60 protein-coding genes and 1 tRNA gene (2 of these 61 running past the window's edge) are annotated in these 54,320 nt (G+C 61.4%); 31 read left to right on the top strand and 30 right to left on the bottom strand.

Going from position 1 to position 54,320, the window contains the following annotated elements:
- Positions 1–111: the 5' portion of a tetratricopeptide repeat protein gene (locus tag AC1DJO_RS13550; RefSeq protein ID WP_112540014.1), read on the bottom strand. It extends 714 nt beyond the left edge of the window; the window shows 111 of its 825 coding nt (coding positions 1–111); its start codon is at positions 109–111; the stop codon falls past the left edge of the window.
- 141 nt (positions 112–252) lie between these two features.
- On the opposite strand from AC1DJO_RS13550, the gene AC1DJO_RS13545 reads away from it, so the two are divergent.
- The 3 genes from AC1DJO_RS13545 (at position 253) to AC1DJO_RS13535 (ending at position 2,970) form a co-directional block, all read left to right on the top strand.
- Positions 253–1,641, top strand: coding sequence for a leucyl aminopeptidase family protein (locus tag AC1DJO_RS13545; protein WP_112514224.1), 1,389 nt, complete (start codon positions 253–255; stop codon positions 1,639–1,641).
- A gap of 113 nt (positions 1,642–1,754) precedes the next feature.
- A complete protein-coding gene (locus AC1DJO_RS13540) occupies positions 1,755–2,105 on the top strand; it encodes a MarR family transcriptional regulator (RefSeq protein WP_112385105.1) in 351 nt (116 codons plus the stop codon).
- A gap of 10 nt (positions 2,106–2,115) precedes the next feature.
- Positions 2,116–2,970, top strand: coding sequence for a C40 family peptidase (locus tag AC1DJO_RS13535; RefSeq protein WP_477971075.1), 855 nt, complete (start codon positions 2,116–2,118; stop codon positions 2,968–2,970).
- On the opposite strand, the gene AC1DJO_RS13530 is transcribed toward AC1DJO_RS13535, so the two are convergent.
- The 10 genes from AC1DJO_RS13530 to AC1DJO_RS13485 all read right to left on the bottom strand — a co-directional run bounded on the left by AC1DJO_RS13530 (position 2,967) and on the right by AC1DJO_RS13485 (position 15,819).
- The gene (locus AC1DJO_RS13530; protein ID WP_477971073.1) at positions 2,967–3,815 is read right to left on the bottom strand and encodes an ABC transporter permease; all 849 of its coding nucleotides are present in this window, start codon (positions 3,813–3,815) and stop codon (positions 2,967–2,969) included. The genes AC1DJO_RS13535 and AC1DJO_RS13530 overlap by 4 nt on opposite strands.
- Positions 3,815–4,762 carry an ABC transporter permease gene (locus AC1DJO_RS13525; protein WP_477971071.1) on the bottom strand — a complete coding sequence of 316 codons (948 nt, stop codon included), beginning with the start codon at positions 4,760–4,762 and terminating at the stop codon, positions 3,815–3,817. The genes AC1DJO_RS13530 and AC1DJO_RS13525 overlap by 1 nt, the downstream gene beginning before the upstream one ends.
- A 229-nt stretch (positions 4,763–4,991) precedes the next feature.
- A complete protein-coding gene (locus tag AC1DJO_RS13520) occupies positions 4,992–6,506 on the bottom strand; it encodes an ABC transporter substrate-binding protein (RefSeq protein ID WP_477971274.1) in 1,515 nt (504 codons plus the stop codon).
- Positions 6,507–6,609: 103 nt separating this feature from the next.
- Positions 6,610–7,515, bottom strand: a complete 906-nt coding sequence (locus AC1DJO_RS13515; protein ID WP_477971069.1) for a LysR family transcriptional regulator — start codon at positions 7,513–7,515, stop codon at positions 6,610–6,612.
- Between the two features lie 56 nt (positions 7,516–7,571).
- Entirely contained in the window at positions 7,572–8,609 is a 1,038-nt protein-coding gene (locus AC1DJO_RS13510) for a P1 family peptidase (RefSeq protein ID WP_477971067.1), read from the bottom strand.
- A 59-nt stretch (positions 8,610–8,668) separates the two neighbouring features.
- Positions 8,669–8,863 (bottom strand): hypothetical protein, encoded by a 195-nt coding sequence (locus AC1DJO_RS13505; RefSeq protein WP_477971065.1) that lies wholly within the window; start codon positions 8,861–8,863, stop codon positions 8,669–8,671.
- 520 nt (positions 8,864–9,383) lie between these two features.
- Positions 9,384–12,311 carry an aminotransferase gene (locus tag AC1DJO_RS13500; RefSeq protein ID WP_477971063.1) on the bottom strand — a complete coding sequence of 976 codons (2,928 nt, stop codon included), beginning with the start codon at positions 12,309–12,311 and terminating at the stop codon, positions 9,384–9,386.
- Positions 12,312–12,406: 95 nt separating this feature from the next.
- Positions 12,407–13,291, bottom strand: coding sequence for a formyltetrahydrofolate deformylase (gene purU, locus AC1DJO_RS13495; protein WP_112514215.1), 885 nt, complete (start codon positions 13,289–13,291; stop codon positions 12,407–12,409).
- 211 nt (positions 13,292–13,502) lie between these two features.
- Positions 13,503–14,756: a hypothetical protein gene (locus AC1DJO_RS13490; RefSeq protein WP_477971061.1), complete on the bottom strand. Its 1,254-nt coding sequence runs from the start codon at positions 14,754–14,756 to the stop codon at positions 13,503–13,505.
- A 4-nt stretch (positions 14,757–14,760) separates the two neighbouring features.
- Positions 14,761–15,819 (bottom strand): glycoside hydrolase family 5 protein, encoded by a 1,059-nt coding sequence (locus AC1DJO_RS13485; protein WP_477971059.1) that lies wholly within the window; start codon positions 15,817–15,819, stop codon positions 14,761–14,763.
- A 124-nt stretch (positions 15,820–15,943) separates the two neighbouring features.
- Between AC1DJO_RS13485 and AC1DJO_RS13480 the strand changes: the two genes are divergently transcribed.
- Both AC1DJO_RS13480 and AC1DJO_RS13475 read left to right on the top strand, forming a co-directional pair.
- Positions 15,944–17,548, top strand: coding sequence for a GumC family protein (locus tag AC1DJO_RS13480; protein WP_477971057.1), 1,605 nt, complete (start codon positions 15,944–15,946; stop codon positions 17,546–17,548).
- Between the two features lie 59 nt (positions 17,549–17,607).
- Positions 17,608–17,940, top strand: a complete 333-nt coding sequence (locus tag AC1DJO_RS13475; RefSeq protein ID WP_477971056.1) for a hypothetical protein — start codon at positions 17,608–17,610, stop codon at positions 17,938–17,940.
- Here the strand turns inward: AC1DJO_RS13475 and AC1DJO_RS13470 are convergent, their stop codons facing one another.
- The 5 genes from AC1DJO_RS13470 to AC1DJO_RS13450 form a co-directional block, all read right to left on the bottom strand.
- On the bottom strand, positions 17,941–18,411 hold the full coding sequence (locus tag AC1DJO_RS13470; protein WP_477971272.1) for a DoxX family protein: 471 nt from the start codon (positions 18,409–18,411) through the stop codon (positions 17,941–17,943).
- Between the two features lie 4 nt (positions 18,412–18,415).
- Positions 18,416–19,189: an HvfC/BufC family peptide modification chaperone gene (locus tag AC1DJO_RS13465; protein ID WP_477971054.1), complete on the bottom strand. Its 774-nt coding sequence runs from the start codon at positions 19,187–19,189 to the stop codon at positions 18,416–18,418.
- A 9-nt stretch (positions 19,190–19,198) separates the two neighbouring features.
- Positions 19,199–20,053 carry an MNIO family bufferin maturase gene (gene bufB, locus AC1DJO_RS13460; RefSeq protein ID WP_477971052.1) on the bottom strand — a complete coding sequence of 285 codons (855 nt, stop codon included), beginning with the start codon at positions 20,051–20,053 and terminating at the stop codon, positions 19,199–19,201.
- Between the two features lie 65 nt (positions 20,054–20,118).
- Entirely contained in the window at positions 20,119–20,406 is a 288-nt protein-coding gene (locus AC1DJO_RS13455) for a BufA1 family periplasmic bufferin-type metallophore (protein ID WP_112385121.1), read from the bottom strand.
- A gap of 44 nt (positions 20,407–20,450) precedes the next feature.
- Positions 20,451–20,720 (bottom strand): BufA1 family periplasmic bufferin-type metallophore, encoded by a 270-nt coding sequence (locus AC1DJO_RS13450; RefSeq protein WP_112385122.1) that lies wholly within the window; start codon positions 20,718–20,720, stop codon positions 20,451–20,453.
- Between the two features lie 227 nt (positions 20,721–20,947).
- Here AC1DJO_RS13450 and AC1DJO_RS13445 point away from each other — a divergent pair, with 227 nt between their 5' ends.
- Positions 20,948–21,514, top strand: a complete 567-nt coding sequence (locus AC1DJO_RS13445) for a sigma-70 family RNA polymerase sigma factor (protein ID WP_477971050.1) — start codon at positions 20,948–20,950, stop codon at positions 21,512–21,514.
- The gene (locus AC1DJO_RS13440) at positions 21,501–22,136 is read left to right on the top strand and encodes an NrsF family protein (protein WP_477971048.1); all 636 of its coding nucleotides are present in this window, start codon (positions 21,501–21,503) and stop codon (positions 22,134–22,136) included. Before AC1DJO_RS13445 ends, AC1DJO_RS13440 begins: the two co-directional genes overlap by 14 nt.
- 65 nt (positions 22,137–22,201) lie before the next feature.
- Here AC1DJO_RS13440 and AC1DJO_RS13435 read toward each other — a convergent pair.
- Positions 22,202–22,288: transfer RNA gene (locus AC1DJO_RS13435), tRNA-Leu, on the bottom strand.
- Between the two features lie 194 nt (positions 22,289–22,482).
- Here AC1DJO_RS13435 and AC1DJO_RS13430 point away from each other — a divergent pair.
- The gene (locus AC1DJO_RS13430; RefSeq protein WP_112385380.1) at positions 22,483–22,920 is read left to right on the top strand and encodes a BA14K family protein; all 438 of its coding nucleotides are present in this window, start codon (positions 22,483–22,485) and stop codon (positions 22,918–22,920) included.
- 3 nt (positions 22,921–22,923) lie between these two features.
- On the opposite strand, the gene AC1DJO_RS13425 is transcribed toward AC1DJO_RS13430, so the two are convergent.
- Complete coding sequence (locus AC1DJO_RS13425) at positions 22,924–23,217, bottom strand: Rdx family protein (RefSeq protein ID WP_477971046.1); 294 nt, start codon at positions 23,215–23,217, stop codon at positions 22,924–22,926.
- A gap of 116 nt (positions 23,218–23,333) precedes the next feature.
- Here AC1DJO_RS13425 and AC1DJO_RS13420 point away from each other — a divergent pair, with 116 nt between their 5' ends.
- From AC1DJO_RS13420 to AC1DJO_RS13410, 3 genes are read left to right on the top strand one after another with little or no spacing between them, the layout of a single operon-like run.
- Entirely contained in the window at positions 23,334–24,080 is a 747-nt protein-coding gene (locus AC1DJO_RS13420) for a type 1 glutamine amidotransferase (protein WP_477971044.1), read from the top strand.
- A gap of 7 nt (positions 24,081–24,087) precedes the next feature.
- Complete coding sequence (locus tag AC1DJO_RS13415) at positions 24,088–24,642, top strand: sugar O-acetyltransferase (RefSeq protein WP_477971042.1); 555 nt, start codon at positions 24,088–24,090, stop codon at positions 24,640–24,642.
- A gap of 55 nt (positions 24,643–24,697) precedes the next feature.
- Complete coding sequence (locus AC1DJO_RS13410; RefSeq protein ID WP_477971040.1) at positions 24,698–25,156, top strand: GFA family protein; 459 nt, start codon at positions 24,698–24,700, stop codon at positions 25,154–25,156.
- Here the strand turns inward: AC1DJO_RS13410 and AC1DJO_RS13405 are convergent.
- The 3 genes from AC1DJO_RS13405 to lepA are packed head-to-tail and all read right to left on the bottom strand — an operon-like array spanning position 25,153 to position 27,575.
- Positions 25,153–25,452, bottom strand: a complete 300-nt coding sequence (locus tag AC1DJO_RS13405) for a CcdB family protein (RefSeq protein WP_477971038.1) — start codon at positions 25,450–25,452, stop codon at positions 25,153–25,155. The genes AC1DJO_RS13410 and AC1DJO_RS13405 overlap by 4 nt on opposite strands.
- Entirely contained in the window at positions 25,452–25,682 is a 231-nt protein-coding gene (locus AC1DJO_RS13400) for a type II toxin-antitoxin system CcdA family antitoxin (protein WP_477947294.1), read from the bottom strand. The genes AC1DJO_RS13405 and AC1DJO_RS13400 overlap by 1 nt, the downstream gene beginning before the upstream one ends.
- Before the next feature lie 57 nt (positions 25,683–25,739).
- Positions 25,740–27,575: a translation elongation factor 4 gene (gene lepA / locus AC1DJO_RS13395; RefSeq protein WP_112385130.1), complete on the bottom strand. Its 1,836-nt coding sequence runs from the start codon at positions 27,573–27,575 to the stop codon at positions 25,740–25,742.
- Positions 27,576–27,706: 131 nt separating this feature from the next.
- Here lepA and AC1DJO_RS13390 point away from each other — a divergent pair, with 131 nt between their 5' ends.
- The 5 genes from AC1DJO_RS13390 (at position 27,707) to AC1DJO_RS13370 (ending at position 31,462) form a co-directional block, all read left to right on the top strand.
- Positions 27,707–28,276 carry a helix-turn-helix domain-containing protein gene (locus AC1DJO_RS13390; RefSeq protein WP_477971270.1) on the top strand — a complete coding sequence of 190 codons (570 nt, stop codon included), beginning with the start codon at positions 27,707–27,709 and terminating at the stop codon, positions 28,274–28,276.
- A gap of 17 nt (positions 28,277–28,293) precedes the next feature.
- Positions 28,294–28,815 (top strand): N-acetyltransferase family protein, encoded by a 522-nt coding sequence (locus AC1DJO_RS13385; protein ID WP_477971036.1) that lies wholly within the window; start codon positions 28,294–28,296, stop codon positions 28,813–28,815.
- A 71-nt stretch (positions 28,816–28,886) separates the two neighbouring features.
- Positions 28,887–29,912, top strand: coding sequence for a histone deacetylase family protein (locus tag AC1DJO_RS13380; RefSeq protein WP_477971034.1), 1,026 nt, complete (start codon positions 28,887–28,889; stop codon positions 29,910–29,912).
- 5 nt (positions 29,913–29,917) lie between these two features.
- Positions 29,918–30,472: a recombination regulator RecX gene (gene recX / locus AC1DJO_RS13375; RefSeq protein ID WP_477971032.1), complete on the top strand. Its 555-nt coding sequence runs from the start codon at positions 29,918–29,920 to the stop codon at positions 30,470–30,472.
- Between the two features lie 90 nt (positions 30,473–30,562).
- Positions 30,563–31,462 (top strand): EamA family transporter, encoded by a 900-nt coding sequence (locus AC1DJO_RS13370; protein WP_477971030.1) that lies wholly within the window; start codon positions 30,563–30,565, stop codon positions 31,460–31,462.
- Positions 31,463–31,465: 3 nt separating this feature from the next.
- On the opposite strand, the gene AC1DJO_RS13365 is transcribed toward AC1DJO_RS13370, so the two are convergent.
- A complete protein-coding gene (locus tag AC1DJO_RS13365; RefSeq protein ID WP_310293466.1) occupies positions 31,466–31,933 on the bottom strand; it encodes a group III truncated hemoglobin in 468 nt (155 codons plus the stop codon).
- Between the two features lie 179 nt (positions 31,934–32,112).
- Between AC1DJO_RS13365 and mbfA the strand changes: the two genes are divergently transcribed.
- Positions 32,113–33,096, top strand: coding sequence for an iron exporter MbfA (gene mbfA / locus AC1DJO_RS13360; RefSeq protein ID WP_477971027.1), 984 nt, complete (start codon positions 32,113–32,115; stop codon positions 33,094–33,096).
- A gap of 68 nt (positions 33,097–33,164) precedes the next feature.
- On the opposite strand, the gene AC1DJO_RS13355 is transcribed toward mbfA, so the two are convergent.
- Positions 33,165–33,764 (bottom strand): transglutaminase-like cysteine peptidase, encoded by a 600-nt coding sequence (locus tag AC1DJO_RS13355; RefSeq protein ID WP_477971025.1) that lies wholly within the window; start codon positions 33,762–33,764, stop codon positions 33,165–33,167.
- Positions 33,765–33,946: 182 nt separating this feature from the next.
- A complete protein-coding gene (locus AC1DJO_RS13350; RefSeq protein ID WP_477971023.1) occupies positions 33,947–34,750 on the bottom strand; it encodes an alpha/beta hydrolase in 804 nt (267 codons plus the stop codon).
- Positions 34,751–34,920: 170 nt separating this feature from the next.
- Between AC1DJO_RS13350 and infC the strand changes: the two genes are divergently transcribed.
- The 10 genes from infC to pheT all read left to right on the top strand — a co-directional run bounded on the left by infC (position 34,921) and on the right by pheT (position 44,225).
- A complete protein-coding gene (gene infC / locus AC1DJO_RS13345) occupies positions 34,921–35,457 on the top strand; it encodes a translation initiation factor IF-3 (RefSeq protein ID WP_112385381.1) in 537 nt (178 codons plus the stop codon).
- A gap of 158 nt (positions 35,458–35,615) precedes the next feature.
- Positions 35,616–36,176, top strand: coding sequence for a hypothetical protein (locus AC1DJO_RS13340; RefSeq protein WP_112385140.1), 561 nt, complete (start codon positions 35,616–35,618; stop codon positions 36,174–36,176).
- 149 nt (positions 36,177–36,325) lie between these two features.
- Positions 36,326–36,841 carry a PepSY domain-containing protein gene (locus AC1DJO_RS13335; protein WP_477971021.1) on the top strand — a complete coding sequence of 172 codons (516 nt, stop codon included), beginning with the start codon at positions 36,326–36,328 and terminating at the stop codon, positions 36,839–36,841.
- 3 nt (positions 36,842–36,844) lie between these two features.
- Entirely contained in the window at positions 36,845–37,510 is a 666-nt protein-coding gene (locus AC1DJO_RS13330) for a response regulator transcription factor (protein ID WP_477938837.1), read from the top strand.
- The gene (locus AC1DJO_RS13325) at positions 37,507–38,859 is read left to right on the top strand and encodes an ATP-binding protein (protein ID WP_477971019.1); all 1,353 of its coding nucleotides are present in this window, start codon (positions 37,507–37,509) and stop codon (positions 38,857–38,859) included. The genes AC1DJO_RS13330 and AC1DJO_RS13325 overlap by 4 nt, the downstream gene beginning before the upstream one ends.
- 238 nt (positions 38,860–39,097) lie before the next feature.
- On the top strand, positions 39,098–39,301 hold the full coding sequence (rpmI, locus tag AC1DJO_RS13320) for a 50S ribosomal protein L35 (RefSeq protein ID WP_007813308.1): 204 nt from the start codon (positions 39,098–39,100) through the stop codon (positions 39,299–39,301).
- A gap of 39 nt (positions 39,302–39,340) precedes the next feature.
- Positions 39,341–39,745 (top strand): 50S ribosomal protein L20, encoded by a 405-nt coding sequence (rplT, locus tag AC1DJO_RS13315; protein ID WP_112385144.1) that lies wholly within the window; start codon positions 39,341–39,343, stop codon positions 39,743–39,745.
- 97 nt (positions 39,746–39,842) lie between these two features.
- Positions 39,843–40,661, top strand: a complete 819-nt coding sequence (locus AC1DJO_RS13310; RefSeq protein ID WP_477971017.1) for a BUD32 family EKC/KEOPS complex subunit — start codon at positions 39,843–39,845, stop codon at positions 40,659–40,661.
- Between the two features lie 30 nt (positions 40,662–40,691).
- Positions 40,692–41,774 carry a phenylalanine--tRNA ligase subunit alpha gene (gene pheS / locus AC1DJO_RS13305; RefSeq protein ID WP_310293451.1) on the top strand — a complete coding sequence of 361 codons (1,083 nt, stop codon included), beginning with the start codon at positions 40,692–40,694 and terminating at the stop codon, positions 41,772–41,774.
- A gap of 15 nt (positions 41,775–41,789) precedes the next feature.
- Entirely contained in the window at positions 41,790–44,225 is a 2,436-nt protein-coding gene (gene pheT / locus AC1DJO_RS13300; protein WP_477971015.1) for a phenylalanine--tRNA ligase subunit beta, read from the top strand.
- A gap of 49 nt (positions 44,226–44,274) precedes the next feature.
- Here the strand turns inward: pheT and AC1DJO_RS13295 are convergent, their stop codons facing one another.
- Positions 44,275–44,568: a hypothetical protein gene (locus AC1DJO_RS13295; RefSeq protein WP_112385148.1), complete on the bottom strand. Its 294-nt coding sequence runs from the start codon at positions 44,566–44,568 to the stop codon at positions 44,275–44,277.
- 323 nt (positions 44,569–44,891) lie between these two features.
- Between AC1DJO_RS13295 and AC1DJO_RS13290 the strand changes: the two genes are divergently transcribed.
- The gene (locus tag AC1DJO_RS13290; RefSeq protein WP_477971013.1) at positions 44,892–45,509 is read left to right on the top strand and encodes a hypothetical protein; all 618 of its coding nucleotides are present in this window, start codon (positions 44,892–44,894) and stop codon (positions 45,507–45,509) included.
- Here AC1DJO_RS13290 and AC1DJO_RS13285 read toward each other — a convergent pair.
- The gene (locus AC1DJO_RS13285) at positions 45,499–45,942 is read right to left on the bottom strand and encodes a GNAT family N-acetyltransferase (RefSeq protein ID WP_112514184.1); all 444 of its coding nucleotides are present in this window, start codon (positions 45,940–45,942) and stop codon (positions 45,499–45,501) included. The two genes, AC1DJO_RS13290 and AC1DJO_RS13285, sit on opposite strands and share 11 nt — an antisense overlap.
- A gap of 11 nt (positions 45,943–45,953) precedes the next feature.
- Positions 45,954–46,901: an aldo/keto reductase gene (locus AC1DJO_RS13280; protein ID WP_477971011.1), complete on the bottom strand. Its 948-nt coding sequence runs from the start codon at positions 46,899–46,901 to the stop codon at positions 45,954–45,956.
- Between the two features lie 180 nt (positions 46,902–47,081).
- On the opposite strand from AC1DJO_RS13280, the gene AC1DJO_RS13275 reads away from it, so the two are divergent.
- Positions 47,082–48,068 (top strand): Gfo/Idh/MocA family protein, encoded by a 987-nt coding sequence (locus tag AC1DJO_RS13275; RefSeq protein WP_477971009.1) that lies wholly within the window; start codon positions 47,082–47,084, stop codon positions 48,066–48,068.
- On the opposite strand, the gene AC1DJO_RS13270 is transcribed toward AC1DJO_RS13275, so the two are convergent.
- Positions 48,069–48,446, bottom strand: a complete 378-nt coding sequence (locus tag AC1DJO_RS13270; protein ID WP_477938848.1) for a GtrA family protein — start codon at positions 48,444–48,446, stop codon at positions 48,069–48,071.
- Positions 48,443–49,468 carry a glycosyltransferase gene (locus AC1DJO_RS13265; protein ID WP_477971007.1) on the bottom strand — a complete coding sequence of 342 codons (1,026 nt, stop codon included), beginning with the start codon at positions 49,466–49,468 and terminating at the stop codon, positions 48,443–48,445. The genes AC1DJO_RS13270 and AC1DJO_RS13265 overlap by 4 nt, the downstream gene beginning before the upstream one ends.
- A 174-nt stretch (positions 49,469–49,642) precedes the next feature.
- Here AC1DJO_RS13265 and AC1DJO_RS13260 point away from each other — a divergent pair, with 174 nt between their 5' ends.
- Positions 49,643–51,457, top strand: a complete 1,815-nt coding sequence (locus AC1DJO_RS13260; RefSeq protein WP_477971268.1) for a hypothetical protein — start codon at positions 49,643–49,645, stop codon at positions 51,455–51,457.
- A 59-nt stretch (positions 51,458–51,516) separates the two neighbouring features.
- Complete coding sequence (gene xseA, locus AC1DJO_RS13255) at positions 51,517–53,103, top strand: exodeoxyribonuclease VII large subunit (protein ID WP_477971005.1); 1,587 nt, start codon at positions 51,517–51,519, stop codon at positions 53,101–53,103.
- Between the two features lie 52 nt (positions 53,104–53,155).
- Here xseA and AC1DJO_RS13250 read toward each other — a convergent pair whose 3' ends face one another.
- Positions 53,156–54,320 carry the 3' portion of an aminopeptidase gene (locus AC1DJO_RS13250; protein ID WP_477971003.1) on the bottom strand. 86 nt of this gene lie beyond the right edge of the window, so 1,165 of the gene's 1,251 nt are visible here — the last part of the coding sequence; its start codon lies off the right edge, out of view; its stop codon occupies positions 53,156–53,158.

Raw genomic sequence — 54,320 nt, 5'->3', positions numbered from 1 at the left:
GGTCATCTTGTCTTTGGTTGTTGTGCAGCCGGCGAGCGTCAGGCCGACCAGCGCCACAACGGCACCCTGCAGGAGACGGGTCTTGAGCGAAGTGGTGGCCAAACGAGGCATCGCGCTTTCCTGAATTCAGAAACAGGCGCCTGACCTCTAATCGGAACAGGGAAAGGTGTGACGCAATCTTCGCTCCAGCAATAGTCTGTTAACCCTAACAGACCGTTAAGAAACGATTCCGGATACCGCCGAAGGACTCCAATGGCCCCCTATCAATTTATCGAGAGACCGACGCCTTTCAACAACAAGGGCGGCTCGACACTCCCGATTTTCGCAGTGACGCCTGCCCATATCGAAACCGGCACCATCGATCCGATCGCTCTCGATTGGGCAAAGAAGGCCGGCTATCGTGCCGAAAGCGGCTCTCTGCTATTGATCCCGACGGCCGAAGGCCATCTCGGCGGCGCGCTCTTCGGTCTCGGCACGAATCCTTCCGAACAGCCCTACATCACCGGAAAGCTGGCACGCTCGCTGCCGGCTGGCGACTGGCATATCGAAACCGCGCCGCTGACGGCCAACCGTCTGGCGCTCGGCTTCGGCCTCGGCAGCTACCGCTTCGATCGTTACCGCTCCGAAAAGCCGGCCGCCGCGACACTGATGATCCCGCGCGATGCCGATGCCGCCGATATCAAGCGTCAGCTTGCCGGCGTGTTCCTCGCCCGCGACCTGATCAACACGCCGACCAACGACATGGGACCGGAGCAGCTTGAGGCGGCTTTCCGCGGCCTTGCCGAGCACTACAAGGCGGAAATGTCCGTCATCATCGGCGATGACCTGCTGAAGGAGAATTTTCCGCTGGTTCACACTGTCGGCCGCGCCAGCGCCGATGCGCCGCGCCTGCTGGAGCTGCGCTGGGGCAAGAAGGGCCATCGCAAGGTCACGCTGGTCGGCAAGGGCGTCTGCTTCGATACCGGCGGCCTCGACATCAAGCCATCTTCCTCCATGCTGCTGATGAAGAAGGACATGGGCGGCGCTGCAAACGTCATGGGTCTGGCGCTGATGATCATGGACGCCAAGCTGAAGGTCGATCTGCGCGTCATCATTCCTGTTGTCGAAAACTCGATCTCAGCCAACGCCTTCCGCCCCGGCGATATCTACAAGAGCCGCAAGGGCCTGACCGTCCAGATCGACAATACCGATGCCGAAGGCCGACTGATCCTCGCCGATGCGCTGACCTATGCCGACGAAGAGTCCCCCGATCTGCTGATCGACATGGCAACGCTGACGGGTGCCGCGCGTGTCGCGCTCGGCCCCGATCTGCCGCCTTTCTTCACGGATGATGCGAGCCTGGCGCATGACCTGACTGAAGCGAGCCTGGAGACGGACGACCCACTTTGGCGTCTGCCGCTCTACATGGGCTACGACAAGGATATCCGTTCGAAGCTCGCCGACATCACCAACGCGCCGGCAGGCGGGATGGCGGGTGCCATTACCGCGGCTCTCTTCCTGAAGCGTTTCGTCAGCAAGACGAAGAGCTGGGCCCATTTCGACATCTACGGCTGGGCGCCATCGGAACGGGCGCATTCCCCCGGCGGCGGCGAGGCGCAGGCGATCCGCGCGCTCTATCACCATATCCGCCAGAGCCTCTGAGGCGATCGTTAAAATTTTATTCACCTTGAGAGGCGGCAGATTCTGCCGCCTCTTGCGTATGCGCCCGCGCTGCAGACAATAGGAACGTTAGCGTAACGATCTCCGGAGGGCCTGTGCCGATCGAACTGACTGCCTCGCAGGCATTGGGGCTCTGGCATGGCGTTGCCCTCGATCAGGTGCGCCACGATAATCGTGACCTGACGCTTCGGCAGATGGCCATCCTTCTGCACATCTACCTCGTGCCACCACCACACACCGTTCGCGGTCTTGCTGCCACGCTTGAGGTGACCAAGCCTGTCATCACCCGCGCCCTGGATACGATGGGTGAAATGGGGCTGGTCGACAGGGTGCGCGACGACGCGGATCGGCGTAATGTCATCATCAAGCGCACCGTCGGCGGTGCGCTCTATCTTGAAAAGCTAGGCGATCTCGTGCGCGAGCAGGGCCGCAAGCTTTCGCCTTGAAGGGACTGTCATGACCATGCTCGACCGGCGCCTCAATGCCCACAGACCGGATCTCGCCGATGCCTCGCTTGAGGGCAAGGTCGAGGCTGCGCGTTTCGTATCAGGCTCTCCGGCTCGTGTTGCCGTTCCGGTCGCGCCGCTTCGCCCAATTGCCGATCTCGCGCGCGGTATCGATACCGAACTGCTGATGGGCGAGGACGTGACGATTTTCGAGCGCTCCGGCGGCTGGTGCTGGCTCAAGGCGGCGTCGGATGGCTATGTTGGCTACATGCCGGAAGAGATGCTGACAACGGCGGCTCCCGAGCCCACGCATGTGGTCAACGTCCAGCGGACTTTCGTCTATCAGGAGCCTGAGCTTCGCAAACCCTACCGGTCGGTCCTGTCCATGGGCAGCCGCGTCCACATTACCGGCGAGGCGGAAGCCAGGGGAAATCACTATCACCTGCTTGCTGACGGCACGGCCATCTTCTCGAAGCATCTGCAGCCGATCGGCTCGGGCAAGGATGCAGATTACGTGGAGATCGCCCTGCAGTTCTTGAACACGCCCTATCTCTGGGGCGGGCGCTCCGGCCTCGGGATCGATTGTTCCGGCCTCGTCCAGCTGGCGCTGCTGATGACCGGCCGCAGCGCGCCGCGCGATACCGACATGCAGGCAGCAGGCCTTGGCACGTCGATCGACCGCTCCGAGCTTCGCCGCGGCGATTTGGTGTTCTGGAAGGGGCATGTGGCTGTCATGGAAGATGCCAAAACCATCATCCATGCCAATGGTCACACCATGACCGTCGCCCGCGAGAATTTCGAGGAAGCGGTCGAGCGCATCGGCTGGCTCTATGAGCAGCCAAACGGCTACCGCCGGCCGTTCTAACGCTGCCGCGGGTCCAGCCAGTCCCTGAGGCCGTCGCCGAGCAGGTTGAAGCCGAGAACAGCGAGCGCAATCGCCAGGCCGGGCAGGATTGCGAGCCACGGTGCCGCCCCCATGAAGGTCTGCGAATCCGCCAGCATGCGCCCCCAGGTCGGCGCAGGCGGCGCCATGCCGAGGCCAAGAAAGCTGAGGCCCGCCTCTGTCAGGATCGCCAGCCCCAGCTGGATGGTCGCCTGCACGATGATCTGGCTCATGATGTTGGGCGCCACGTGCCGCAAGGAGATCGTCAGGCGGCTGTTGCCGATCGCCTGTGCCGCCAGCACATAATCGCGGCTCCAGGCCTGCAGCGCGGTCGCCAGCGTCACGCGCGCGAAGACCGGGATCATGAAGACGGCAATCGCAATGATCGCCGTGAAGCGCCCGGTTCCGAGAAACGCGCCGAGGATCATCGCCGAAAGGATCGGGGGGAGGGCGAAAATCACGTCGCAAGCCCGCATCAGCAGGGCTTCGAAAACGCCCCTGATCGCTGCGGCGGAAATGCCGATGATCGAGCCGATCGCGCCGCCGATCGCAACGGAAGTGAGGGCGATCGACAAAGAATTCCAGCACCCGGCCATCAGCATCGACAGCATGTCGCGCCCGAACTGGTCCGTGCCGAGCAAACCATAGGCGAGCGGCGGCTGAAGCTTGTGGACGATCTGCATTTTCGCCGGCGGCAGCGGCGTCCAGAACAGGGACAGGACCGCGACCGTCACCAGCGCGCCAACGATCAATATGCCAGCAGGCAATGTAATTTGCCGGCTAATTTTTCTGGCCGGCGGCATGGTGCCCGCAGAGATGTTTGCCATCACGCCGCCCTCCGCAGCCGCGGGTCGATGGCCAGATAGGACATGTCGACGACAAAATTCATGACGATCACCAGCGCCGCAAAAAACAACACGACGTCCTGCATGACGATGATGTCACGCTGCGCCAACGCCTGCAGCGCCAGGCGTCCGAGACCGGGAAGATTGAAGACGTTTTCGACCAGCACTGCCCCCGCGACCAAAAAGGTAAACTGCAGCCCGAGGATCGTCATGACGGGCACCAGCGCATTCGGCACCGCATGCCGCCAGAGCACGGCGGCGGATGAAAGCCCCTTGGCCGTTGCCGTGCGCGCAAAGTCTTCGTGCAGCACCTCGAGCACCGCCGACCGTGTCACCCGCGTCAGCACGCCGGCCTGCGGCAAGGCGAGTGCCACGGCGGGCATGACGAGCGCCTGCAGTGCTGCCCAGATGCCATGTCCCCATCCCGGGAAACCACCAGCCGGCATCAGCCCAAGCGACGTCGAAAACAGAATGATCATCAGCAGGGCGACCCAGAAAGCGGGGACGGCGATGCTGATCTGCGAAAACAGGGTTGCGGCGACGTCAGCGATCCCGCCGCGCCGGGCCGCGGCAAAACTGCCGAGCGGCAGTGCAATCGTCATCGAGAGAGCGATCGCGAAGATCGCCAGCGGCAGGGTGACGGCCAGCCGTTCGGCAATCAGCCCGGCAACGGGAACGCCATAGGTATAGGATTGGCCGAGATCACCGCTGAGAACGCCGGCCACCCAATGCCCGTAGCGCAGGATCAGGGGCTGATCGAGCCCGAGTTCATGGCGCAAGGCTGCAAGTGTGTCGGGTGCTGCCGATGTGCCCAGCATGATCGACGCGGGATCACCCGGCAGCAGGTCCATGACCGAGAAGATCAGGAAGGAGACGATGACCAGCGTGAGCAGCAGACCGGCTATACGGCGGGCAAGTAGAGACATCATGCGATCGCCGCCCTGGCAATGCCTGCGCGTACTCTCCACGCTCCCGCATCTGTATGCTCGTCACAGCGATCCAGCCACCGTGCGTCGGCGCGGTCTGCCACGCCCCAGAACTGGGGCGCATTGGATTTCTGTGGCAAGCACAGGAGTGAGGAAAGATGAAGGGCGCAAACAAGTTCCGGCATCTAACCAACCCAAGATCGTCTGTACCGCTGCGAACTCAGAATAGCGATTATTCCGTCCACGAAACATTCGTCAGAACGTTGGACGGAATAGGCTCGTTCTCCCAAAGGCCTGTCAGCTTCTTGTTCCAGACGCTAAGCTTGGGCATCACGAAGAGATAAAGCGCCGGCACGTCCTCTGCCAGGATTTTCTGGGCCTCGCCGTAGATCCGGTTCTGCTCGGCCGGGTCCGCCGTTTGCTGCACCTTTGTCATCAGGGCGTTGAAGCCGGGGTTCTTGTAGTTGAAGTAGTAGGGATCGCGCGAATAGATGTCGATATCCATCGGTTCGGCGTGAGCCACGATGGTCATGTCGAAGGCGCGGTCCTTCATGACATCCTGCACCCATTTCGCCGGAAATTCCGTCGGCTCGATGTTCATCGTCACGCCGATTTCGGCGAACATCGCCTGCATCACCTGCGCGCTGCGTGGCGCATAGGCCATCTGCGGCACCTTGATGGTGAAGCTGAAACCTTCGGGATAGCCGGCTTCGGCAAGCAGCGCCTTGGCCTTCTCCGGATTATAGGCCAGCACGCCCGTCGTGTCCTGATAGCCGGGATCATTGGGCGTGTAATGACTGCCGATCGCCGTTCCCAGACCGGACCACGCGCCCTCGATTACCGTCTGCCGGTCGATCGCCATCATCAGCGCCTGGCGGACCCGCTTGTCGTCAAAGGGCTTCCTGGCGTTGTTCATGCCGGCGACGACCTTGAGTTCGGTGTTGCCGATTTTTGTCGTCAGCCGCGGGTCGCCGTCGAATGAGCTCATCAGCTCCGGCGCCGCGAATTCCGGGATCGCGTCGATGTCGCCAGCCTTGAGGGCCGCAGCCTGCGCCTGCGGATCGGCGATGAAGCGGAAGGTCACCGTGTCGAGCTTCACCGAAACCTGCTTGTTCCAGTAGGTCTCGTTCTTCGCCAGCTCGACCTTGTCGCCTTTCGCCCAATTGACGAATTTGAATGGCCCAGTGCCCACAGGCACAGTCTTGTCGTTGTCAGCGGATTTCGGGGCGACCATCACCGATGCCGGCCAGCCGAGCCAGTAGAGCAGGCTGCCGGTGGGTGCAGACAGATGCAGAACGAGCGTTTCGGCATCCGGCGTATCGATCGACGCGATCGAGGCGAAGAATCGCTTCTGCGGATTGACTGAGTCCTTGCCACGGGCACGATCGAGCGCAAATTTCGCCGCACCCGCGTCGAAGATTTCGCCATCGTGGAAGGTAACGCCGCTCTGCAGCTTGAATGTGTATGTCAGGCCATCTGCGGACACGTCCCAGCTCCTGGCGAGCTGCGGCTGCACCTTGCCGCTCTCGTCGATCGACACCAAGCCCTCGAAGACATTCTGCCATGTCACCTGGCCGATTGCGACAGGCGCCGCGATGGTGGGGTCGAGCCCGGTCGGTTCCACGCCCATGCCGAGATTGAGTGTCGTCTTCGGCGCTGCATCGGCAGGGATGATTGCACCGGGAGCGGCAGCGTAGAGAACGGCGAGAAGGGGAAGAATGCGGACGGAGGGGGCAAGGCGGATCATCGATATCCCGTCGGTTTCGGCGAACACAAATTGTGTTCTCTGCGTATCGAAAAGCGATACACACTAAAACGGCGGGCAACGCAAGAGCACGCCTGCCGGAGCCTCAGCTCGCCTTCAGCTGGCTGCGCATGAAATCCTCGATAAAGCCGCTGAGTTTCGCTGCGGCAAAGGAAAGCTGCCGGTCCGGCGCGATCGAGAGTTCGGCATGGGTGCGGATCGCGCTTTCGGCGGCGAGCTTTATGGCCGTCAGCGCCCCGGCCTCGATCTCGCGCCGCACGGAAAGCTGCGGCAGCAGCGTCACCGCCATGTCGCTCAGCACCAGTTCCTTCAGCATCTCAAGCGCGCTGACGGTGAATGCCGGCTCGATGGTCAGACCCTGACGCCCGGCGGCGGCATCGAAGCTTTGCCGGAAACCGAAAGATTTTTCGGGAAGCGCCAGTGTATGGCGGGCAAGCTCGCGCAGCGTCACCTCCTTGAGGCCGGCAAGCGCATGCCGGCTGGAGGCGATAACGTCATAGGCGATTTCCGAGCGGGCGATGACTTTGGCCTCTGTCGTCGCGGGCGCAAAGAGCGTCAATGACATGTCGGCCTGAGCGGAATTGACCGCCTCGATCGCCTGGCGCGCGCTGGTGATGATCACCTCGAAGCGGATATTCGGATAGCTTCGCCCGAATTCGGCCAGCGCCGGGGTCAGCAGGCTGGCGACGATGGCGCCGTTTGCAAAGATCGTTACCCGGCCACGCTCCAACCCTTTCAGGTCCTCGATCAGCTGCTGAACATGCTCGAGCTCCCGCAGCGTCCGCCCGGCACGGGTGGCCAGCAGTTCACCGGCGGCCGTCAGCGTCACCCCGCGGGCGCTGCGTTCGACGAGCGGCGTACCGAAGAATTCCTCGAGGTTTTCGATCTGGCGGCTGACGGCTGTCGGTGCAACGGAGAGGTTCTCCGCCGCCTGGCGCATCGAGCTGGTTCTGACCAGTTCGTCGAAATACATCAGCGCCCGGATCTGCATGCGTCTCTCCCGCCTTCTGCTCTGCGCTTCTCTTTAGGCAATCGCGCCGAACGAGGCTAGAGGTCGCGCCAGGCGCGTTGCGCTCCTTCGTGCGGCAGCGCCGTTGCTTCGTGGACGCCGCGGGCAATCGCCCTGGCCATGACGATACCGGCGAGATGGCAAAGCTCCATGAAGGTCCCGGGCGTTTCGATCGGCTTGGCGCCTGTCGCTGCGGCAAAGACGGTATCGCCGTCGAGCGGCAGATGGGCGGGGAGCAGCGCCCGCGCCAGTCCGTCATGCGCGGCGATCGACAGGCGATGCGCCTCCGCCTTGGTGAGCACCGCGTCGGTCATGATCGCACCGATGGTCGTCGCCGGCGCATTCATGCCCTTGAGACGCATCCGGTGGTCTATGGACGAAGGCATTCCGAGCCCGCCAAACTCGCCATCCTGCTCGAAAGGCGCGGCCCAGAAATGCTTGCCGCTGCCGATCGTTGCCGAGCCAAGCGCATTGACGGCGACGATGGCGGCGATCACGTGCCCGCCGCTGCCGAGCGCGCTGGCCGAACCGAGCCCGCCCTTGAATGTCGCGGTCGTCGCACCGGTTCCCGCGCCCACCGTGCCAAGATCGAAAACGCCCTTGGCGGCATTCCGGCAGGCGTCGTAGCCCATGTCACGATAGGGCGCGTGCAGCCCCCAATCCTTGTCGCCGCCATTCAGGAGGTCGAACAGGATCGCCTGCGGCACGATCGGCACGCGGATGTCGCCGACGGCAAAACCGCGCCCGGCCTGCCGCAGCCAGGATTGAACGCCACCCGCAGCATCCAGCCCGAAGGCCGAGCCCCCTGACAGCACGAAGGCATCGACCCTTTCGACGGTCATCGACGGATCGAGCAGCGCCGTGTCCCGTCCGCCGGGCGCACCGCCGAGTACGCTGCCCGACGCCACGGCCGGTTCGTCGAAAAGGATGGCGGTCACGCCCGACCCAAGCCTCAGGTCGGTGGCATGGCCGATGGAAATTCCGGCAATATCGGTAATGAGATTGAGCAAGATCGGCCCCCGGTGAGTGCGGCGATTAGGAGCGCAACAACAGGCAAAAAACAAGACCGGCCCCATGTGATGGGGCCGGTCAGAAATCTTCCGAAGAAACGAATTGGGGAAGCCCGTGCCTGCAATCAGGCATGCAGCGGCTTTGGATGACGGCGGGTCATCAGGTCGTGAATCGCGAGCTTCACCTCGTCGGGCGAGCGGAAATGCTGCTCGTCGAGGTCGTGCACGTGAAACTTCACGGCGATGAATTTCAGCCGGTCTTCATCCGGAATGACGATCCCGACGGGAACGCCTGCATATTCTATGACTTGCTTTTTCATGCGTAGAACTCCTGCCGCGCGGACTGCGCGAGCGACGGCGAATTGACTTGTCTTGTACCGTTGAAAGGGGGACGAACGTCACATTCGACAGTTCGGGCGGGAGAGGGCGCCCGGACGGTCATTGCCGAGCACAGGGCGCCCAAGGAGATAGGCGAGAATATCGATTTCAATCATGTCTCGTTCCTTGCGTTAGCGTTGCACTCGTGATGGTCCCGTAGAGCAGGGACCGGCGATGACTGACTTCCAATAATCTACTTACTTAGTAGAGAATAGCTGATCGTCAGTCAGAAACATATTCCGAAACGTGTCAAAATGTCGGCGATCGGAACAATTTCATTCCATCATATCCGAATTGGCAGAAAGAACTTATCAAGACTTTGTGCAATTCACGTGACGGTCGAACAGCTCCTTCGATCACCGCAGCAGACATAGGAAGCCTGTCTGATTCCGGCAATGGTGCAATTCATTAAAAAGCGGTATGCCGCGAAATGACCGAATTCGTTAATGCTCGGCGGGCTTACTACCAGCCTTCGGAAAGCACCTTTTCCAGCATGTCTGCAAAGAAATCGGCGCTCTCGATCGTCAGGCACAGCGGCGGTTTGATCTTCAACACGTTCAGGTGATCGCCGGTCGGCTGCATGAGAACCCCGAGCTCCAGCAGGCGTTCGCAGATCGCCGCGGTCTCTCCTGTTGCCGGTTCCAGCGTCTCCCTGTCGCGAACGAATTCGAGGCCGAGATAGAGGCCCATGCCATGGACGGCACCGGCGATCGGAAACCGTTCGATCAAGTTTACAAGCCGCGCCTTCAGATGATCGCCGACCTCGCGGGCGTTCTCCTGCAGGTTTTCCTCGCGCAGGATGTCGAGCACCGTCATGCCGGCGACGCAGCTGACCGGGCTGCCGCCGGAAGACGAGAAGAAATATCCCTCGCGCTCCAGCGAATCGGCGATTGCCTGCGTGGTGATCACGGCGCCGAGCGGGTGGCCGTTGCCCATGCTCTTGGCGATGGTGATGATATCGGGAACGACGCCCTGCTGTTCGAAGCCCCAGAAGTGGTGGCCAAGCCTGCCATAACCGACCTGTACCTCGTCGGCGATGCACACGCCGCCGCGGGCGCGAACTTCGGCATAGAGACCGGCGAGATAACCCTCGGGCAGCGGAATGCCGCCGGCATTGCCATAGACGGGCTCGGCGATGACGCCTGCCAGCCCCTGACCGCTATTGTCGATCGCCTGCAGCACCGGAATGGCGGCGGCCAGATAATCGCGCGCTGACTCCGGCCCGCGGAATTCGCCGCGATAGGTATTCGGCGCTGCGAGCGGATGAACCCAGGCAGGGCGCGTCGAGAGCGCCTGCGGATTGTCGGCCACCGACGTAGAGACCGCGTCGCTCGCCACTGACCAGCCATGATAGCCTTCAAGCAGGCAAAGCGTGTTGCGCGCGCCGCTATGCGCCCAGGCAAGCCTCAGAGCCAGATCGTTGGCTTCCGAACCGCTGTTGACAAGGAAGACCCGGTCCAATCCTTCGGGCGCGAGTGCCGCGAGACGCTCGGAGAAGTCGGCAAGCGCCTCGTAGTGAAAGCGCGAGTTGGTGTTGAGCTTCAGCCACTGGTCGGCGATCGCGTCGGCGAGATGCGTGTGGCTATGACCGAGAATCGTCACGTTGTTGACCATGTCGAGATAGGCGCGGCCCTCGACATCGAACATGTGCTCCTTCCAGCCGCGCTCCATCTGTGGCGGCCGGTCGTAATAATTCTTCTGCGGTTTGGCGAAATGCGCCTGCCGTTTGGAAAGCAAGCCCTCTGTATCGGGCTTCGGCGCATTGCAGCCATCGCCGAGTAGCAGCGAAGGCGAGGGGCAAAGGGCTGCCCAGGCGCCGGCATCGCCTGCCGTGGCAAAGAGCGGCGGCTCCAGGCCGGCAACGGTGCAAAGCTGGATGCGCAGGCCACCGAGCGAAGCGCTGTCACCCGAAACCGTGCCGATCACCTGCCCGGCCTCGATCTCGGCACCATCCTCCACCGTGGGCTCGATGCCGTCGAGATGCAGGCTGACACCTGTGCCCGCGAGCACCAGATGATGGTTTTTCAGATCGATCCGCCCCGCAAAGGGAGCCGCGACCGGGTTGCCGCCGGAAAGGCAGATATCGCTATGCAGCGCAAAGGTGGAGTGCGGCCTGGCGCTCAGCGTGCTGGCGCGCGAAAGCCGGTATTCGCCGTATCGCGTTGCCGCAGCGCCGCTGTCATTGGCGACGCGGGCAAGCAGCCGCCAGTCCATCTCCGCATTCAGCCAGTTGCCACCGGCGAAATGGCGGCTTTGCACGCCGAGGTCGAGATAGGTGATGTCGGCCGTGTTGATATCGGGCAGAAGCGGCAGCCAGGATGCATTGTCGGGAAGCGTGGGCTCGATCCCGCCAACCTTCAGGATTGCCGCTTCCATCAGCTCGAATGGCACCGACATCGCCGTGTCGAAGATGATGCGTTCATGCTCCAGATTGCCGCGGGCATAGTCATTACCAGGGTCGATCGAAATCTGCTGCTCGCCGCTGGCAACCAGGATGACGGCGCGCGCCACGATCAGCGGCCAGAGCGCCTTCAGTTCCTCCGCCGTCAGCGGGTAGATCTCGTGATAGGCCTTGACGGCCGGCAAGATGTAGAGCGGATCGCCATCGGCGTGATGCAGCAGCGAAGCGCATGTCACGGCCAGATCGCCAACCAGCCAGCCGCGAATGATGTCGCCGAAATCAATCACCCCGTCGGGGATCAGCCGGCCATGGGCATCGGGAAGGCTGACGACATTGTCGTCGGTCACGTCATGATGGACGGCCTGAACGCGAAGCGCCGAGGCCAGCGGCTGGATGCGGCGGACGGCAAGCACCATTGTCTTGGCAATCCGGTCGCGGGCCGCGCTGTCGGTGATAGCAGACAGAAGCTGGACGGCGACAGGTCCGGCCCGTCGCAGATCCCATTGAAGACTGCGCTCAAGACCCGGATGATCGAAATCGGCGAGCGCCTGGGCCAAACGGGCGCAGAGGGCGCCGAGAGCCGTCACCGAATTCTTCGGCAGATATTTGCGATGGGTGAGGCTTTCGCCTTCCAGATATTCGAGCACGCGAACCTGATAGGTCTGTTCGCGAACGGTCACCGCAATGATTTCCTGCCCGTCGGTCGATGTCAGCAGCCGCGGCACGCGCGGTGCGCCTTCGATCGTGGTCAGGTGGTGGATGGCAGCATTCTGCGCCTCGAGCTCCAAAGTCTCGTAGGCCATGTGGCAGATCTTCAGGACGAAGCGGCCGTTGCCGGTGTCGAGCCGGTAGTTCCGGTCCTGCTGGCTGCCGAGCTCTATGATCGTACCCGACAGTCCGTAGCGGGTTTCGAGGATGCTTAAGGCTTCATCCGGCGTCACGTCCGGTCGCGGCAGCTCCATACGATCGGTGAGCGCTTCGTCGGTCATCGCATCCCCCAGGGCATGATTCGATTGTTCACACTAAGCAGATAATCGAATGCATGCTATGGGCAAGCGTCTGGCAGCACGCCTTTCGGGCGCAATCAGCCCATACGTTCGGATGCGTAGGAGCCCGGGCTTGCCGGGAAGACGACCGTGCGGTTGCCGTTCAGGAAGACGCGGTGGTGGATATGAGCATGGATGGCGCGGGCCAGAACCTGACTCTCGACATCGCGGCCGATCGAGACATAGTCGTCTGCTGACTGCGCATGGGTGATGCGGGCCGTGTCCTGCTCGATGATCGGGCCTTCGTCGAGATCGGCGGTGACATAATGCGCCGTCGCGCCGATCAGCTTCACGCCACGCTCATAGGCCTGCTTGTAGGGATTAGCACCCTTGAAGCTCGGCAGGAAAGAGTGGTGGATGTTGATGATCTTGCCGGACATCTTCTTGCACATTGCATCGGAAAGGACCTGCATGTAGCGGGCGAGCACGATCAGCTCGGTGCCGGTCTGCTCGACGATCTCGAGGATCTGCGCCTCGGCCTGCGGCTTGTTTTCCTTGGTCACCTTGATGTGGTGGAAAGGGATGTCGTGATTGACCACGACCTTCTGGTACTCGAAATGGTTGGATACGACGCCGACGATGTCGATCGGCAGCGCGCCGATCTTCCAGCGATAGAGCAGGTCGTTCAGACAATGGCCGAAGCGCGACACCATCAGCAGCACCTTCATGCGGCTCTGGCCATCGTGGATCTCGGCGTCCATCTCGAACTTTTCGGCGATCGGCTTGAAGCCTTCAACGAGGGCTGGCAGCTTCACACCCTCTTCGGAGATGAAGGAGACGCGGGTGAAGAACTTGCCGGTGTCGAGGTCGTCGAACTGGCTGGAGTCGACGATGTTGCAGCCCTTGTCGGCAAGATAGTTGGAAATCGCCGCAACGATTCCGCGCGTCGATTTGCACGTCACCGTCAAAACATAGTTCGTCATGTCCGTCTTCCCTCTCGCGGCTTCGCCGGCAGGCTGCTTAGATCAAACGTCGCCCGTCGAATAGGCCACGGCTCTTTCATTCGTGCAACATTTTGCAAGGCAAGCTATCAGGCGCTTGCAAGCTCCCGCATTCTGTCGATGCATCTATCAATGACCGCTGACTTGAAGAAAGTCCGTTCCGCTTGCGGCGTCGCATATCCCCGCCGCGCAGCTATCTGACGGCAGCGGCCACCACGGCAGGGCCGGCCGCCGGAGGCGCCGCCCGGCGTGTTCCCTCGTTGACCTTCAGGAAGCCGACGAGCAGCCATGCCACCCCTGCGGTCTTCATAGAGAAGATCGCTGTCGAACCGATCATCAGATTGAGGAACATGAAGAGCGACAGCGAATGGCTGAGACGCTTCTGGTTCGGCGTCTCTCCCGCCGGGAAAAAGGAAACGAACAGCCAGAAAAGAAGGAGCCCGAAGATCGTCGCGCTGTAGGTGATGAAGACATAGCCGCTATCGACGTAGCCCAGTCCCTTTTCGAGCTCCAGCCCCAGCGTCGCCGGGAGGTCCATGGCGATAATGTTGCGCACCGTGCCGCTGATGCGGCCGACGAAGTCGTCGTCATGCGCGTTTGGTTTGAAGGCGTGGATAATGAAGCCAACGACGATGATCCCGGGCATCATGAAGAAGTCGAGTATCTTTGGCAGCCAGGGATAAATGACATAGCCGCCAAGGCAGACGACGCTGAAGATCAGCATGGTGCGGGTGTCATTGGTGAGCAGGATGAGGACGACAGTCGCCACGGAGATCATGCGATCGAAGAACGTCAGCCGGTTCGAAAAGCTGACGAGATAGATCACCATCACACCGCAGAAATTTGCCAGCGAAACCTGTTCCAGGAAGATCGATGACGAGCGGTGGTCGATGATGCCGAAGGAGAAGCGATCGGGAAAGCCGAGCGCGCCGCGAAACAGGCCGAGATCGCTATAAGTCGCTCGCGGCACGCCGCGCGTATTCTCGAAATATTCCGCGGGATGGAAGAGCGCCACATAGGCCGTCACCGAAACGATTTCGCAGATCAGCACCGAAAGAACCGCCAGGCAGCAGATCTTGAAGACCAGCTTCAGCGTTCGCTCGTTTGTCCAGCGCCCCATGACGACAAAGGCAAAGACGATCAGGATATTGCGCAGATGGTCGACATAGGCCGATTTGCTGATCGCCATGACGTAAACTGTGAGTATGATCGTCGCCAGCAGGTAGCCAAGCGGGACGAGATCCTCCTCGAAAATTCCCTTTCGCAGGATGAACGCAAAGCTGTAGCCGAGGATCAGCATTTCGCTCATCACCACATAGGCCGGCGAAAGCGGCATGATGTTGTGATTGATGAAGGCAAGGATGGCGTTGTAGGTGACCGACAGCACGCCGGCGGCGAGAATGCCCCACTGTATCGGTTCGACCGTTTCTGTGCCCGCCGCCTTCATCGCGTCATTTGCCCATCAGCACGCATGCATCTTTGGCGGCTGCGGGCGCCTTGGCGGCGGCTTGCAAGGCTGCCAGCTGCTTCCGGTCCTTGCCGTCATGCGGCTGTACGTTGAGCGGTTCGGTCTCCGGCCACCAGTCGCCCGCCACCCAGTACGTCCAGCCGAGCCACACGTCGGCATTGTCTTGCATGGCGGAGAGCACATCCTTCAGCCCCGCAACGCATTCGGGTGCCTGCGAGACGCCGAATTCGCCAAGTAGCAACCGGGTATCGTTCTTGCGGGCCCAGTCGGACATGTCGAGAATGGCCTGCTTGGCGCTGGCGTTGCCGCTGCATTCGTCCTTGGTACCTGAGGAGTCGCTGTCGAAATACTGGTGAACCTCGTAGCCGAAATTCTCGCGCGGATCCTTGATGCCGAGCATCACGGTGCCGTTGGCATCGTCATCGCCGCTCTGCCAGGAATGCGCGCCGGTCCAGCGCGTTCCGGGAACGAGGATATAGTTCCTGGCGCCGACGGTGCGGATGCCGCGAATGGCGGTATTGGCGGCCTCTAGCCATTTGGCTGCAGAAATGTCGTGCGGCTCGTTCATCAGCCCGAAGACCACGTCGTCCTGATCGGAAAATTCAGCCGCCAGGCGTGTCCAGAAATCGGCAAAGGCGAGCGTCGTCACCGGCGCGGTGCCGATCTGCGTCTTCTTGTATTCGGCGTAGTTATGCGGGTCGAGGATGATGGTCATCTTGTGCTTGCGCAGCAGCGCCACCGCATCCTTCAGCCTTTGAAGCTCGTCTTCGTTCAGGGATTGGCCAAGCTCCGGCTGCAGCCGCTCCCAGAGGAACGGCAGGCGCACCGTGTTCATGCCCTTCTTCTGGAAATAGGTAACGGTTTCTTCGGACGGATAGGCATAGTCCTTGAAAACCGTGCCATCGGGGTTGCCGAATTCGGCGCCGGAGAGATTGACGCCCCGAAGGCATGGCCCCGCAGTGCTGGCAGCACTCGCCTGCAGGGGCAGAAGCGCTGCGGCAATCGTCAGCAGGCGGCGCCAGTGGCAGGAGGTGGCTCTCATGGTTTTCCCAGGCTTCAGAAGTAGCCGCTAATATCGGTGGGCGCATCTTAACGGTCCGTTAGCTAAGGATTTCTAAAATTAACCTACCTCCGCTGCAGTCTGCCGGCGGGCCACGAGAGCGCTGATGAGCCAATTCGACAGGAACAGGGTGAGCCGGTTGCCGGGCTGGCGGAGCTTCGAGCCCGCGCAGGCTGCATCCGAACCCGTGCGTCCGCGTTCGCCCGTGCTGCGCCCCTCCGATTTTGCCAAGGTAACTGCCGAACTGCCGCAGGAGCCCGAGGCAGCGCGTATCGAGCCCGCGGCTCCGCAGCCTGCACCGCCGCCCGCTCCGGCAGCGGTTGAAGCGGCGGTCGTCCGTCCTGAGCCCGTCATCGCCGTTATCCGTGCCGATGAACCGCTGCTCGATGTCCGCTCGGCAATCTTCGCCATCTGGAACCGCAAACTGCTCATTGCCGCACTCGCCGCACTCGGCGCGGTCGCAGGCGCTGCCGTTTTGCCGATGCTGCCGCAGAAATTCACGGCAACGGCCAGCCTTTATTTTGATCCCCGGCAGATCGGGCTTGCCGACCCTTCCACGCAGCAATCGACGATCTCGCCCGAAATGATTTCGTCGATGATCGACAGCCAGGTGCAGATCCTGACCTCGGGCAATGTGCTGAAGCGCGTTGCCGACACTATGAAGCTCAACGAGGATCCCGATTTCAACGGCGGGCGGACGGATGACGCGGCTGTCATCAGCGCACTTCAGAAGTCGCTGACCATCGCCCGCCAGACCGGCACCTACGTGGTTTCGCTGACGGCGGTCACCCATGACCCGGAAAAGTCGGCCAAACTGGCAAACCAGGTCGTTGCCTCCTTCATGCAGGAGGAAAGCAGTGCCTCAACCGGGCTCTTCGAAAATACCACCGCGACCCTCGACGGGCGGCTCGCCGATCTTCGCAAGCAGGTGCAGGATGCCGAGCAGGCGGTCGAAAGCTTCCGCTCCGACAACGACATGTCGGAAACCGATGGCAAGCTGATCTCCGACCAGCGGCTCGGTTCGCTGAATACGCTGCTCGTCACCGCTCAGGACAAGACGATCCAGGCCAAGACACGTGCCGATGCCGCCGCCAGCATGAGTTTCGAAGCGGTCGTCGCCAGCGGCCAGACAGAGAGCGGCAGCTCTTCAGTCAACTCGGCGCTCGGAAGCCTGAGGCAGCAATATGCGACGCAGGCAGCCATCGTCGGCAGCCTCGAAAGCCAGATGGGCGCCCGCCATCCGCGCCTCCAGGCCGCACGTTCGTCCCTGCAAAGCACCCGCGACGAGATCAAGGGCGAACTGCAGCGCATGGTGACTTCGGCCAAGGCTGAATATGATCAGGCCAAGAAGGCAGAAGACGCAGTTGCCAAGGAACTGAATATCCAGAAGGCGCTGCAGGCCACCGCATCCGACAAGCAGGTGGAACTCAACGAGTTGCAGCGCAAGGCGACCGCTGTGCGCAACATCTACGAGACGTTGCTGAAGCGCTCCAGCCAGACGGCGGAAGAACAGAACCTGCCGCAGAGTAACATTCGTGTGATTTCCGAAGCCGAGCCGCCGGTAAAGCCGGACGGTCCCGGCAAGAAGACATTGATGATCGCAGGCCTGCTCGGCGGGCTGTTCGCAGGCTTCGCGCTCGGCGCAGCGCTTGCCATTCTGGCCAGCCTTTGCGCCCATCCAGTGGTACGCGGATATTTCCGCCGCGCTTGATGCGGTGGCGCTCTCATCCTACATCAGGAAAAGAGTTCCGGGGCATTCTGCCGAGGGAGATGATGATGCGTTCCTTGTTACTGATCCTGGCAGCTGCCCTTACCGGCCTGTTGCCGCTGCAGGCTTCTGCAACGGATTGGAGCGCGTCCGGCGCGTCCGGCGTCCAGAGGCTTTATCCCTATACCGATCTGCCGGGCGTCAAGGCGCAAGCCGACAAGAGGGACGAGGAGCAATACGCCTGCCACACCGGGACCGGCCATATCCGCCGGCAGGGTGACTGGATCTTCCGCTCCGGCGGTATGCCGACAATCGTCTATGTCTGCGATCGCGATGGACTCGTCACTCAGGGCACGCAGGTCCCTCTGCGTGGCCACTACCAGCCGGTTCGCTGATTACCCTTTGCGGACAAAATGACGCGATATCAGATAATCCAGCGACAGACGCCCCGGCCCTCTGGCGATAATCACCAGGAAGCAAACGGCCCATGTGCCGTGCGTCGGCCAGGCATCGGGATAGACGAAGATCTCGATCACCAGCGTCATCGCAAGCAGGGCCAGCGCCGACAGGCGGCTTGCCAGTCCCAACACCAGTAATAGCGGGAAGAAGTGCTCGGCAAAGGCTGCGAGATGGGCGGCGAGCCAGGGGTCGACGAGAGGCAGCTTGTATTCGGTCTGGAACAGATAAACCGCATTGTCCGTCACCTGCCAGCCATCGACCTTCGTCTGCCCCGATTGCCAGAAAACCGCGGCAATCGACAGCCGGGAAATGGTCGTGATCAGATCGTGCGGGATGCGCTCGAGAAGCGCGGCGGCGCTCTTGAATGTATGGGCAAAGCCGCGGCCATCAGGTGCTGAAAGTGTCATGTTCTCATTCATCGTCTGCTCCTGTGGATAGGCCGGTGAATGCGCCTGCCTGCAGCGCTCCGGCAAGGTTGGCGGAAAGGTCGAAATCAGCAGCAAGCGACAGGGCCTCACCCGCGGCTGCGGCAAGCGTGGCGCCTTGCGCGAGGGCATTGAGGAAGACGGCACCGCCCGGGGGCAACCGGTGAACCTCGACGATCATCTCAGGGCGGACGACCAGCGCATCCTCGCCCCGCCAATCCTCGATCGGGCCAAATGCCATCTCTCCGGCGTTCATCGCCCATATCGTCACGGCAGGGTGTTCCGACCGGAGGACGGATAGCGACGGGTGAGGGGAGAAGGTCAGCCTGGCCGTCTGCTCGGCGGGCACCGAAGCCAGCATCTCCGCCACCATCGGCGCGGCATCGGCGGCGTGATAGGCCCTCCCGCGCGCCGCCTCCAGCCGGATCACGTCAGGCAGATAGGGGATCTCCTGTGCCGGTTCGAAGCTCTCGACGAAATCCGCGAAATCATTGCCGTAGGAGAGAAGCAACGGCGAGCGCGGCGGATGAAGCAGCACGAACTCGTGCGCCATCGCAGCGAAGAACTCCGCGCCGGTGATCCTTTCCGCTACCGGAAAGCGCGAAACAATCGCGCCGATCAGACCCGAAATCACATTGTTGCGGTAGACGCCGAAGCGGCGGGGCGGCTGTGCAGTATTCCAGGAGACAAGCTCTGCGGGCACCGGCAAATCGTTGTCTCTCAGCGCAGAAGCAAAATGTCGTTGTGTGGTGATCGACATGGTCTTACCTCACGCCGCGCGCAGCTTGGCGGCGCGCGCCAGGATTTCGCCTGCGGCTTCTGCCTCGGCTCTCAGAACCGGCCAGTCCGGAACGTCATTGTCCCACTCGACGAGGCTCGCGATCGGGCCGGTGCGGCCAATCAGTTCTTCGTAGAGCGCCCACACCGGATCCTTGACCGGCGTATCGTGCGAATCGATCAGCAGCGGCGCGCCGTCGTCATCCACCGTTTCGGAATGGCCACTGAGATGGATCTCGCGCACGGACTGAACCGGAAAGCGGGAAAGATACGCCCGCGGATCGATATTGTGGTTCGTCGCGGCAACGAAGACGTTGTTGACATCCAGCAGCAACCCGCAGCCGGTGCGCTTGACGATCTCGCTCAGAAACTCGGTCTCCTCGAGCGTGCTTTCGGCAAACAGCAGGTAGGTGGCCGGGTTTTCCAGCAGCATCTGCCGCTGCAGCACATCCTGCACCTGCGAGATATGATCGGAAACGCGCGATAGCGTTTCCCGCGTATAGGGAAGGGGCAGCAGGTCGTTGAGGAAAACCGTGTCATGCGAGGACCAGGCGAGATGTTCCGAGAAGCTCTCTGGCTCATAGCGGTCGCAGACGGTTTTCAGCCTTCGCAGATGGTCGGTATCGAGCGGCTGCATCGAGCCGATCGACAGGCCGACGCCGTGGATCGACAGCGCATAGTCCTCGCGCAGCTTGCCGAGCTGAGCGTGCGGTGGCCCGCCATCGCCCATGTAATTCTCGGCATGAACCTCGAAGAAGCCGACCGGCTGGCGGGCAGCGATGATGCTGGCAAAATGCTCGGGCTTGAAGCCCACGCCGGGGCGGCCGGCAAGTGCGGAGGGTTTCATTCCATTTCTCTCCGGTTGGTCCGGCGGCGCCGTCGGTGGCGCCGCCTCTTGTCGACGGAAGCAGATCAGACCGGGGCCGGCCCCTGCGTCAGCGATCCGGTGCCATCAGGCGTCTTCATCGACATGCAGGTGCCTGCTGGCACCAGCTTCCAGGCGTTCTTCTGGTAGTCGATCTTAGCCGTTCCGGCGCAGGTCGTGCCCGGGCCTGCGGCGCAGTCGTTCTGCCCCTTAAGCGCGATGCCGTAGCATTTCTCTTTCGCGGCATCCTGGGCCGAAGCGGTCGTTACGCTGCCGATCAGCGAGAGCGCTGTGGCGACCGAGGCCGCAAGCACGGTGACAGGTAGTTTTGTCATGGGTCTTCTCCGGTGTGGTGAGTTTCTGGGGGCGTTCGGAACGGTCAGGCCGGGGTCAGCGAACCATGGCCCTTGGGCGTCTTCATCGAGACGCAGGTGCCGGCCGGAACGAGCTTGAAGGACATCTTGTCGTAGCTGACCGTCGATTTGCCGGCGCAATCATGCTTGCCGGCGGCGCAATCGTTCTGCCCCTTCATGGCGACGCCGTAGCACTTTTCCTTGTTGTCGGCGGCGGATGCTGCCGGCGCTGCAATGGTTGCGAGCGCCGAAGCGATGGAGCCTGCCAGTGCAAGCGTGACGATGCTGTTCTTCATGGTTTCATCTCCGTAAGATTGCCGAGCCGTGATTGGCTTGCATGGTGGGCTACGGAGCGGCGGCAGCCGTTGTTACAGCGCCGTCCTGGAATTTTTGCGCCGGAAGCTCTTGCCGTTTACGGGATGGCAAGCGAAAACCCTGAAAACAAAGGCATCCGCGTCTGTTCGAAATATTTGAGATGCGGCAGTAACAAAAATGTGTGCCCATCCGTAGAGGACTATGTCGGGTGAAACATTCGGCGCGTGAAGAGGAATGGGCAGGCTGGATGCGCAGCGCCATCGAGGGCGATACGCAGGCCTACCACCGCTTCCTGTCTGCCGTGACGCCCCACTTTCGCGCAATGGCGCGCCGGCGCTGCGACCAGTTCGGCGCTCCGGCGAGCGAAGCGGAGGACGTGGTGCAGGAGGTGCTGCTCGCCGTCCACCTCAAGCGCGGCACGTGGGATCCGGCGCGCCCGATCGGGCCATGGCTGTCGACGATCGTGCGCAACAAGCTGATCGACAGCCTGCGCCGCCGCGGCCGCCACATCGACGTTCCGATCGACGACGTCATGGCGACGCTCGAGGCGGAAGAGCAGGCAGGCAACCTGGACCGGCTCGACGCCGAGCATATGCTGGAGCGGTTGAAAGATCCGCAGCGCGATATCGTCCGCTCCATTTCGATAGAGGGGGCGGGAATACGGGAAACGGCCGAGAGACTGAAGATGACGGAAGGAGCGGTGCGCGTTGCGCTGCATCGCGCCCTGAAGTCGCTGGCAGCCTTATACCGGAGTGAGACGAGTGAAGACCGATGACCTGATCAGCATGCTTTCCAAGGACGCGCCGGTGCGGACCCGCCTGGGGCCGATGCTGCTTGGCGCGCTTCTCGGCGGCCTCGTCATCTCCGCCGCCCTGCTGCTGGCAACCATCGGCATTCGCCACGACATGGCAAGCGCCATCGAGACCGCGCGCGTTCTCTTCAAGATCGTCACGACGCTGACACTTGCCGTCACCGCCTGCGGCCTCGTGTTTCGCATCGGCCGCCCCGGCGTTCCGCTCAGGCTCTCAGCGCTCGGGCTGCTGATTCCGCTGGCGCTGGTGATAGTGGGCGTCGCAACCGAACTAACGGTCATCCCTGAGGACGCCTGGCGCACGGCGGTGATGGGCCGCAACGCGGCTTTCTGCGTCTTCTTCATTCCGGTTTTGTCGCTGGCGCCGCTGGCCGGCTTTCTCTGGGCGCTGAAGAGCGCCGCACCGTCAAACCCAGCCCTCGGCGGCGCAGCCGCTGGTCTCGCTTCCGCCGGCCTTGCAGCCGCGCTCTACGCGTGGCATTGCCCCGACGACAGCCCGCTGTTTCTGGCCACCTGGTACACGGCCGCAGCCACGGCCGTTACCGCGCTCGGGGCGCTGATCGGCTCGCGATATCTACGGTGGTGAAGAGAAAAATAGCGAGCTTACGGAAGCGGTTGCTACCGGCCTAAGCTGCTATTTTTAAATGGGAATGGTGCCCAGAAGAGGACTCGAACCTCCACACCCTTTCGGGTACCAGCACCTGAAGCTGGCGCGTCTACCAATTCCGCCATCTGGGCGACGGAGAGCCATGTACGGGGGTGGCTCTTTGCTGTCAACAGGGTTTTTGAAGTTTTCCTGACAGTATGTGAAAAAGAATTGCCGGGACGGTGCGAAAGGCCGCGTTCACGGGGAACTGAACGTTTGGCTTGCCGCTGCCGATGTTCGAACGGATGCCGTGACCTATATGAAAAGCATCGGAAAGGAATCACTGATGTCCGCTTTACGCAGCACCATCTTCGGCCTGGTTGCCGGTTTTCTGCCACTGGCCGCGCAGGCGGCGCCCGTGCCTGCGCCGTTTCAGGTGCGAAATCCAGATATTATCAATGTTCAATCGACGATGTGCGATTATCGCGGCTGCTTCGGTTTCGGACCGCAGCAATGGCATCGTCCTGCCTATGTGCAGCCGAACTACCGGCCGCGCGGCGTAACGGGGCCGACCTATTATCAGCCGAGAGCGCAAGCGCCACGCACAGGGCGGCCGGCGCTGTCCTATGACCCGGCACCGATCCGCAGGGTTCAGCCGGCGGCCAGGGATCAGGGCATGCATGCCGAATGGTGCCGCAACCAGTACCGGTCCTACAATCCGAAGACCGACCGCTTCGTCACCTACGAGGGCGTCTACAAGACCTGCAACTCGCCTTTCGACTGAACGTCAGCTTTCCAGCGATGCGCGGTCGGTATGGCCGAGATCGCGGCCTGGCTCGATGATGTCGCGCACCCGCTGTTTCAGCTCCTTCGGTCCGGGAAAGCCGCCGTCGCGCTTGCGCTCCCATATCAGGCCGCCATTCACCCTTATCTCGAAATTGCCGCCGGTGCCCGGAATGAGCGCCACTTCGCCCAGACTGTCGGTGAAGGTCTGCAGCAGTTCCTGAGCCATCCAGCCGGCACGCAGCAGCCAGTTGCACTGGGTGCAATAGAGAATGGTCACACGGGCTTTGTCGGTCATGCAGCGTTCCTTTCGATCTCTCTCCGATTTAGAAGTTTAGCCCGGTCCGCGCAATCTGGCTGCTTGCATGTCACTGCTGCTCATGATCACTTCCAGGTACGAAGCAGGAGATGGAAATGCGGGTTGCCGTCGTTGAAAACATGCCGAACACGCATATCGGCGCGCTGGGTGACGCCCTCCATGAGGCCGGTGCGGTGCTTGACTGGTTCCGTCCGTGGAAGGACCAGGCCCTGCCTGAAGGCCTCGACGGCTACGACGCGCTTGTAGTGCTCGGCGGTGAGCAGAGCGCTGTCGATGATGAGGATCATCCCTATCTGCCGGCGCTTACCGCTTTGATGCGCGAATTCGGCGATGCCGGGAAATCCGTGCTGGGCATCTGCCTCGGCAGCCAGGTTCTCGCCCGTGCCTATGGTGCTGAGAATATTCTGGACGCGACGCGCGAATTCGGCTGGACGCCCGTCGATGTTACAGAGGACGGGCTTGCCGATCCGCTCTTCGGCGAGATCGGCGATCGCTTCCCGATCTTCGAATGGCACTCCGATACCTTCACGCTGCCGCCCGGCGCCATCCGTCTCGCGTCGACGGCGGCTGTCCCCAACCAATGCTTCCGCATCGGCAGGGCCGTCTATGGCACGCAGTTTCATTTCGAAGCCAATTTGGAAGTCGTGACCAAATGGAATGCCGAGTTCCGTGATCTGCTCGAGAACATCGAGCCCGGCTGGCACGAACGGTTTCCGCAGACTGCGGCCAGACATGCCGCCGATGCCGATCAGGCTGGCCTCGCGATCGCGCGCGCCTTCATCGGCACCATCAGGCCGTCGGTCGCCTCGGAAGGCGCTGCAGACAGCCGCCTGAGCGCCTGAGGCAGCCATGGCCAGCGACTACGAGAAGATGGCGGCAGGTGAGTGGTACTGCTGTCTCGACGCCGAACTCGATCGTCTCCGGATCGCGGCACGCTATGCGGTGCATCAGCACAATACGATGGCGCCCGATGCGCGCGGCATGATCGCTCCAGCGCTGAAGGCCTTGTTTCGCGACGTGGCGGATGAGGTTTTCATCGAGGCGCCGTTCCATTGTTCCTATGGCATCAATCTGAGCTTCGGCGAGCGCGTCTATCTGAATGCCGGCTGCACGATCCTCGATTCCGGGCGCGTGCATATTGGCAGCCGCTCGATGCTGGGTCCGGGCGTTCAGATCTATTGCGCCGAGCATCACAAGGATCCTCAATTGCGTCGCCAGGGCATCGAGATCGCCCGTGCTGTCGTGATCGGCGAAGATGTCTGGATCGGCGGCGGCGCGATCATTCTCGGCGGGGTGACGATCGGCGATGGCGCGATCGTCGGCGCGGGCTCAGTGGTGACGAGGAACGTTGCTGCGGGCGAAACCGTGGTCGGCAATCCCGCCCGGTCGGTCAAGCGAGACTAGTGCTGGAAGCACCGCACAGGTTTCCTAGATCAGCAAGAGATAACAGGAGGAGAGGATGAGCGAGAACGCGTTGCCCTGGGAGGGTGGTTGCCGCTGTGGTCAGGTTCGGCTGAAGATCAGCGCCAAGCCGCTGTTGACCATGGCGTGCCACTGCACAGGCTGCCAAAAGATGTCGTCGAGCGCCTATTCATTGAGTGCTGCCATTCCGGCAGAGGGCTTCGAAGTCACCAGGGGCGAGCCCGTGATCGGTGGCCTTCACGGCCCCGAGGCGCATCATTATTTCTGCCCCTATTGCATGACTTGGATGTTCACCAGGCCAGAGGGCATGGACTGGTTCGTCAATGTCCGCGCCACGATGTTCGACGACACCAGCTGGTTCGCGCCCTTCATCGAGACCTGGACAAGCGAGAAGCTGGCCTTTGCCGAAACGGGAGCAAGACACAGCTATCCGGCATTGCCCGAAATGGATGCGTATGAGGGGCTGGTGAAGGAATATATGGCGCAGCCGGCTTAGAAGCCTTGGAAGAGAAAGTCGGTCGCGGCGATAATCCGGTGACTTTCGGACGTCAGATTTGCGATGGATTCGTCGAGCTCCGCGACCGAAATCGCTCCGGCGAATTGCGTGGCCATGACATAGGGCCTGCCGCGCAGCGTAAATTGCGGATTGAGCTGCCGCATGACACGTGAAAGTTCGTCCGGCGGCAGCATCGGCACCACCATTCGGGTCGTCAGTTCATCAAGTAGGTCGGACTGTAGGTCAAGAACAAGCGCATCGCTGTGGCGAAGGCTATAGACATGAAACCGTGCCACTAGAACTGCCGATATTTCTGCAGCGGCAGGCCGTGTTTTTCGACGTAGGCGTTGGAAGCTGCAATCGCCTCGGCATTTTCAATACGCCAAAGCCGCTCTCGCTCGACCTTTATGGCTTGCGCTATTCCATCTTCGGCAGCCCGTGACAAATTGATCTTGAGATCCTTCGCTTGTGTCACAAGCTCTTCGTCAAGCGATAAATTCGCTGGCTTACGGACATGTTGAGGCAAGGCGCTCTCCATAGCTGATGCGCAAAGAATATGCGCATCAGTTGGATTTGAGAAGCGCTATTCGTCCTTCATCTTCAGCGCGGCGATGAAGGCCTCCTGCGGGATGTCGACCTTGCCGAACTGGCGCATGCGCTTCTTGCCTTCCTTCTGCTTGTCCAGAAGTTTGCGCTTGCGGGTGGCGTCGCCGCCGTAGCACTTGGCGGTCACGTCCTTGCGCATGGCGGAGATCGTTTCGCGGGCGATGACGTTGCCGCCAATCGCCGCCTGGATCGGGATCTTGAACATATGCCGCGGGATCAGGTCCTTCAGCTTTTCGCACATGTCGCGGCCGCGCTTTTCGGCCGCCGAACGGTGGACCAGCATGGAAAGCGCGTCGACCGGCTCGCCGTTGACCATGATCGACATCTTCACGAGGTTGCCCTCGCGATACCCATGCAGATGGTAGTCAAACGAGGCGTAGCCTTTGGAGATCGACTTCAGGCGGTCGTAGAAATCGAACACCACTTCGTTGAGCGGCAGCTCGTAGGAGAGCATGGCGCGCTTGCCGACATAGGTGAGTTCGGTCTGGATGCCGCGGCGGTCCTGGCAGAGCTTCAGGATGCCGCCGAGATAGTCGTCGGGGGTCAGGATCGTCGCCTTGATCCAGGGTTCCTCGATCTCGGAAATCTTCACGACGTCAGGCATGTCCGCCGGGTTGTGCAACTCGCGCGTCGAGCCATCGGTCATCGACAGGTGGTAGACGACCGAAGGGGCCGTCGCGATCAGGTCGAGATCGAATTCGCGCTCGAGACGCTCCTGGATGATTTCGAGATGCAGCAGGCCGAGGAAGCCGCAGCGGAAACCGAAGCCGAGTGCGGCGGACGATTCCATTTCGAAGGAGAAGGAGGCGTCGTTGAGGCGCAGCTTGCCCATGGCAGCGCGCAGGTCCTCGAAATCGGCCGCATCGACCGGGAAAAGGCCGCAGAAGACCACCGGCTGGGCCGGCTTGAAGCCCGGCAGCGCCTGCGCCGTCGGCTTCTTGTCCTCGGTGATCGTATCGCCGACGCGGGTATCGGCCACTTCCTTGATCGAGCCGGTGAAGAAACCGATCTCGCCCGGGCCGAGGCTGTCGACAGCCAGCATCTTCGGGGTTAGCACGCCGACGCGCTCGACCTGATACTTGGCATCGGTACCCATCATGCGGATGGTCTGGCCCTTGGTCAGCACGCCATCGAGAATGCGCACCAGAACCATGACGCCGAGATAGGTGTCGTACCAGCTATCGACCAGCAGCGCTTTCAAAGGCGCCTTGTCGCCGCCTTCGCTCTTTGGCGCCGGCAGCTGGTGAACGATGGCTTCCAGAACATCCGGAATGCCGAGGCCGGTCTTCGCGGAAATCAGCACGGCCTGCGATGCGTCGATGCCGATCACTTCCTCGATCTGCTCGCGAATGCGGTCCGGCTCGGCGGCCGGCAGGTCGATCTTGTTGAGGACGGTGACGATCTCGTGGTTGTTGTCGATCGCCTGATAGACGTTGGCGAGCGTCTGCGCCTCGACGCCTTGGGAAGCATCGACGACAAGCAGCGAACCTTCGCAGGCCGACAGCGACCGCGAGACTTCGTAGGCGAAATCGACGTGGCCGGGCGTGTCGATGAGGTTCAGGATATAGGTTTCGCCGTTGTTCGCCTTGTAATGCAGGCGAACCGTCTGGGCCTTGATGGTGATGCCGCGCTCGCGCTCGATATCCATCGAATCCAGCACCTGTTCCGACATGTCGCGCTCGGCCAGGCCGCCGGTCGTCTGGATCAGACGGTCGGCCAGCGTCGACTTGCCGTGGTCGATATGGGCCACGATCGAGAAGTTGCGGATATGGTCAAGCGGAGTGCGGGTAGAATTGGTGCTCATGCGCGCCATATAGCAGCGCCTTCCCCTGACGCATAGGGGAAAAGCAGGAGTTTGTTTAGGATAAATGGCGGTGTCCGGCACCACTTGATTCCATCATCGGATCATGTATTTCTCGTATAGTAGAAATATGGGGTCGAATGTTGGAGCAGGAACTGGAAGCGGCGATCGGCGCCAGGATCCGCAGTCTGCGGCTGGAAAAAGGCCTGACGCTGGAGGATCTCGCAACCAGCTCCGGCGTCAGCCGGGCGATGATCTCGCGCATCGAACGCGCTGAGGCAAGCCCGACGGCCTCGCTTCTGGCGCGCGTCTGCGCAGCACTTGGCCTTTCACTCTCGACCTTCTTTGCGGAGGATGAAAGCGCGGCGTCACCGCTTGCCCGGCGTCACGAGCAACAAGTGTGGCGGGATCCGGAGACCGGTTATATTAGACGCGCCGTCTCCCCGCCCGGCACCACGTCGGACGTCGATATCGTCGACGTCGAGTTTCCGCCCGGCGCCCGCGTCAGCTTTCCGCCGCATGCGGCGAGCCACGGCATGACCCAGCATATCTGGGTCTTCGAGGGAGAGATGGAGATGACGGCCGGGGACAAGGTTCACCGTCTCTTTCCCGGCGATTGCCTCTTCATGCCTGTCGGCGAGGGGCATGTCTTCCACAATCCGTCGAGCAAGCCCGCCCGTTACTGCGTCGTGCTGAGCCGCAGTTCACGATGATATCCAGGAGATACTTGATGACTTCGATACGCCTTTTGACCGCCGACGAAGCCCGCGCTGCCATTCCAGAGCTCTGCGATGTGCTGGCGGATTGCGTCGCGGGCGGCGCCTCCGTCGGCTTCATGCAGCCCTATACGGCCGAGGATGCCGAGCCCTACTGGCAGGGTGTCGCCGAGAGCGTCGAAGCCGGGGTCAATCTGCTAGCCGTGGCTGTCATCGATGGCCGGATTCTCGGTACCGTTCAGGTTGGTTTTGCCACGATGCCGAACCAGCCGCATCGCGGCGACCTGAAGAAACTGCTCGTTCACCGCTCGGCGCGTGGTCACGGCCTCGCACGCCTCCTGATGGAGGCGATCGAGCAGGAAGCTGCCCGTCACGGCAAGCATCTTCTGGTTCTGGATACGGCGACCGGCAGCGACGCGGAAGCGATCTATCCGCGCTTCGGCTGGGAACGCGCCGGCGTGATTCCTGAATACGCGATGTGGCCGGATGGCGGCTATTGCTCGACGACGCTGTTCTACAAGCGGCTGGCTGTCTGAGCTGCTCCGCACCCATTGACAAATCGGCGCCTCACCGCGCCTTATCCGCGACATAACGAGGGGCATGCGCCATGCGCGTCATTTATTCCGAAGACCACAAGCTGCGTGACGCGAAGACCGAGTTGCACAACGGCCAGCTCGTCACGCCCTTTGAAGGTCCCTTCCGCGCCGAATGGATTCTGGATGCCGTCAAGGATGCCGGCTTTGCAGATGTTGCCGCACCGGTGCGCCATGGTCTGGAAACGGCCCGCAAGGTGCATGACGCCGGCTATCTCGATTTCCTGTCCAAGGCTTGGGACATGTGGGCGGCGACAGGCGCCGAAGGCGAGGCGATCCCGGCGTCCTTTCCCGTACGCCGCTCGACCTTGCGGGTGCCGACCGACATCGGCGCGCTTCTCGGCTATTATGCCAATGCGGCGGAGACCGCGATTACCAATGGCACCTATGAAGCGGCGATCGCCTCGATGCAATGCGCGATGTCGGGTGCCGACTGGCTGAATTCAGGCAATCGCTTTGCCTTCTCGCTCTGCCGCCCGCCGGGCCACCACGCCGGCATCGATCTCTTCGGCGGCTATTGCTTCATCAACAACGCTGCCGTCGCCGCGCAGCGCCTTCTCGATCTCGGCGCCAGGAAGGTCGCGATTCTCGATGTCGATTTTCACCATGGTAACGGCACGCAGGATATCACCTATCGCCGCGGCGACATCTTCTTCGCCTCGCTGCATGGCGAGCCCGCCAACGCCTTTCCGTATTTCTGGGGCTATGCGGACGAGACGGGTGAAGGCGAAGGCGAGGGCAGCAATGCCAACTATCCGCTGCCGCGCGGAACGGCCTGGCACGAATGGTCTGCGGCGCTTGCCGGCTCGCTCAGTCGCATCAAGGCGTTCGGCGCCGAAGCAATCGTCGTCTCGCTCGGCGTCGATACGTTCGAGCGTGATCCGATCTCCTTCTTCAAGCTCACTTCGGACGATTTCATCCGCATGGGAGCGATGATCGCGTCGACGGGACTGCCGGTGTTGACCTGCATGGAGGGAGGTTACGGCGTGCCGGAAATCGGCTTGAATGTTGCCAATGTGCTTAAGGGTCTGGAGGCTTAAACGGCTTGGAAGAGGAAACGCCGCCATCCGACGTGCCGACGCCGCGCATGTTCTCATGGGCGCGCAATTCGGCGATCTATCGCCTGGAGCGGCGGATGCATACGGAGAAGCAGCTGTTCGATGCAATCGCCCGCAAGGCGCGGCAGAAGTTCGAAGACATCAGCGAGGCGCAGGTCAAGGCGCTCGCCGAGTCTGCCGTGACGTTTGCCTATGATAACAAGGCGCTCGACGACACCGCCTATGCCGAGATCGGCACGCGCTCGCTCATGCGCAACGGCAAGTCGAAGCGCGCGATCGCCCAGAAGCTGTCGCAGAAGGGCGTGGCCAAGCCGACGGTTGCGGCCGCCGTCGCCGAAGCGGACGACCTTTACGCAGCCGTCGTTCTGGCCCGCAAGCGCGCCTTCGGCCCGTTCCGCAAGAGCGAGCTCGATGAGAAGCGCAAGGCAAAGGAACTGTCGGCTTTTGCCCGGGCCGGTTTCAGTTTCGATATCGGCAAGAAGGTTTTTGAGATGTCGCCTGACGATGCCGAAGAAGCGCTGGATACCGGGCGCAATCGCTAGCCATCAATAGAGCTTCTCCTCGCATCAGAAGTTTGAATTTGCCCCCGTCGTCCTGCAGCCCTATTCAGAGCTGAAAATCGGGAGGAAGCAATGGGCGCACAGCCTGAAAATACGGCGTTGAATGCGGACGGCTCGGCAGCAGCCGTGCCGTCGAGTGGCGTCGCAACGGGCGCCCTGATGTGCCTTCTTTCGATGTCGTCGATCCAGTTCGGCGCGGCGCTTTCCTCGCACGCGATCGCAACCTATGGGCCGGCAGGGGCTTCCTGGCTCCGCCTGGTCTTCGCGGCGCTGATCCTCGCAGTCATCGTTCGCCCGCCGGTTCTGCGCTATAGCCGCGAGCAATGGGTCAGCGCTCTCGTGCTTGGCACGATCACGGCATTGATGACCATCTGCTTCTTCGCGGCGATCCAGCATATTCCGCTCGGCCTTGCCGTCGCCATCGACTTTCTGGGGCCGCTGTCGGTTGCGACATTCGGCTATGGATTGACGCGCCGTCTGATCTGGCCCGTCGTCGCAGCCGCTGGCGTGCTGTTCCTTGCCTATGACGGTGAAGGCTGGGTCGGCAATCTGCCGGGTGTGCTGTTCGCTGCCGGTGCCGGAACCGGCTGGGCCATCTATATCCTGCTGACGAAGAAGGTCGGCGCCACCTTCAAGGGCTTCGAAGGCCTGTCGATGTCGCTGCTCGTTGCTGCCGTCGTCGCCACGCCTTTCGGATTCATGGGTGCGGTACCGCACCTTGATGGCTCCGGCTTGATCGAGATGGCGGGACTGGCCCTTCTCGTGCCGCTTCTGCCCTATGCCCTGGAAATGACGGCGCTCCGGCGCATGCCCACGGCTTCTTTCGGCATTCTGATGAGCCTGGAACCGGCGATCGGCGCCGCCGCCGGCTTTGTCATTCTGATGCAACCGATGACGCTGCTGCAGATGACCGGAACGGCACTCGTGGTGCTGGCAAGTGCCGGCGCGACCTTCTTCGCCGGCAAGGCGTGACGGTCAGGCGCGCTCGCGCGCCGGATCGTCCAGGGCCGGATTGTAGAACAGCGAGAGGGTCAGGCTCCGGGCAATGCGCTCCGCGGTTGCCATGAACCAGGCCTTGGCCTCCGGGGTCGGAGCGATATCGTCAAGTGTCGCTGCAAACAGCGCCAGCCATTTGGGAAAGAGCTCCGGCGTCATGTTGGCGACGCCGGTATGGGCCTGAACGGGCTTTCCGCCATAGGCCCCGCTGCGAAAGGCAACGGAAGACCAGAAGCTTTTCATCTTTTCCATATGCTCCGGCCACCGCCCCGAAAGCCGCGCATCGAAGACCGGCCCGAGTTCGGGATGTAAAAGCACCCGGCTGTAGAATGTCTCGACCAGCGTCCCGATAAAGGCATCGTCGATGCCGATCGATTTCATCTCGGCTTCCGCACGCTCGCGGATCGCCGCAACATGGGCAGCGCGGCCCTGCAATTCGTTGTTCATTTTTAAAACCACCCCGGCTTTGCCGTATGCGACGGCGCCCTTCATATAGGCGTTGCCGGCGCGCGGCCAAAGCCGGAACTGAAGATTGCGGCAATCTGTCAAATCGGACGTGTTCGATCTTGACCGCCGCCACGGCGCTCTTTAGATTTAGAATAATTCTAAATTACTGGAGCATGCCGATGTTGGCACGTCTTTTCAGATCGCAGAAGCGATCCTTCAAATCACTGTCTGAACAGGAAATCCTGGCACTTGCAATCGCCTCGGAAGAGGATGATGCGCGCATCTATCTCGCCTATGCAGATCAGTTGAAGCGTGACTATCCTGCGAGCGCGCAGGTGTTCGAAGACATGGCCGAGGTGGAAAGCACCCATCGGCGGTCACTGATCGAAATCCATCGCCAGCGCTTCGGCGAGCGCATCCCGCTGATCCGCCGTGAGCATGTGCAGGGCTTCTACGATCGCAAACCCGACTGGCTGCGCAAGAACCTGTCGCTTGACGCCATGCGGCGCGAGACGGAAGCCATGGAAGAGCAGGCCTACCGCTTCTATGTCGAGGCGGCCAAGCAGACGACCGACGCCTCAACCCGTCAGCTTCTTGGCGATCTGGCGCTGGCCGAACAGGGGCATGAAGATATTGCCCGCATGCTCGGAGAAAAGCACATACCGGAGACCGTTAAGGAAGAGGAAAACGAAGGTGTCCGCCGCCAGTTCGTGTTGACCTATGTCCAGCCCGGTCTTGCTGGTCTGATGGATGGTTCGGTCTCGACGCTGGCGCCGATCTTCGCCGCCGCCTTCGCCACGCAGGATACCTGGCAAACCTTCCTCGTCGGCCTTTCCGCCTCGGTTGGTGCCGGCATCTCCATGGGCTTCACGGAAGCAGCACATGACGACGGCAAGATTTCCGGCCGTGGATCGCCGATCAAGCGCGGCCTCGCCTGCGGCATCATGACGGCGCTCGGCGGCCTCGGGCACGCGCTGCCTTATCTGATCCCGCATTTCTGGACGGCGACGATCACCGCGGCCGTGGTCGTCTTCTTCGAACTCTGGGCGATTGCCTTCATTCAGAACAAGTATATGGAAACGCCGTTCCTGCGCGCCGCCTTCCAGGTGGTCCTCGGCGGCGGACTTGTGCTCGGCGCCGGCATCCTGATCGGCAACGGTTGAGTTCCCGGCAAAGAAAAAGGCCTCCCGAAGCAAGCTTCGGAAGGCCACCCAAGAACCGGTAGATGTGATTATTGCAGGGCACCAACCAGAACGTCGCGGCCGTTCTCGATGGTGACCCAGCGCCCGGCATTGTAGCTCGACTGGCGCTTGATGAAGGAATAGTTCGTGTCGAACCATGGTTTCACGTTGGTCGACAGATTGTCGAGAATGAAATCGCCATCCGTGGTGCGCAGCGTCAGAACCGCATGCCCCTCACCGTCAGGCTTGCGTACGACGGTCATCAAAAGGTTTGCCGGCGAAAAGCCGCGCTGAATGAGGATGCGGCGCTTCAGAAGCGCATAGTCTTCGCAGTCGCCTGCTGTCGTCGGATAGGCCCAGACCTCGTCCTTGCCGTAGATTTCCTTGTCGGTCATCGGCTTGATCGTGGTGTTGACCGTCGTGTTGATCGAACGCACCAGCGTCCACTGGTCGGGGGTCATCTGCATGTTCGCAGTGTTGCGGTTCGGGTCGCATTCGTCGCGGTGGATCTGACAGAAATCGTAATGGCCGATCGGCTGCGATGTCGCTCCGCCGGTAACCATGGAGAGGTTGGATGTCGAAGCCGGCAAGGCAGCCGAAGACATCGCTAGCATGGCCATCATGGCCACGAGGTAACCCTTGATCCGCACGCCCGTATTCCCTGCATCGCCCTTGTATTTATTAACAAAGAGTTAACGGGGAGGGGCGTTCGGAGTCAATCGTTACTTCTTGGTAGGGAGTTACAACTCTCGGACATGGTTAAAATGCCACAGAAGGTGGGCTTGCGCGGCATCCTCTCAACCGGAGATACTATTCGTGCATCCGAATTCGCTTATTGACGGATAAGCGCGCTGACCGCAGAAAGCATGCGCTCGATATCCTGCGGCCGCGAAAGCCGGTGGTCGCCGTCGCGTACGAAGGTCAGCACCACGTCGTCGGACGGCAGATGCTCGATCAGCTTCATGGCATGTGCATAGGGCACGTCCGGATCTTTCATGCCCTGCAGGATATGAACCGGGCATCCCGTCTGGATCATCCCGGTCAGCACCCTGTTGGCGCGGCCGTCCTCGATCAGGGCCCGGGTATAGATATTGGGCTCAGGGCTGTATTCCGACTTTTCTTCGAAATAGTCGCGCTCTTCCAGAGAGGCGCGTTCCTTCTTGGTCAGATGCGGTTCGATCAGATCCGAGGTGAAATCCGGCGCGGGCGCGATCAGCACCATGCCCTCAAGCTTCGGTCCATCGGCAATCTTGCCCAACTCCTGGGCCAGACGCAGCGCGATCCACCCTCCCATCGACGATCCGACGGCAATGACGCGCTTCGGATTGACATGCATGAGAACCGCGAGCGTCTCCTCAAGCCAGCGCGAGATCGTCCCGTCGCTGAACTTGCCGCCGGAAAGCCCGTGGCCCGAATAATCGAGCCGAAGGCAGCCAAGACCCGTTTCCGCCGCCAGCCTGTCAAGCTCGACGGCCTTGGTGCCGCTCATGTCCGAGCGATATCCCGAAAGCCAGAGCAGAAGAGGGGCGTCCGGTTCAGCATTCGCCTGACGCAGAATGAAGGCGATCTGGCGGGCGTCGTCACCCTCTCCGGCGGTGATAAACTTCGGCTGAGGGGCGATGGATGTCTCGGACACGGCTGAACTCCTGTTGTTCCCGCCTATAAAACAGATTCTTGACAGGCTGACAGCGGGTGATTTTTCCGCTAAAGCGTGCTACTGACTCCGTTGCAGCGATAACGAGACCCCGTTTGTGCCCCCGTGGGAGTACGAGCTGCAGCATTCAACAACTCGAGGAGAGTACGACCATTCGCAGACCTTTTAAAACCGACGCGCCCGTTAAGGAAGGGCCGCGTTCGAACCGGGAAATTCGCATACCCCGTGTTCAGCTGATTGACGCAGAGGGACAGAACCTGGGCATCGTCGCCACCGATCAGGCGTTGAAAATGGCTGAGGAAGCCGGTCTCGACCTGGTGGAAATTTCCCCCAATGCCGAGCCGCCTGTGTGCAAGATTCTCGATCTGGGCAAGCTGAAATATGCGAACCAGAAGAAGGCTGCCGAAGCGCGCAAGAAGCAGAAGATCGTCGAAGTCAAAGAAATCAAGATGCGTCCGAACATCGACACGCATGACTATGACGTGAAGATGAAGGCGATGGGCCGCTTCTTCGAAGAAGGCGACAAGGTAAAGGTAACGCTGAAGTTCCGTGGCCGTGAAATGGCTCACCAGGAACTGGGCATGAAGCTGCTTCAGCAGGTCAAGGCCGACACGACCGAATATGCAAAGGTCGAAGCCGAGCCGAAGCTTGAAGGCCGACAGATGATGATGGTGCTCGCGCCCAAGTGAGCGCGGTCCATCAGGATGCATCGAAGCCGTCCGCAAGGGCGGCTTTTGTGTTTTCTGGGGCCGCTTTCTGACAGTCTGCTGACAGGCACTCTCAGCGGCCTGTCAGCCTGGAGATGTCATGCTCCTTCCATCGAAACACGGATGGAAAGGAAACGACCATGGCCCCCCGTCTTCAAAGGATCACGCTGGCCTCGGCCGCCGCGCTTGCGCTGGCCGCTGCTCTACCCGCCCTTCAGCCTTCGGGATATTCCCTCTTTTCCTCGGCTGCCTATGCCCGTGGCGGTCATGACGGCGGCAGCGGCAGTTCGGGCCGCGGCGGCAGCGACGATGCCTCCGGCGACGACCATGGCGGCGGCCACGACAGTGGCAGCAACAGCGGCCGCGGCCGGAGTGGCGGCAACTCAAGCGATGACGACAATGGCGGCGATCGCCATGGCGGCCGGACGGTTGCTGCGGGGGCGGATGATAGTGGACGCCGCGGCCGCGAGAATGACCGCAGCGATCGTCCCCGCGTTCCGCTCTCGGTTTCTGCGGCAAGTCTTCAAGGCCTGCTCAACGGTTCGCTTATCGCCGTCGATCAGCTGGGCCGCAGGCTGGAAGTCGAGGTCGAATTGGAACACGGCGTCCAGACCGTCGAGGTGAAGCCGCACCGCTCCGATGCCGTCCGTAACCCCGGCCCAATCACCAATGTTTCCATCAGGCCTGCGGCAGCGCCGTAATTGCCTGGTTCTTCCGCCCGCCCCGGAAGATCGATGCTCCGCCGTTTGCCGGCGGAGCATCTGCCGTTTCAAGCCCGCTTTTCTGTGCCTCTTGTGCGGGTGCATGTAAGCGTTCAGTTTATCAGCCGTATATGAGGTCCGGATCAGGCATGTCTTTCACCCGCAGATCGACCGCTCTCCTGCTGTCAGCCGCCATCGTTGCGGCCGCACTGTCTGCGTCTCCGGCGGCGGCAAAAGATGGCGGCGGCAGTAGTGGCAGTTCCGGCAGCAGCGGTTCGAGCGGCTCCGGCTCATCCGGTTCAGGCTCGAACTCGGGATCGGGAGGCTCCGGCCACGATGGCGGAGACGATCATGGCGGCCACGGCGGCGATGACGACGGCGGAGGCGGAGGCGATGATCACGGTGGCCGCGGAACGAGCAGCGGCAGCGGCTCCGGTCGCGCCGATTATGACCGCGCACGCGATGCTGTGCGCGAAGGCCGCATCCTGCCGCTGAAATCGCTGCTGCAGAAGATCGATTCCCGCCGTTACGGCCGGGTCATCGACGTCAGTCTCAGCCGCTCGCTGTTCAGCGACGTCTATCAGCTCAAGCTTCGGGATGGAAAAGGCACCATACGCACGCTGCGCGTCGATGCCCGCAGCGGCGAAGTGATCGGGGACAAGTGACCGATGAAGATCCTGCTGGCCGAAGACGACGCCAATATATCGGTGCATCTTGCCGAGACATTGGGACGCGAAGGCTATCTCGTCGAAACCTTGAACTCCGGCCCCGAAATTTGGGAGCAGGGCGAAACCGGTGATTACGCTGCCATCGTCCTCGATCTCGGTCTTCCCGGCATGGATGGCCTGTCGATCCTCAAGCGCTGGCGGGCCAATGGTCTCGAAACGCCGGTCCTTGTGCTGACGGCCCGCGGCTCCTGGATGGAACGCGTCGATGGTTTCGACGCCGGGGCCGACGACTATCTGCCGAAGCCCTTCCGCAGCGAGGAATTGCTGGCACGCCTTCGCGCTCTGCTTCGCCGATCAGGCAGGATGCAGCAGCGGGTGAAATCGGCCGACCGCTTCACGCTGGATGAACAGGCCCGCCGTGTGACCTTCGATGGCCGTGAACTTGATCTGAGCCCTCTCGAATACCGGATGATCTCCGTGTTCATCGATCGTCCGGGCGCCGTGCTGACGCCAGCGGAACTTGCGAGCCAGGTCCAGGGCCGCGATGACGACGCCGCCAAAAATGCCGTCGAGGCCATGGTGGCGCGATTGCGCAAGAAGACCGATAGCAGCGCGATAGAAACTCGCCGCGGCTTCGGATACGTGCTGCCGGGCAAGACACGATGACGAAGTCATTGCGTTTCCGTCTGGCCGCTGGCGCCCTTGTCGCGATTGCCGTCGCTCTCGCGCTGGTCTGGTTCGTCCTCGGTCATCTGTTCGAAGACTATCTGGCCGATCAGTATGCGAACGAGATGACCGCGGTGTCGGATGCTCTCGGCGCCCGTCTGGCGATCGAAAACGGCGGGCTTTCGCTGATCAGCGAACCGTCCGATCCGCGTTTCCAGACACCGGCCGGCGGACGCTATTGGCAGATAACGCCCGACGACCCCACTCAGCCGCCGCTCCGCTCGCGTTCGTTCTGGGACGAGGAACTGACCAGGGATAGCCTCTCCAGGGATCTCTATTGCGGGTTTCACGAAGCCGAAGGGCCGGATGGGACGACGATCCTGGTCACCGTGAAGGCGATGTCCGTCGGTGAGGGTGATGCGCGCAAGCACTTTACGATCTATACGGCTTTCTCCAAGGACGAGATGGAAAGCGCGCTGTCGAATTATCACCGGCCGCTGCAGCTGATGCTTGCCGCAACCGGCCTGCTTCTGCTTGCCGCCGCTTTTCTGCAGGGGCTGATCGGCCTGAAGCCGCTGGTGCGCCTGCGCAACGAGGTGGCCAATATCCGTGCCGGCCGCAGCGCGCATATCGGTGCCGAAGGACCGAACGAGGTCCGCCCGCTGGTCAACGAGATCAATCTTCTGCTGGCGGAGCGCGAAACCGCCGTGGAACGGGCACGATCGCGGGCGAGCGATCTGGCGCACGGATTGAAGACGCCGCTAACGGTTCTGTCCCATCTCGTCGAAAGCCTGCCGGATGACAAGCGCGATACCGCCCTGCAGCAGATCGAACTCGTGCGCCAGCGGGCCGACCGGCAATTGCAGGCCGCGAGGATGGGTGTCGAACGCATGGCGACGACGTCGCTTCTCGGTATATCGGGAAAGCTGGTCAGTGTTCTCTCGCCCGTCACTAACGGCAAGGGCGTTGGCTGGAAAGTCGATATCGATCCGGCGCTGACCATCGAAGCCGATCCCGCCGATGTCGCCGAGGCCATGGGCAACATTCTCGACAATGCGGTGCGCTTTGCCCGCTCCCGCATCGATGTCTCGGCGTCCAGGGAAGGCGAGGCCGTTATCCTCCGGGTCGGCGACGACGGCCCTGGCGTGCCTCCCGAAAACTATGCGATGATGTTGAAGCGCGGCGTCAGCGCTGACGATGCGCATGCAGGTTCCGGTCTCGGGCTTGCCATTTCCGGCGATATCGCCGAGGCTTACGGCGGCAGGATTGTCCTTTCGCGCTCGGATCTCGGCGGCCTGGAAGTCACCTTGGCGTTGCCCGCGCCGAAGAATCTGATGCCCGCGGCCTGAGTGCCAAGATTCCGTCAGCCGCCCCGTTGCACTTTCATGACACTGCGGTTATAAGCGCGCGTCCGAACTGACCGGCAGGGCATGCCGTGGCAGTTTCGAATGCTTGCGGGCAGGTTTCGTCACCGGGCCCGCAGATCAACAACAAACGCTCCCGCACCTGGTTGCGACGGCCGGTTTTCCGGACATCGCTCGAGGGTTTCTTTGAAACATGCAGGGAGGACAGAAACGGAGTAGCAAAATGCCCAAGATGAAGACGAAGTCCTCTGCCAAGAAGCGGTTCAAGATCACCGCAACCGGCAAGGTCAAGGCTGCAGCTGCTGGCAAGCGCCATGGCATGATCAAGCGTAGCAACAAGTTCATTCGCGATGCACGTGGCACGATGGTTCTGGCTGAACCCGATGGCCGCAAGGTTGTGAAGAACTATCTGCCGAACGGTCTCTAAGACTCTTCCGCGAACGTTGTAGATTAAGGAGATCATGAAATGGCACGTGTAAAAAGAGGCGTTACCGCCCACGCCAAGCACAAGAAGGTTCTGAAGGCCGCAAAGGGCTTTTACGGCCGCCGCAAGAACACCATCCGTACGGCTAAGGCAGCGGTTGACCGCTCCAAGCAGTACGCTTACCGCGACCGCAAGGTCAACAAGCGCAATTTCCGCGCGCTCTGGATCCAGCGTATCAACGCTGCTGTCCGCGAATTCGGCCTGACCTACGGCCGCTTCATCGACGGCCTGAACAAGGCTGGCATCGAAGTCGACCGTAAGGTTCTCTCCGACATGGCGATCCATGAGCCTGCAGCATTCGGCGCTCTCGTCGATGCTTCCAAGAAGGCCCTTGAGTACCTCAAGGACGCCGGCACGAAAAACGAGTTTGAAGCAGCGGTTAACTAAGCCGGCGCTATCGAACCTCAGTTTCGATGTTTTTAAACCCGCGCTGGCTAGCTGGCGCGGGTTTTTGTTTGCGATTTGAAATGGGAGTCACGGGAACGTGGCGGACGCTATCGACAATCTGGAAGCCGGACGCGGCCTGAGCGAGGAGGACATTCCGGTTCTTCTCACTGCGCTGCTGTCGGGTTCACACAGGGTTGAGTGTGTGCCGCTGTCGCAGGGTGCTGTCTGGATCAAGCGCTATGGCACGGAGTGCACCTCGCGCTGGGTCTTTCTGCAGCGCATGATCGCCAATCTGGTTGGTGCGCCGTTTCTCCGGCCTTCACCGGCGCTGGATGACGAAGGCATGGCACAGCGCGAAATCCGGCGTATCACCATGTTCGCATCCAAGGACGTACCGACGGCGCGCGTTGTCTATTCGTCCGGCAGTGCCGTCGTTTTCAGCGATGTCGGCTTGACTGTCGGACAGCAGCTGCGCGCAATGGCTGGCAGCGATCCGGTAGCCCATGACGATCTACTCGTCCTCTGTGCTGGCGAGCTCGGCCGGCTTCATGCCAAGGGTTTGTGCCATGGACGCCCGTTTCCGCGCGACATGTTCGTCAAGGATGGCCGCATCGGCTTCATGGATTTCGAAGAAGAACCCGACACCGTCATGCCGCTGACAACGGCGCAGGCGCGCGACATCTGGCTGCTCTTCCTGCAGATCGCAGGCCGCGCCCGGCTGGGCAGTCAAACCCATGACCGGGCCTATAAAGCGTGGTGCGAGGCAGCACCGGCCGGCGCCATTGACGAACTGCACAAACTCACCGGCTTTCTGGGCGCCTTTTTGTGGTTTGCCCGGTTGATTGGCCGCGTTCACATGGGTAGTGATCTGCGGCAGTTCATCATGGCCACCAGTTACTTGAAACACGCTTCCTGAAGCACATTGACGCCCGCAAGGCAGGAAAAAATGACCGAACTCGAAACTCTGGAAAAGCAACTGCTGGCCGATGTCGCGGCCGCCGCCGACGAGCCTGCGATCGAAGCGGTGCGGGTTGGCGCACTCGGCAAGAAGGGATCCGTCTCCGAACTGCTGAAGACGCTCGGCGCGATGTCGCCTGAAGAGCGCCAGACGCGCGGTGCGGCGATCAATGCGCTGAAGACTGTGGTGACCGATGCCATCAACCTGCGCAAGAGCGATCTGAAGCGGGCGGCCATCGATGCGCGCCTGAAGGCGGAGACCGTCGATGTCAGCCTGCCGGTCCGCTCGTCTCCGGCAGAGCGCGGCCGCATCCACCCGATCAGCCAGATCGTCGATGAGATCACCGCGATCTTCGGCGATATGGGCTTCTCGATCGCCGAGGGCCCCGATGTCGAAACCGACTATTATAATTTCACGGCCCTGAACTTCCCCGAGGGACACCCGGCCCGCGAAATGCATGACACCTTCTTCTTCAATCCGGATGAGAACGGCGAGCGCAAGGTTCTGCGCACGCATACCTCACCGGTGCAGGTGCGCACCATGGAAGCGCAGAAGCCGCCGATCCGCATCATCATCCCCGGCAAGACCTATCGCCAGGATAGTGACGCGACGCACTCGCCGATGTTCCATCAGGTCGAGGGCCTCGTCGTCGACAAGAAGGCCAATGTCGCCAATATTCGCTGGGTGCTGGAAGAGTTCTGCAAGACCTTCTTCGAAGTCGATAGCGTGACGATGCGCTTCCGCCCGTCCTTCTTCCCGTTCACCGAACCGTCCTTCGAAGTCGACATCCAGTGCGACCGCTCCGGCCCGATCGTCAAGTTTGGCGAAGGCACCGACTGGATGGAAATCCTCGGCTGCGGCATGGTTCACCCGAACGTGCTGCGCGCCGGCGGCCTTGATCCGGACGAATATCAGGGCTTTGCCTGGGGCATGGGCCTCGACCGCATCGCCATGCTGAAATACGGCATGCCCGACCTGCGCGACTTCTTCAACGCCGACGTCCGCTGGATGAACCACTATGGCTTCCGCCCGCTCGACATGCCGACGCTGTTCGGCGGCCTGAGCGCGTAAGGGAGGATTGGACCTATGAAATTCACACTCTCCTGGCTTAAGGATCATCTTGAAACGGATGCCTCGCTCGATGAAATCTGCGCCCGCCTGACGGAAATCGGTCTTGAGGTCGAGGATGTCGATGACAAGGCTGCTTACAAGCCCTTCGTCATCGCCAGGGTTCTGTCGGCTGAAAAGCATCCGGAAGCCGATCGTCTGAAGGTGCTGTCGGTTGATGCCGGCCCTGACGTCAACGGCGGCAAGCCGCTGCAGATCGTCTGCGGTGCGCCGAATGCCCGCGCCGGTCTCGTCGGCGCGCTGGCGCAACCAGGCGATTATGTGCCCGGGATCGACGTGACGCTTGGCGTCGGCAAGATTCGCGGCGTCGAAAGCCACGGCATGATGTGCTCCGAAAAGGAGCTGAACATGTCGGATAATCACGACGGCATCATCGATCTGCCCGCCGATGCGCTGATCGGTACGTCCTTCGCTGCCTATGCCCATCTCGACGATCCCATGATCGAGATCAACCTGACACCGAACCGTCCGGACTGCACTTCGATCTACGGCATCGCCCGCGATCTCGCCGCTTCCGGTCTCGGCACGCTGAAGACCCGCCCAGCGCCGTCCTTCGCTGTCGAAGGCGAGACGCCGGTGAAGGTGACGCTCGATCTCGATGACGAGAGGCTTTGCCCGGGTTTTGGCCTGCGCATCGTGCGCGGCATCAAGAACGGCCCGAGCCCCAAGTGGATGCAGCAGCGCCTGCTGGCAATCGGCCTGCGCCCGATCAACGCGCTGGTCGATATCACCAACTACATGACCTTCGATCAGGGCCGCCCGATGCACGTCTTCGACGCAGCCAAGGTGAAGGGTAACCTGACAGTTCGCCGTGCCAAGGATGGCGAAACGGTACTGGCGCTCGATCAGCGCGAATACAAGCTCGGCGCCAACAACGTCGTCATCGCTGACGACAACGGCGTCGAGTCAATCGGCGGCATCATGGGCGGCGAGCATTCCGGCTGTGACGAGAACACCGTCGATGTCCTGATCGAGTCGGCCCTCTGGGATCCGATGAACATCGCCAAGTCGGGCCGCGGCCTCGGCATCATCACCGATGCCCGCTACCGCTTCGAACGCGGCGTCGATCCGGAATACATGATCCCGGGCCTCGAGCGCACCACCGAGCTGGTTCTGGAACTTTGCGGCGGCAAGCCTGCCAAGGCTGATGTTGTCGGATACAAGGGCTATCAAGCCAAGATTGTCGATTTCCCTTATTCCGAGGTCAAGCGCCTGACCGGCCTCGAGGTCTCGACCGATGAGAGCAATGCGATCCTCGGTCGCCTCGGCTTCAAGGTCTCCGGCTCCGGCGAGCGCGTTTCGGTCGCCGTTCCCTCCTGGCGTCCCGATGTCGATGGCAAGGCCGATCTCGTTGAGGAAGTCATGCGCATCCACGGCGTTGACAAGATCAAGCCGGCGCCGCTTGAAAGTCATGCTGCCGTCAACGGCAAGATCCTGACGACGCTGCAGATCCGTACCCGCACCGCCAAGCGCGCGCTTGCCTCACGTGGCATGCTGGAGGCCGTCACCTGGTCGTTCATCCCGGAAGATCAGGCGAAGCTTTTCGGCGGCGGTTCGCCGGCGCTGAAGCTTGCCAACCCGATCGCAGCGGAAATGTCGGATATGCGTCCGTCGCTGCTCCCCGGCCTGCTGACCGCGGCCCAGCGCAATGCTGACAAGGGCTATGGCGACGTTGCGATCTTCGAAGTCTCCGGCACCTACGAAAACGACCGGCCGGAAGGCCAGCGCCGCGTTGCTGGCGGCATCCGCCGCGGAACGGCAACGATGGCCGGTGCGGGCCGCATGTGGTCGAACGCGGCGAAGGGCGGCGGCAAGCCCGCTGATGTCTTCGATGCCAAGGCCGACGCGCTTGCCGTGATCGAAGCCTGCGGTCTGCCGATGGGCAATATCCAGATCGAGCAGGGCGGTCCCGAATGGTATCATCCGGGCCGTTCCGGCACGATCAAGATGGGTCCGAAGGTCGTCCTCGGCTATTTCGGCGAGTTCCATCCCTCGACGCTGGAAGCGCTCGACGTCTCGGGCGCTCTCTGCGGCTTCGAGGTTTATGTCGATGCCATGCCTGAGCCGAAGAAGAAGGCGACGCGCACAAAGCCGGCGCTGGAGCTTTCGGCTTTCCAGGCCGTCAAGCGCGACTTCGCTTTCGTTGTAGACAAGTCCGTTGAAGCAGGTGCCATCCTCAAGGCTGTCAGCGGCGTCGATCGCAAGCTCATCACCGGCGTCAATGTCTTCGATGTCTTCGAAGGCGCATCGCTCGGCGAGGGCAAGAAGTCCGTGGCCATCGAAGTTCAGATCCAGCCGGTCGAGCGGACGCTGACGGACGAAGATTTCGAAGCGCTGACGCAGAAGATCATCGCCAGCGTGACAAAATTCACCGGCGGCGTGCTGCGAAGCTAGGTTCAGAGAATCAAAGGAGAAACCGGCGGAAGCCTGTTTTTCTTTGTCTCTAGTGTTTCTCCGGAAAGAGCGAATGCATCGCTGTCTGGAGAAGCTCCTCCACATAGACCTGCGCCGTATCCGTCGCCTCTTCGGACAGGTTCATTTCCTCACACTTTTTCTCCACCGCCTCGCGGATGAGATAGAGCACGCCTCGACCGATTTTGGCATTCTCGGGATCGGATGTATCGAGCACCATGGCGAGCGATGTCATCGCCACGATTTCCAGCACGAGCATACGGCCTTCGATATCGGACAGATTGCTTGATATCGCTTTCGCGCTGTCCTTCTTGGCATCCGGCATGATTTGTCCCCCATTTCCGGTCACGCCTTCTAACTAGTGCCGGTCGATGCAAAAAGAAGGCTAGGTTGTGCGAAAGCCGCAATACCTTTGGTATTATAAGTTGCGAGCCGTTTTATTCGCCGGATCCGCTGCCTTTATTGATCCATGACGCGTGCGGGGTTTCGATTTTCTGCCGTTTCGCTTTTCTAGCGCACGCGGTCGCTCGAATTACTTTGCGGGCCAGCGCCGCGCCACCAACCCTGGGATCGCGACCGTTTTGCCGAAACCGGGTGGAAACACGCAGCGAATTCGCCGATGCTCTGCGTGGTAAGAGGAGGGCGTTGATGAAAAAGCCGGGATCGATGAAGTCTTTGGAAGACATGGGGCGTGCGCGCCTGTCGAAGAATTTTTTCTTCCGCGACTTCCTCCATTCCGAGATCGCCGATTTCTATCGCATTTCGAATATTCCCGACGATCCGGAACTGGCGATCGAGGCGGGCAGGCGGCTTTGCGAGGAGCTTCTGGAGCCGCTGCAGGCGACGTTCGGCCGCCTTCACATCCGGTCGGGATACCGGTCCGCCGAAGTGAACGGCTTCGGCAACAGGGCCAAGCTGAACTGCTCGTCAAATGCGGCGACGGCAGCCGATCATATCTGGGATATGCGGGATCTCGATGGCTGCATGGGAGCGACCGCCTGCGTTGTCGTCCCCTGGATGGTCGATACCTACCGCGACGAACAGGATTGGCAGCGGCTTGCCTGGTGGATCCACGACAAGCTTCCCTACGCGGCGCTCTGCTTCTTCCCGAAACTTTGGGCTTTCAACATTCAATGGCACGAGCGTCCGCGGCGGATCATCCAGAGCTACGTGCGCCCGCTGGGTATCCTGACCAAGTCAGGCATGGCCAACTGGGAGGGCGACCATTCGGAATTCTACCGGGGCTTCCCGCCGCTCAGATATTGATACGATACCGAATATGTCCGTCGCTCTCGACATAGCTGTCGTAGAGTGCCCGTGCCCGCGCGTTGCTCTCGCTCGTATGCCAGTAGAGCCGCGACCAGCCGTTCGTCCTGCAGAGATCGACGAGATCGTCGAGCAGGGCGCGCCCGATACCTTTGCCGCGGATCGATTGATCGACGAAGAGATCCTCGAGATAGCAGTCCTTACCATGGATCCAGGTACCCTCATGCGTCAGCGACAAGCTGAAGCCGGCGACAGCTCCGTCTACCTCGGCAACACGCATGAAGATTGCCGACGCCGGATCGAAGACCCGGCGCCAGGTGGAATCAGTGATGCTTTCATCGACGGTGACGTCATAGAATTCGAGGTAGTCCTTCCAGAGGTCCCGCCAGCGGCTTTCATCTTCAGGTCTCGCATCCCGGATCGTCACGGTCATTGATTGTCTCCTCAGGCGCCTGCCTTGTCGAGCAGCGCCATAGCTTCGCTGGAAAGCTGCAGCCTTGCGGCCTTTGCCAGGCTTTCGAGCTGCGAAAGGCTGGTAGCACTGGCAATCGGCGCCGTCACGCCTTTCTTGTTCAGCAGCCAGGCGAGCGAAATCTCTGCAGGCGTTGCGCCTGTTTCAGCGGCAATCTTGTCCAGCACGTCGAGGATGTGCATGCCCTTGGCGTCGAGATATTGGGAAACACGCCCCTCGCGCGCCCGTCCCTCCGTATCAGCCTTGGTGCGGTATTTACCGGAGAGGAAGCCGGCGGCCAGACTGAAATAGGTGATCACGCCGATGTCTTCCTTGACGCAAAGATCGGCAAGCGGTCCCTCGAAGCTTGAGCGCTCGTAGAGATTATATTCCGGCTGCAACACATCGTAGCGCGGCAGCCCGGCCTTGTCGGCCGCGTCGAGGGATGCCTGCAGCAGCGGCGCATCGTAGTTCGAGCAGCCGAAGGCGCGGATCTTTCCCTGCTGCTTCAGCTTGGCATAGGCGGTCAGGCTTTCCTCGTGCGGCGTATCGGCATCCGGCCAATGGGAGAGATAGACGTCGATGTAATCCGTCTGCAGACGGCGCAGAGAGTCTTCGACCGCTTTGAGGATATATTGTTCCTTGAGCGTCTTACCCTGACCCATGTCGGAACCGACCTTGGTGATGATGACAGCCTTGTCGCGCGCCACCTTCCCCTTCTTCAACCAGCGGCCGATGATCTCCTCGGAATCGCCACCCTTGTTGCCCGGAACCCAGGCCGAATAGACGTCTGCGGTGTCGATCGTGTTGAGACCGGCGTCGAAGAAGCCATCGAGAATCTCGAAGGATGTCTTTTCGTCGGCAGTCCAGCCGAAAACGTTGCCGCCGAAAACGATCGGGGAAATTGAAAGACCTGTTTTTCCAAGCCGGCGCATTTCCATGGCGCTCTCCTAAAGTGCTGATTTAATTGAAAGTGCAGACACGGCAGAACGCCGCCGGAGAATAACCTAGTGCAGCCCGGCGCCGAAGGAAACCAAACTTTCGTGATCTGCAGCCGCGCCATTGCCTGCCTGCCGCCCGGTGAATAAGGTGCGCGCAATCAACCTTTGGGAGGCTCATCCATGCTGCGTTTCGGTATCATTTCCACCGCCAAGATCGGTCGCGAGGCTGTTGTGCCCGCCATTCAGGATGCCGAAAATTGCGTTGTCAGCGCCGTCGCCAGCCGTGATCTGGCCCGCGCCCGCGAGATGGCGGACCGTTTCTCTGCCCCGCATGCCTTCGGCTCCTACGAAGAAATGCTGGCATCCGACAAGATCGACGCCGTCTACATCCCGCTGCCGACGTCGCAGCATATCGAATGGGCGATCAAGGCGGCGGATGCCGGCAAGCACGTCCTCTGCGAAAAGCCGATCGCGCTGAAGGCTGCGGAGATCGACAAGCTGATTGCGGCGCGGGACCGCAACAAGGTGCTGATCTCGGAAGCTTTCATGGTCACCTATGCACCGGTCTGGCGCAAAGTCCGCTCGCTGATCGCCGAGGGCGCCATCGGCAAGCTACGCCATGTCCAGGGTGTCTTCACCTATTTCAACCGCGATCCGGGCAACATGCGCAACATCCCCGAGCTTGGCGGCGGCGGCCTGCCCGATATCGGTGTCTACCCGACGATCAGCACCCGCTTCTCGACCGGTCTGGAGCCGCTGCGCATCCAGGCCGTTACTGAGCGCGATCCGGAATTCGGCACCGATATCTATTCGAGCGTTAAGGCCGATTTCGGCGAGTTCGAGCTGAGCTTCTACATCTCGACGCAGATGGCCAACCGCCAGCTGATGGTGTTCCACGGCAGCGAAGGCTTCATCGAGGTGAAGTCGCCGTTCAATGCTGACCGCTGGGGCCCCGAGGAGATTGAGCTCAGCAATCGCGCCCACAACCAGTCGACCATCTTCCGCTTCCAGGACAGCCGCCAGTATCGCAAGCAGGCGGAAGCCTTTGCCCGCGCCGCCAAGGGCGAGCAGGAAGAGGTCGTCACGCTGGAAAATTCGAAGCTGAACCAGAAGGTGATCGACGCGATCTATCGCGCCAGTGAGAAGGATGGCTGGGAGCCGGTCTGATCACTCGCTGCGGAAGACGAAGCGGGAATAACCGAAGAAACTGAAGAACATCGACGCGGCGGTGGCAAGCACCAGCGCCGCCAGTGGCTGCAGCGCGGGCATCGTCAACAGCAGGGCGGCGTAGAGGCCGTAATTGACGAGCGCAGACGTGATCCCGACGGATCCGTAACGGAAACCTTCGACGGCAAGCGAATGCGGCGAGCGGTCGAAGGTGAATGTCCGGTTGAAGATCCAGGTGACGACCATCGCCAGCGCGATCGCAATCAGCCGGGCGATGAACGGGCCGAGCGATGTGACATGCAGCAGCAGCGTCAGTAATCCGGCGTCGACAACGAAGCCAATCCCGCCGGCGATGCCGAAGCGCAGCAGCTTCTTCACGCGGCACCTGCCTTGCGAGCCGCGACAGGCTTGCGCGCTGGCTCGGCAATATCCTCGGAAAGCTCCGCGCGCTGCCGCTCGCGGCGGCTTGCGGCACCGGCGGCCATGTAGTGGATGCGCAGCTGCTCCGCCCGTGAGCGCGCAACGGAATCAAGGATCGTGCCCGCGGTGAACAGCATGAACGAGATCATCATCAGCGCCATGGAGAGAACCCAGGTTGGCATGCGGCTGACGAGACCGGTCGCGAAATATTCCGCCAGCACCGGCGTCATGAACCCAAGGCTTGCCAGCATGAATGTTGCGCTGATGATGCCGAAGAAGGCGAAGGGCCGTGTTTCCTTCATCAGCATGGCAAACATCCAGAGGATTTTGCCGCCGTCTCTGAAAGTGGAGAGCTTGGAATGCGAGCCTTCCGGCCGGCGGCCGTAATCGAGCTCGAGCTCGCTGACCGGCAGCTTCAGGCGCGAGGCATGGACCGACATTTCGGTCTCGATTTCGAAGCCGCCCGATACCGCCGGAAAACTCTTGACGAAACGGCGCGAGAAGGCGCGGTAGCCGGAAAAGATATCGGTAAAATCAGGGCCGAAGATCGTCCGGTAGAGGACGTTGAATATCCGGTTGCCGAAGGCGTGGCCCTGACGGCCTGCGTCGGCGCGGACGTTCCGGCGGGTGCCGACCACCATGTCGGCGCGCTCCGTAAGAAGCGTGCGGATCAGGTCTTCGCCGTCTTCCGCTGCATAGGTGCCGTCGCCATCGGCCATCAGGTAGATATCGGCATCGATATCGGCAAACATCCGGCGCACGACATGGCCCTTGCCCTGACGCCGCTCGCGCACGACATTTGCGCCGGCCAGCATTGCATGCAGCGCGGTGCCGTCGGTGGAATTGTTGTCGTAGACGTAAATCTGTGCCTCGGGAAGCGCTGCCTTGAACCCGCGAACCACGGCGCCGATCGTTGCTGCCTCGTTGTAGCAGGGGAGGAGCACGGCAATGGATGGAGTATCGTTCTGCGATCGGTTCATGATCTTGCTCACCGGGTTTGGCCGGGGCGCAGTATAAGTCAGCCAATCTTAATAAGACGCTATGACGCAGGCAGCCACTTGCGCCCAACTGGCACGTTTTACTCTTTCTTGATCGCCTGCTGATAAACCAGCTGGAACTGGCAACGAGTTCCCGAAATGACGAACGCTGTAGAGATGACCGCCATTTCCCCTTCAGGCAGCAAGCTTGCACGATTTCAGGCGCTGTTCTCGCGGCTTTGGCCCTCTGTATTCGCCTATAGCGCAGTCTTGCTCGTGGCGATCCTGCTTATCAAGTTGCCGTATGCAAAGGACTACGTCGGTCCGGACAACGACGACGGCATGCGGCTTGTCGAGGTTCGTGATCTGCTGGCCGGTCAGGGCTGGTTCGATCTCATGCAGTATCGTCTCGGCGTCGGCGGGACATTGATGCATTGGTCGCGCCTGATCGATTTGCCGATTGCCGCGCTGATCAAGTTTTTCGGACTGTTCTTTTCCGGAGAGCGAGCCGAGGCGCTGGCGCTGGCGGTCTGGCCGATTTCGCTCGTCCTGCCCTTGATGCTTGCAATGGCGATCGCCGGCCGCCGTATCGGCGGCGCGCTGGCAATGCACATCTCGCTCGCATTGACATTCTTGATGATCTTGACGAGCGGCCGGTTCTTGCCCGGCGCGATCGATCATCACAATGCGCAGATGGGCCTCGTCGCTATGATGGTGGCAATGCTGCTCGACGACAAATATCGCGGATGGAGTTTCGCCATCGCCGGATTTTGTGCCGCAGTCGCGATCGCGATCGGCGCCGAAACAACGCCGGCAGTCGCCTCCATCTGCCTGATTGTTGCGATTGCCTGGGCGTGGCATGGCGATGTTTATGCGAGTGCCGCAAAGGCCTTCGGCCTGTCGCTTGCCGTCTTCATCAGTATCTTCTTCTTGGGCACCGTCCCGCCACGGCTTTATTCGGCCGTAACCTGTGACAATCTCTCGCTTGGTTTCTATAGCCTGTCAGCGATCGGTGGTGGTTTGCTCTTCGTTGCTGCCGCCTTTGCGAGCAGGGCGCCACGCCTCGGCCGTTTTACCGTACTCGCCGGTGTTGGCCTTTGCATCGCGATCTCTGCGCTGCTTATCGCGCCGCAATGCCTGCAGAATCCGCTGAGCAATCTTGATCCGATGCTTGTCGAGCTTTGGTTGGATAGCATCTCGGAGGCACGATCCTTCGTGGAGATGGCACGTACCGAAACGTATATTCTGGGTGCCTTCTATGCGACCGGCCTTTTCGGTGTCGCCATATGCATGTTCCGCATCATGCAACGCGACCGCGTGGAAGTTCACCTGACGCTTCTTTTCCTGCTCGGGGTTAGCTTTGCTATCGCCCTGGTGCAGGTGCGGGGTGCGACGTTCTCGAACATGTTGGCGATCCTGCCTCTGACCCTTCTGATCATTGATGTGCGCAAAGTTTCCAATGCGGACCGGGAAAATATCGCAGCGGCACTCTGCTACATCCTCGTAGTGATCGGCAGCGTTCCGGCAGCTTGGGGCGTCGCCGGCGATCTTGTTGCCATGCAAGTGAACCCGGCGGCCAGCGCCGTTGCAAGCGAAGACGAACCCGAATCCGTCTGCAAATTGCGTCAGGCGATAGCGCCGCTCGACAACATGCCACAAGGCATGATCGTCGCGCCGTGGGAAATGGGCGTGCCGATCCTCCGGTTCAGCGCCCAGCATGTGCTGACGGCTCCCTATCACCGCAACCCGCGAGGCATGCTCACGGAATTGCATATCGGCCTGGCCGAGCCCAAGGAGGCAGAGGCGTTCCTGCGTGGCGTGGGGGCGACTGCACTGGCTTATTGCCAGGAGGATGTGTCGTCGGCGCAGCTCGCAAAACTCAAGCCAGACGGCCTCTACGCCCAGCTCGCCAAAGGCAATGTGCCGAATTATCTTCAGCCCTATGCCAAGGCCGAAGGCGTCCAGTACTTCCTCTTCAAGCCGGTGGATTGACGCCGCGGACCGGCGATCTTCCGGCTGATCTTTCGCCGCACTTCGGATAGAACGAAGACATGAGCAATGTCTTCGACGGCGATTCGCCGACAAACCTCACGGAATATTCGGTTTCCGAACTATCGGGATCGATCAAGCGCACGGTCGAGACCGCATTCGATCAGGTCCGCGTGCGCGGCGAGATCTCCGGTTATCGCGGGCCGCATTCGTCCGGCCACGCTTATTTTTCGATGAAGGATGACCGCGCACGCATCGATGCCGTCATCTGGAAGGGTGTTTTCTCGCGTCTCCGCTTCCGGCCTGAGGAAGGCATGGAGGTTATCGCCACCGGCAAGATCACCACGTTCCCAGGATCGTCCAAATACCAGATCGTCATCGAAACGCTGGAGCCGGCCGGTGCCGGCGCGCTGATGGCGCTGATCGAGGAGCGGAAGCGCAAACTCGGTGCCGAGGGGCTTTTCGATCCAGTGCGCAAGCGCCGCCTTCCCTACATGCCGAAGGTAATTGGTGTCGTCACCTCGCCGACGGGCGCCGTCATCCGCGATATTCTTCACCGCATCTCCGATCGTTTTCCCGTTCATGTGCTTGTCTGGCCGGTGAAGGTGCAGGGCGAAGGATCCGGCGAAGAGGTGGCCAATGCCATCCGCGGCTTCAACGCTTTCGAGCCTTCTGGCGAGATGCCAAGGCCCGATGTTCTGATCGTTGCCCGTGGCGGCGGCAGTCTTGAGGATCTGTGGAGCTTCAACGACGAGATCGTCGTTCGTGCCGCGGCCGAAAGCGCCATCCCGCTGATTTCGGCCGTCGGTCACGAAACGGACTGGACACTGATCGACTACGCGGCCGATGTCAGGGCGCCGACGCCGACGGGTGCGGCTGAAATGGCGGTACCGGTCAAGGCGGAACTCGAAGCGCAGATCGCCGGCCTTTCCGCCCGTCTTCAGGGCTGTATCACACGGCAGATGGATCATCGTCGCCAGTCCGTGCGGGCGCTGATGCGCGCGTTGCCATCGCTCGATCAGCTGCTGGCCCTGCCGCGCCGCCGGTTCGACGAAGCGGCCTCCGGTCTCGGGCGTGGTTTGGAACTCAACACCATCAACAAGCGCGGCAGTTTCGAGCGCGTGGCATCGCATCTGCGCCCGGACGTGCTGTCCAACAGGATCACCGAGCGGCGGCAGATGCTGGCCGAGCGGATGACGCGGGCCGAGCGCATCGTCGAGCGCCGTATCGATGCCTTGAAAGGCCGGGTCGAGCGCTTCGGCGTGACGCTGTCGTCTGTCCCGGCGCGCCTGACGACGCAGACCGCCCGCATGCGCGATCACCTTGCCAATCTGTCCCGCCATGGCGACACGGCCGTGCGCCACCAGCTGACGCGGGCGCGGGGAGAGCTGGCCGCTCAGGATCGGGTGCTGCAGTCGCTTTCCTACAAGAACGTGCTGAAGCGCGGCTATGCCGTTATCAGGGATGATGAGGACCGGCCGGTCTCGCAGGCCGCCATGCTGACGGCAGGTGCCGGGATCTCGATCGAATTCTCGGATGGCCGCATCGGTGCCGTGACCACCGAGGGCGGATCGCCTTCTGCAGCAAAGAAGCGTCCGGCCAAGTCCGGTGAACCGGCGGCATCCTCGAAGCAGGGAAGCCTCTTCTAGGGGACCTGAAGAGCTGGCGCTCGATGATATCGCGCGCCAGCATGAATTGCTCTTACGCCCACTCGCCCTGGCGCATGACCGGCGCCCGCGATCCATCCGGCCTGATGCCGTCGATATCCACCTTGTTGGAACCGATCATCCAGTCGATATGGATCAGGCTCGAATTGCCGCCCTGCGCCTTGATCTGGTCCTGGCTGAGCGTTGCGCCATCCACAAAGCACTTCGAATAGCACTGGCCGAGCGCGATGTGGCAGGAGGCATTCTCGTCGAACAGCGTGTTGTAGAACAGGATGCCGCTGGCCGAGATCGGCGAGGAGTGCGGCACCAGCGCCACTTCGCCCAGGCGGCGTGCGCCCTCGTCGGTATCCAGCACCTTGCTCAGCACTTCGGCCCCACGCGACGCCTTGGCCTCGACGATACGGCCGCCTTCGAAGCGCACCTGAATATTGTCGATCAGCGTGCCCTGATGCGAGAGCGGCTTGGTGCTCGACACATGGCCGTCGACACGCAGCGCATGCGGCGTGGTGAAGACCTCTTCGGTCGGGATGTTCGGGTTGCAGGTAATGCCGTTCTTCGCCGTCGATGCGCCGCCATGCCATTCGTGGCCGTCGGCAAGCCCGACCGTCAGATCCGTGCCCGGTCCGGTGAAGTGCAGGGAGGCGAAGCGCTGGCCGTTCAGCCATGCCGAACGCTTGGCGAGGTTGCCGTTGTGCTCTGCCCAGGCGGCAATCGGATCATCGAGATCGACGCGCGACGCGGCAAAGATCGCCTTGGCGAGCTTGGCGACGGCAATCGCTTCGGGATCATTGGGGAAAACGAGCTTGGCCCAGGAAGGGTTTGGATAGGAAACGATGTTCCAGTTGATGTCGAAATTCGAGATCTTCTCGAGCGCCGGTTTGTAGGCGCTCGAGTTGGCGCGGTTGGCGCGGCTGACCTTGCCCGGATCCTGGTCCGAAAGCAGCATCGGATTGTCGCCAGCGATGGCAAGCCGGGCGGCATTGTTGGCATAGGCCTTGGCCATGCCATCGTAGAGCCAGCCGGAGGCGCGATCGAAGCTCTCGTCGCTCGCATACTGATAGCGGGCGAGCGTCGATTCCTCGTCGGAATAGAAGGCATTCACCAAGCCGGCGCCGGCCTGGTAGGCATGCTTGGTGATCAGGCGGACGAGCGGAATGGCAACGACTGGCGCCGTGATGACCAGATCCTGGCCCTTCTGC

This window comes from Rhizobium sp. 05N430 (genome assembly GCF_056396985.1).
Note: the sequence above shows the minus strand (reverse complement) of the source record. Positions and strands in the feature narration are given on the sequence as shown.

Excerpts from the sequence above, each read along its gene's own strand:
- AC1DJO_RS13545 (WP_112514224.1), top strand. The coding sequence starts at position 253 with ATGGCCCCCTATCAATTTATCGAGAGACCGACGCCTTTCAACAACAAG.
- AC1DJO_RS13535 (WP_477971075.1), top strand. The coding sequence starts at position 2,116 with ATGACCATGCTCGACCGGCGCCTCAATGCCCACAGACCGGATCTCGCC.
- AC1DJO_RS13530 (WP_477971073.1), bottom strand. The coding sequence starts at position 3,815 with ATGGCAAACATCTCTGCGGGCACCATGCCGCCGGCCAGAAAAATTAGC.
- AC1DJO_RS13525 (WP_477971071.1), bottom strand. The coding sequence starts at position 4,762 with ATGATGTCTCTACTTGCCCGCCGTATAGCCGGTCTGCTGCTCACGCTG.
- AC1DJO_RS13520 (WP_477971274.1), bottom strand. The coding sequence starts at position 6,506 with ATGATCCGCCTTGCCCCCTCCGTCCGCATTCTTCCCCTTCTCGCCGTT.
- AC1DJO_RS13515 (WP_477971069.1), bottom strand. The coding sequence starts at position 7,515 with ATGCAGATCCGGGCGCTGATGTATTTCGACGAACTGGTCAGAACCAGC.
- AC1DJO_RS13510 (WP_477971067.1), bottom strand. The coding sequence starts at position 8,609 with ATGGGGCCGGTCTTGTTTTTTGCCTGTTGTTGCGCTCCTAATCGCCGC.
- AC1DJO_RS13505 (WP_477971065.1), bottom strand. The coding sequence starts at position 8,863 with ATGAAAAAGCAAGTCATAGAATATGCAGGCGTTCCCGTCGGGATCGTC.
- AC1DJO_RS13500 (WP_477971063.1), bottom strand. The coding sequence starts at position 12,311 with ATGACCGACGAAGCGCTCACCGATCGTATGGAGCTGCCGCGACCGGAC.
- purU (WP_112514215.1), bottom strand. The coding sequence starts at position 13,291 with ATGACGAACTATGTTTTGACGGTGACGTGCAAATCGACGCGCGGAATC.
- AC1DJO_RS13490 (WP_477971061.1), bottom strand. The coding sequence starts at position 14,756 with ATGAAGGCGGCGGGCACAGAAACGGTCGAACCGATACAGTGGGGCATT.
- AC1DJO_RS13485 (WP_477971059.1), bottom strand. The coding sequence starts at position 15,819 with ATGAGAGCCACCTCCTGCCACTGGCGCCGCCTGCTGACGATTGCCGCA.
- AC1DJO_RS13480 (WP_477971057.1), top strand. The coding sequence starts at position 15,944 with ATGAGCCAATTCGACAGGAACAGGGTGAGCCGGTTGCCGGGCTGGCGG.
- AC1DJO_RS13475 (WP_477971056.1), top strand. The coding sequence starts at position 17,608 with ATGATGATGCGTTCCTTGTTACTGATCCTGGCAGCTGCCCTTACCGGC.
- AC1DJO_RS13470 (WP_477971272.1), bottom strand. The coding sequence starts at position 18,411 with ATGACACTTTCAGCACCTGATGGCCGCGGCTTTGCCCATACATTCAAG.
- AC1DJO_RS13465 (WP_477971054.1), bottom strand. The coding sequence starts at position 19,189 with ATGTCGATCACCACACAACGACATTTTGCTTCTGCGCTGAGAGACAAC.
- bufB (WP_477971052.1), bottom strand. The coding sequence starts at position 20,053 with ATGAAACCCTCCGCACTTGCCGGCCGCCCCGGCGTGGGCTTCAAGCCC.
- AC1DJO_RS13455 (WP_112385121.1), bottom strand. The coding sequence starts at position 20,406 with ATGACAAAACTACCTGTCACCGTGCTTGCGGCCTCGGTCGCCACAGCG.
- AC1DJO_RS13450 (WP_112385122.1), bottom strand. The coding sequence starts at position 20,720 with ATGAAGAACAGCATCGTCACGCTTGCACTGGCAGGCTCCATCGCTTCG.
- AC1DJO_RS13430 (WP_112385380.1), top strand. The coding sequence starts at position 22,483 with ATGTCCGCTTTACGCAGCACCATCTTCGGCCTGGTTGCCGGTTTTCTG.
- AC1DJO_RS13425 (WP_477971046.1), bottom strand. The coding sequence starts at position 23,217 with ATGACCGACAAAGCCCGTGTGACCATTCTCTATTGCACCCAGTGCAAC.
- AC1DJO_RS13420 (WP_477971044.1), top strand. The coding sequence starts at position 23,334 with ATGCGGGTTGCCGTCGTTGAAAACATGCCGAACACGCATATCGGCGCG.
- AC1DJO_RS13415 (WP_477971042.1), top strand. The coding sequence starts at position 24,088 with ATGGCCAGCGACTACGAGAAGATGGCGGCAGGTGAGTGGTACTGCTGT.
- AC1DJO_RS13410 (WP_477971040.1), top strand. The coding sequence starts at position 24,698 with ATGAGCGAGAACGCGTTGCCCTGGGAGGGTGGTTGCCGCTGTGGTCAG.
- lepA (WP_112385130.1), bottom strand. The coding sequence starts at position 27,575 with ATGGCGCGCATGAGCACCAATTCTACCCGCACTCCGCTTGACCATATC.
- AC1DJO_RS13385 (WP_477971036.1), top strand. The coding sequence starts at position 28,294 with ATGACTTCGATACGCCTTTTGACCGCCGACGAAGCCCGCGCTGCCATT.
- AC1DJO_RS13380 (WP_477971034.1), top strand. The coding sequence starts at position 28,887 with ATGCGCGTCATTTATTCCGAAGACCACAAGCTGCGTGACGCGAAGACC.
- AC1DJO_RS13370 (WP_477971030.1), top strand. The coding sequence starts at position 30,563 with ATGGGCGCACAGCCTGAAAATACGGCGTTGAATGCGGACGGCTCGGCA.
- AC1DJO_RS13365 (WP_310293466.1), bottom strand. The coding sequence starts at position 31,933 with ATGAACAACGAATTGCAGGGCCGCGCTGCCCATGTTGCGGCGATCCGC.
- mbfA (WP_477971027.1), top strand. The coding sequence starts at position 32,113 with ATGTTGGCACGTCTTTTCAGATCGCAGAAGCGATCCTTCAAATCACTG.
- AC1DJO_RS13340 (WP_112385140.1), top strand. The coding sequence starts at position 35,616 with ATGGCCCCCCGTCTTCAAAGGATCACGCTGGCCTCGGCCGCCGCGCTT.
- AC1DJO_RS13335 (WP_477971021.1), top strand. The coding sequence starts at position 36,326 with ATGTCTTTCACCCGCAGATCGACCGCTCTCCTGCTGTCAGCCGCCATC.
- AC1DJO_RS13330 (WP_477938837.1), top strand. The coding sequence starts at position 36,845 with ATGAAGATCCTGCTGGCCGAAGACGACGCCAATATATCGGTGCATCTT.
- AC1DJO_RS13325 (WP_477971019.1), top strand. The coding sequence starts at position 37,507 with ATGACGAAGTCATTGCGTTTCCGTCTGGCCGCTGGCGCCCTTGTCGCG.
- rpmI (WP_007813308.1), top strand. The coding sequence starts at position 39,098 with ATGCCCAAGATGAAGACGAAGTCCTCTGCCAAGAAGCGGTTCAAGATC.
- rplT (WP_112385144.1), top strand. The coding sequence starts at position 39,341 with ATGGCACGTGTAAAAAGAGGCGTTACCGCCCACGCCAAGCACAAGAAG.
- pheS (WP_310293451.1), top strand. The coding sequence starts at position 40,692 with ATGACCGAACTCGAAACTCTGGAAAAGCAACTGCTGGCCGATGTCGCG.
- pheT (WP_477971015.1), top strand. The coding sequence starts at position 41,790 with ATGAAATTCACACTCTCCTGGCTTAAGGATCATCTTGAAACGGATGCC.
- AC1DJO_RS13295 (WP_112385148.1), bottom strand. The coding sequence starts at position 44,568 with ATGCCGGATGCCAAGAAGGACAGCGCGAAAGCGATATCAAGCAATCTG.
- AC1DJO_RS13290 (WP_477971013.1), top strand. The coding sequence starts at position 44,892 with ATGAAAAAGCCGGGATCGATGAAGTCTTTGGAAGACATGGGGCGTGCG.
- AC1DJO_RS13285 (WP_112514184.1), bottom strand. The coding sequence starts at position 45,942 with ATGACCGTGACGATCCGGGATGCGAGACCTGAAGATGAAAGCCGCTGG.
- AC1DJO_RS13280 (WP_477971011.1), bottom strand. The coding sequence starts at position 46,901 with ATGGAAATGCGCCGGCTTGGAAAAACAGGTCTTTCAATTTCCCCGATC.
- AC1DJO_RS13275 (WP_477971009.1), top strand. The coding sequence starts at position 47,082 with ATGCTGCGTTTCGGTATCATTTCCACCGCCAAGATCGGTCGCGAGGCT.
- AC1DJO_RS13265 (WP_477971007.1), bottom strand. The coding sequence starts at position 49,468 with ATGAACCGATCGCAGAACGATACTCCATCCATTGCCGTGCTCCTCCCC.
- AC1DJO_RS13260 (WP_477971268.1), top strand. The coding sequence starts at position 49,643 with ATGACCGCCATTTCCCCTTCAGGCAGCAAGCTTGCACGATTTCAGGCG.
- xseA (WP_477971005.1), top strand. The coding sequence starts at position 51,517 with ATGAGCAATGTCTTCGACGGCGATTCGCCGACAAACCTCACGGAATAT.